Here is a 57,671-nt window from a genome sequence, read left to right as displayed (position 1 = left end):
CGTATAGCATATCGAAAGCTAAAAGGAAAGAAGGCTTCTATAGTTTTTCTTAGTGGTTTTGCATCCAATATGGATGGAACTAAAGCAACTGCCGTTTACAAATTTTGCCAAGAAAATGATATATCACTTGTGCTCTTTGATTATTTTGGCCATGGTAATTCAAGTGGTGATTTTACTGATTATGCAATAAGTGATTGGCAAAAAAATTGTGCTAAAGTGATAAGTGAATTAACTAGCAACAAACAAATAATTATAGGTTCAAGTATGGGAGGATGGCTGATGCTGCTCACTGCCCTTCAATTTCCAGAAAAAATTGCAGCATTAATCGGCATATCATCTGCTCCTGACTTCACTGAAGGTTTAATATTCAAGCAATTGTCAGACAAGCAAAAAGAAGAGCTAAGCTCTAAAGGTGTAATAGATTTTACTTCGGAGAATTGTGCATACAAAATAACTAAAAATTTGATCGAAGATGGCAGAAAGAACCTTCTTTTAAACAGAGAAGCAATAGATATAAACTGTCCTGTGCGCTTATTGCATAGCATTAATGATAAAGATGTTCCTTATCAAACTTCATTGAATTTAGCTGAAAAAATTAAGTCAACAGACGTTGAAGTACACCTAATGAAATCAGCAGAACACAACATGTCTGACGATCATTCACTGAAAATTTTATTTAAGACCATCAGAGAATTTTTGCCAGGAGAAATATATAATTGAAGTAATTCAGATGTGTTTGTCGTAAGAGCTGCAGTTATAGCTTCAACAGTAGGCACTATTCTTGATCACCTCAACATTTTCTCTTGGCAATTCTTTAATAAATCGAGAAGTGCGCATTGGTTGCCACTGATTATTAATTTCTCTCCTATCTGCACATGAAATGATTAACCTTTCTTTTGCTCTAGTTATGCCAACATATGCAAGTCTTCTCTCTTCTTCTAAAGCTTTACCACTTTTATCTTCAAAAGATCTTTGATGAGGAAATAATCCTTCTTCCCAACCAGGTAAAAACACGCACGGGAATTCAAGCCCTTTAGCCGCATGAAGAGTCATAACATATACAGTGTCATCGCTACTCATATTATCCACCTCCATCACCAAACTAATATGCTCCAAGAAGGTTATAGTGCTGTCAAAATTCTTCAAAGATGAAATGAGCTCTTTAACATTTTCTATTCGCGCTAAGCCCGTCACTCCTTCATTCTCAAGCATTTCCATATATCCTGATTGATTTGCTACGATTTTAACAAATTCATGCAGTGGTTTTACGATTACTATTTCTTCCCAAGCTTTAATTTTATTTAAAAAATCATTTATTGAGAGTTTAATTCTTTCGGTTACTTGATCACTATTAACCAATATTTTTGCTGCCTGAAAAAAAGAAATTTTGTTATTCTGAGCAGTCTTGTGTATTTTCTTTATAGTTGTAGCTCCTATGCTTCTTTTGGGACAATTTACGATCCTTTCAAAAGCGAGATCGTCATTATTATTTGTAACAAGCCTCAAATATGCAATTATATCCCTTATTTCTTGACGTTCGTAGAATTTTACGCCACTTATAATCCTATAGGGTATTGAATACTTTATGAAATACTCTTCGAACACTCTGGTTTGAAAAGTCGCTCTTACGAGCACTGCAATGTCACTAAATCTGTATTTATTGAGCTTTAATATCTGTTCGCTTATGAACCTTGCTTCAGCTTTCCCGTCCCATAATTTTATTAGATTTACCTTTTCCCCTTCAATGTTTATTGTCCACAACTTTTTTTCTAAACGAGTCTTATTGTGATCGATAACATATGATGCAGTTGCAAGTATGTGGGATGTTGACCTGTAGTTACACTCCAGTTTAACGGTTTTTGCATTTTTAAAATCATCGGAAAATTTAAAAATATTTTCAACCTCTGCGCCACGCCAACTGTATATCGATTGATCGTCATCTCCTACACAACAAATATTTGAGTGCTCTTTTGCAAGATATTTTAGCCAAAGATATTGTATTGCATTTGTATCTTGATATTCATCTACCATGATATATTTAAACTTGTTTTGGTAGTAGGATAGAACCTCGATCTTTTTATTAAAGAGTTGTATGTTATATAGCAATAAGTCACCAAAATCGATAGAGTTAAGGATTTTCAACCTTTCCTGATACTGTTGATAGACTTTGAGTGCAGTTACGTACACTGGCCTAAACGATTGAACGTCTTCCACTTCGAATGGTAGTAAACACTTCTCTTTCCATTGCTGAATAATATTCATAATGGTCTTACATTTTTCTGATAGGTAATCAGGGTTGATTTCATTCATGATGTTTTTTATCACTTGTAATTGGTCATCCACACCAATAATTGTAAAATTGGAATTTAGCCCCACGACCTCAGCATGATGACGTAGAACTTTTGCTGCAATTGCATGGAAAGTGCCAAGCCATGGTATGTTTGTGCCCGTGAGTTCAAGCACTCTTGACATCATTTCATTTGCTGCTTTGTTCGTGAATGTCACTGCTAATATTTCATCAGAATAAGCGTGACCGTTTCTAATTATGTGCGCTATTCTTGAAGTAATCGTTCTTGTTTTTCCCGTTCCCGCCCCTGCCAATATCAAAATCGGCCCATTTAAGTTAGTTACAGCTAATTGTTGTTCTGGATTTAACAGTGAGAGATAATCGTTCATTGAAGCCCTATAGACTATAACTTCTTAAAGTTAAACCTATGATCCAAATCTTGTAAAGATTTTATTGAATAGAAAAGTGTAAAGAATGCTTCACTCAAGTACTACATATTTAAACGTAGTTTTTTTATCTATCTTGTTTTAGTAGCTTCAGGTGTATGTCGAGTAACAACAGCTTGATTTGAGGTATTGGCACTAGAGCTTCTGCTTGTTTGGTGGATAGGTGGAGTTTTGAATGGCTTACGATTCAGTTCCTTCATCTTGCTTCCTCAGCTTTAAAGGAAGTTTTTCTGGAACATAGAAGTTATGCGTTTTAGGTCATGCGGTGAGATTTTCATATGTTTCTTTCAATCAAACTCCGATATCATATATAAACCCATATGCTTTTTCTTTAAATTCTCTCCATGATCTACCTAAACTGGCTAGTGTATTTTATTGAAGTAAATTGTCACATAACCTCTTGTGGTATATTAATAACTCTCTCTATTTAATTTTTCACTTTGCTTGTCACAAGTTTTGAAGTAACCAAATATGTTATACATTTTGAGCCATAACTAACTGTTAACACGCGTATATTATACATTAATAAATTAAAATTGTCAAGAGTGTTTGTGTGACTGAGAAAATGCTCTATTTAAAATGGAGCTGAAGCTTGTAGTAGAATATTCTCAAACGTTCAATAGAGTATTGACTTTACAGCAATAATTGCTTTAAGTTAATAGCTGTTGTTGCAGTTAAAGTATCAATGCCTTTTTTCTTTTGTTCTTTTGCAGTTCTAAGCATCTTATCTGCTGTTTGTGTAATTAGCGTAAGGAATCCTGTGCATGCAGTGTTATTTTTAATTTTCACTTTCGTTAACTCTGCGGTGCTTTTTATTCTCCTTGGAGCTGAATTCATTGCTATGATGGTGCTGATAGTATACATCGGTGCAGTTGCAGTGTTATTCCTCTTTGTAGTCATGATGCTCGATATCGACTACATAAGATTGCATCAGGGTTTTGCAAAGCATTTAACTCTTGGTGCTATGTTATGTGTTGTGTTTTTTCTAATCATCAGCTTTGTAATCCGCAGCTCAGCACCAAATATAAGCAATGTTATAAATTATAATACCAATAACGTGAAAGCTATCGGTAATTTGCTCTACACTGACTACATGTACGCTTTTCATCTTTCTGGAATTTTGCTACTTATTGCAATTGTCGGTGCAATTGCTCTTACTTTGCAGGACAAGAAAAAAGGAATTAAAAAACAGAATGTATTCAAGCAATTGGCACAATCTTCATCTGTTAAATTGATTAAGGCTAAATTTGGAAAAGGGGTAGAATGGAAATAGGATTAAATCATTTTTTGATAGTTGCTTCTATTTTGTTCACTATTGGTGTGTGTGGTATTTTCATTAACCGTAAGAGCATAATCAATATACTATTATCAATAGAAATATTATTGCTGGCAATTAATATCAATCTAGTTGCTTTTTCTGCCTTTATGAATGATATAGTTGGGCAAATTTTTGTGATGTTTGTGTTGACTGTTGCGGCAGCAGAGTCAGGAGTTGGGCTTGCAATATTGGTTGTATATTATAGAAGCCGTGGCAATATAGATGTTGAAAAAGCGAACTTAATGAAAGAATGAAAGTATGATGGATGTACTGAAATTAATAGTATTTTTGCCACTCTTTGGTTCGCTATTTGCAGCACTTTTTAGAAAAAGTCAGTTAGTTACAACGGCAGGGATTGGAATATCTGCAGTTTTATCTTGGTATGTTTTTCTTACCTTCTCTGAAAATTATCACTTGAGTTTATTTCCTTTGTTTTCATTGAGCATCTTAAAAGCAAATTGGGCAATTAGTGTGGATGCTCTCTCATCCTTAATGCTTATTGTTATTACCACCGTTTCACTGGTAGTACATCTCTACTCTATCGGTTATATGGAGCATGATAAGGGGAAGTCGAGGTTTTTTTCTTACCTATCACTATTTACGTTTTGCATGATTGTGCTGGTTGTAAGCGATAATTTCGTGCAGCTTTTTTTTGGCTGGGAAGGGGTTGGCCTATGTTCTTATTTACTCATAGGATTTTGGTTCCAAAAATATTCTGCAAATAATGCAGCAATTAAAGCATTTGTTGTGAATAGGGTGGGAGACTTTGCACTATTGATTGGAATCTTTCTTATTTATTATACATTTCACTCTTTGAATTTTACTGAAGTTTTTGACACAACTGATCTTCTTGTTACGCAGAACATTAGGTCATTCTGCTGTGAATTCAAAGTAACTCATATAATATGCATATTACTTTTTATTGGCTGTATGGGTAAATCTGCACAGCTTGGTTTACATGTTTGGTTGCCAGACGCAATGGAAGGGCCAACTCCTGTTTCTGCACTTATTCACGCAGCAACGATGGTAACAGCAGGTATATTTTTAGTAGCAAAGTGTTCTCCATTGTTTGAGTTATCAAATGTGGCACGAGAATTAATAGTTATCGTTGGAGCACTCACTGCTTTTTTTGCAGCCACCGTTGCAATTACTCAGAACGATATAAAGAAAATAATTGCTTATTCAACCTGCAGTCAACTTGGTTATATGTTCATGGCATGTGGGCTTTCTGCTTACAATTTTGCTATTTTTCATTTAATGACACACGCTTTTTTTAAAGCTCTACTATTTCTTGGTGCTGGCAATGTGATTCATGCAATGCATCATGAGCAAAACATTCAGAAAATGGGAAATTGCTGGAAGAAAATACCTTGCACTTATACTCTCATGTGGATTGGATCTCTTGCGCTTTCTGGAATATTTCCATTTGCAGGTTTTTACTCAAAGGATTTGATAATTGAACATGCTTATAGCACTGATAGCTTTGCTTTTGTAATAAGCCTAGTTGTTGCATTCTTCACAGCTTTTTACTCTTGGAGGTTATTGCTTCTTGTGTTCCACAGCCAAAAACAAAGTAAAATTAATATACATGAGGTACCAAAGATTATGCTTATACCATTACTGATACTCGCTTTTGGATCAGTATTTTCTGGAATATGGGGAGCAAATATTTTGAACATAACTAGTAATTCGTTTTGGAAATCAAGTTTAGTGATGATTGATGAGCATGGATTTTATAGTTTCTTTATAAAACTACTACCAACCTTAGCAAGCCTAAGTGGAATAGCACTTGCGTGCCTAATTTATCAATATCAAGTAATTAGGCAAATTAAGAGTAAATTTTTACTTAAGTTTTTGCAGAATAAATGGTACTTTGATGAGGTGTATGAGTTTGTTATAATAGCACCGATAAGGTTTATATCTAGGCTTCTATGGAAGCTTGATGTTAAGGCTATTGATTCATTTGGACCAAATGGTCTTGTAAGGTTGGTTAATGAATGTTCAAAAAGTTCTATAAAATTACAAACTGGTTATATATTTGATTATGCATTTATTATGTTTGTTACTTTAATAATCGGTGCTTTATATATTATTGGAATTAAATAGAAGGTGTTGTTACTTAGTATATTCTTACTTCCACTGATAGGAGCGTTGATTTTATCCTTAATCAGGATTAATCATCAATCTATACACTTAAGATTCCTTGCTCTATTTTTTGCTGTACTTCCATTTTTGCTTAGCATTGTAGCTTGTATAGAATTTGATTATAACGATGCGAACTTTCAGTTTGTCAGCCACCCAATTAGAAATGTTGGAATAGGGATAGATGGTATATCGTTGCTTTTCCTTCTGCTTACAACTTTCTTGTTTGTAATTTGTATACTCTACAACTGCAAAATGAGTTATACAACTCTTAGGCTATATATGGTATTATTTCTACTGCTTGAAAGTTTTGTAGTCGGTTTTTTCGTTTCACTGAATGCTATAAGCTTTTATGTGTTTTTTGAAGCTGTTTTAATACCAATGTTCTTTATTATTGGTATTTGGGGAGGAAAACACAGGGTATATGCAACGTTTAAGTTATTTCTTTATACATTAACTGGCTCATTATTATTTCTACTTGGATTGGTGTACATCTATAGCACTTTTGGGACGTTTAATATACAAAAATTAGCTACATTAGTGCCAAACCTTGATCTTGAAGTGCAGTCATTGCTGTGGATTGCATTTTTTATTTCTTTTGCAATAAAAGTACCGATGTTTCCATTTCACACTTGGCTTCCTGATGCACATGTGCAATCACCAACTTCTGGATCTTTGATTTTAGCTGGCTTGCTTATTAAAATGGGGGGATATGGATTTTTAAGGTTTTCTATTCCAATGCTTCCTCAGGCAAGTTTGTATTTTTCAAATTTCGTTGTTGTGCTGAGCATTATTGCGGTGATATATGCTTCGCTAGTTGCGTTTGCTCAAGATGATATAAAGAAGTTAATAGCTTATTCTTCAATAGCACATATGGGGATCGTTACCGCTGGCCTCTTTTCATTTTGTGAGGAAGGAGTACTGGGTAGTATATTTCAAATGATTAGTCATGGCCTTATTTCTGCTGCTTTATTTTTATGTGTTGGAATGCTATATACTCGAACTGGGACTTTGGAGATTGCAAAATATTCTGGCATAGTAAACACAATGCCAAAATTTGGTTTTATGTTCATTTTGTTTTCAATGGCTTCAATAGGGCTACCTGGAACATCTGGGTTCGCAGGTGAGTTTTTGGCTATGGTTGGGATGTTTAAGAGCATAGGGTTTTTTACAGGATTTGTCGCACTTGGCACTATTTTAAGCGCAGTTTATGTGCTGAATTTATGTAAGCAAATAATATGGGGTGTTAGCTATTCTAAATTATTAGATAACCGTTTGGATAGCATAGAATTTTCTGTCTTAATTCTACTTGCAGTGTTTGTTATTTTGCTTGGATTTTATCCAACCCTTGCACTGAATTATTTGAAGCCATGTATGGCAAATTTGTTAGTCAAATATAATGCGTTATGAATTATATACAGATATTGCCAGAAACGTTCTCTATTATCTCCTCGTTAGTGTTATTGCTGCTTGGGATTATATTTAACCGCAGAACTATCAACTTATTAGCACTTGGCTGCACAGTGGTAACTTTGATTATTTTAATTCTTTCGGCAGAAAACAATGAAATTTTTCTCTTTAATTCGTTGTTAAAACTTAATTTATGCATCAGGTTAGCCCAAGGGTTAATTCTCAGCACAGGAATTTTAATACTTTTGATGCTGAATTTATCAAAATATGACTATAAATATGAATTTTCAATACTGATTCTTTTTGCACTGTTTGGCATGATAACTTTAGTTTCAGCAAATAGTCTTATTTCTTTTTACTTAGCTTTTGAGTTGATGAGTATATCTTTGTATGTTCTTGCGAGCTTTAATAAAGATTCGATTTATTCATGTGAAGCAGGAGTAAAATATTTTACACTTAGTGCACTATCTTCCTGCATTATGCTATATGGAATGTCGCTGCTTTATGGATATACAGGGCAAGTCAATTTCCCTGAGCTCGGTTCATTCTTGCAAAACCATCAGATAACTTATGGAATAGTTTTTGGGTTAGTCTTTCTCCTAATTGGTTTGTGTTTCAAGCTTGCTATTGCTCCTTTTCATATGTGGGCTCCAGATGTCTATCAAGGTGCACCTACCATAGTAACTGCGTTTTTTTCTACGGCCCCAAAAGCTACACTTGTAACATTTTTAATTCGATTGATGAATGAAGAGTTAGTAAATGTAAAAAGTTATGTTCAGCCTTTTTTCTTATACGTTTCAGCATTGTCTGTGCTTATCTCAGCTTTTGGGGCCTTGCATCAGCAAAACTTAAAAAGGCTGTTTGCTTACAGTTCAATTGGTCACATTGGTTTTATATTTGCTTCACTTTCTATTTTTACACAAGCAGGAACAGATAGTGCCTTAATGTATCTGGTGATATATATCATCACAAGCATAGGGATATTCTCATATCTCGTACAAATTGACGATGATGATTGTGATATTGCAAATTTATCTGGTATAGGAAAAAAGCAACCAATTTTAGCATTCCATCTTTCTATACTATTACTCTCGATGTCGGGAATACCTCCACTTGCAGGTTTTATCGCTAAATTTTTTATATTCAAAAGTTTAATAAATTATGGCTTTATCAGCCTGTCTTTGATTCTTGTAATAGCGAGTGTGATATCATGCTACTATTATTTAAATATCATGAAAGTTATGTATTTTGATAAAGCTAGTGGTAATAAGGTCGCTTATTCTAGGGGTCTATTCATTATCACTTCAGTGGTTTCACTGATCAATCTCGTTCTTTTCTTGTATGTAGAAGATCTTGACTCACTCATTAAACTAAAGGGCTGACAAGGTGATACTTGAAGGTTTTCGTATTTATCATTACAAAGAAGTTCTAAGTACTAATAAAGAAGCATTGGGTTTGATTGAGAAAGGGATATCTAATGAAACTATTATTATTGCCGATAAACAAGCAGAAGGTAGGGGACGCACTGGAAAACGCTGGATTTCTCAAGAGGGTAATCTCTATGCAAGTTTGATAATTAACCAAGAAAAGGATGTCAGCAAATTGACAGAATTGACTTTTGTGACTGCTCTTGCTGTTGGAGATACTTTATTATCGTTAAATTTCTTGAATAATCAAACCCACTGCGGTGTCATTCCAGTGTGTGACACTGAAATACATACTTTTTCTTCTGGATCCCAGTATCAAAGCACTGGGATGACAAGAGATCAATTCATAAACGATCTCAATCTTCAACATAAATGGCCAAATGACATTCTAATCGATGGCAAGAAAATAAGCGGAATATTGCTTGAAAAAAAATCCAATTCAAATTGGCTCATTATAGGAATTGGAATTAATATCAATCATGCGCCACTTCCAGGCACAACGTGCATTAGCAATTACGGTGAATCTGTGTCTTACATGGATCTATTAAAAGAATTAACAATAAACTTTAATAAGCTAAGAAAGCAATGGCTATTTGATGGGTTTTATGCTATAAGAGAAATGTGGTTAAAAAAAGCATTCAAAATGAATGAGCAAATCAGTGTGAAGTTAGCTAACAAATTGTATGAAGGAATTTTTGCTGATATAGATAAAAGTGGCAAATTGGTATTGCAGCAAAAGGATGGAAGCTTAATTCATTTTGATGCAGGTGAGTTATTTATTGGCAGTGCATTATGAATAGATATGTAATTTTTGCTTACCTTATTAGTTTTACGTTGATTACCGGAGAATTGATCCTTACCATTTCTTGCTATACTAAAAGTAAAAAAACTCTAAAAAGCCTGAAAGATAATAATGAAGAAGAAACATAAGCGATTAATTATAACTTTAGGAATTTTCTGCTTTTTAAGCTGCATAGTCTTTTTTGTTTTAACAACGCTCAAAGAAAATATCTCATTTTTCTATACAGTAAGTGAAGCCATAGTCTTGCCAAATAATCAAAAGCCAATCCGTGTTGGTGGAATGGTTATTGAAAATAGCGTGATACGGAGCGAAAGCGAAGTGATTTTTCAAATGACAGATTTTAATAAGAGCATTATGGTGAAATATCAGGGAATACTTCCACCAATGTTTTCAGAAAAAAGTGGTGTTGTTGTGCAAGGTAAAATATTTGATAATGGTACCTTTCTTGCAGATACGGTGTTTGCAAAACATGATGAGAACTATATGCCAAAAGTTTTAAAGTAGATTCCCTAATGCAGCTGTATTGAAACGATATGTAGAGAGAGTAACAGCCTGCTAGCAAGCTGTTACTTTCCTAACTACCATAGTATATCAGAGTGAGTTGCTGCTTCCCATTCTACATTATTATGGTCAATTATTGCTGTTTTTAACCCTTCAACTTCTCCCCTTAGGTGATCAAGTTCTTCTGCCAATGTTCTATAGTTTTTATTATTATTAATAAATCCATCCTGTTGAATTAACTCATTCAAATGAGATAAACCTTTGGCCAAGCGTTGGTTTGTATCAAGAGACTCTTTTCGAAGTTGTACTATGTTTTTGATAAGTGAGACATTCAAATTAGAAACAAACTTCTCATTTAAATCGTAGATTAACTTATCCATAACTTGATAGACGTAATGAATTGTTGCAATTTTATCTTCAATGTCCTCAAAGTTTGTGGGCTTAACTTTAACTTCTATATTGTCTATTTCTTCAAAGTTGAAATCGCTCATTTGGTTTATTGCTTCAAAGTTATTTTCGCTTTCTTGTTTACTGTTGTTACTCATGTTAGCTCCTATTGAAATGGCATATACAGACTGGTATGAGGCTGTTACTTTCTTATACTTTACAATATGTCATAATATGGTGGTGCCTCCTCAGGTAACATATCATTTAATTTAGCGGTTAAATCTGCTAGATTTTTTTTTGTAATCCTTGAGTTTCGTCGCCTATTATATCTTCCAAACTTTTAACTTTAGCTTGCTCTTTTTCTAACATAGTATTCAAGCTAATAATAAGTTGTTTATTAATATTATTAGCTAATTCATCAATTGCTTTTTTAACAGTACCACCACTAACCGCTTTTTTAAGGTCCTGTATATCCTTACTAGTACCTGTCTTAAATGTAATAAGATCAAGAGCGCTTATAAGTTGTTTTCCACTATTATCAGTAACATTATCCACTCTTTGTAAAAGGTTTTACGAGTTCTCACTCATATAAATTACCTCAATAAATTATTAAAGTTTAAATTATTTTTTAGTTTTACATGCACACTGTTGATTTATCAATATCCAAGTTCACAATAAATGATCTGTTACTGCAAACTCAGCATTAACATTTTGAAGAACGTAAGTTGATGGATGTGCATCATTCCAATTTGCTTCACTCTTCTCAGGAAGCATTCGTTCAACCTTACTCATAAGGTCCTTCATTTTTTCATTTTGCTCGTTAAATTTTTCCTTTAATGCTATTAATAATAGCACTAGACTGATCTTTACTGCCAAGATCACCAATCACAGATATAACTTTCTCGTGAGGCAATCTATGAATAATATCTTTAAGCTCTCCTGCACCTAAATTATCCAAAAGTTCTTTAAACTTCTCATGAGACATACTATGAGCAAAAGCTTTAAGTTTTTCTGGGTTGTTAGCTAAAGACTTAACAACCATCTGAATCTTATCAGAATCATCAGTTAACTCTCGAGTTACTATTGCAAGTTTCTCATGGTCTAGCTTGTTAATTAAATTATGTAATTTATCTCCTTCTATCATTTTTACTAGAGTTGGAAGTCGATCTTTTAATGTTTCATATGAAAGAGTGTTGAAAGTTTTTTCATCTGCATCTTTTATTAATTCTACAAACTGATCATTGCTCATTGTATTAATAACTTCCTGAAACTGATCCATTTTTAAGTGAGAGAAAATTTCTTTTACTTGATCTAGGTTAAAGTCTTTTACTAAGTTTGCAACCTGATCCTTATTTAATAAGGGGACTATTATTTCTAACTTTTTTTGAATCCAATGTGTGAGTAAGGGCTTTTAATTGATGATTGGTTAGATGCTTTACTAAAGCTAGGAATTGGTTATCTGTTAAGTGCTCTCCTAAGACCTGCAAATGGTTGAGCTCAGCTCAGGAATGATTTTTTGTAATTGCTCATTATTAAAAGTATTGGCAAGAGTTTTGAGTTGGTTGCTTGTTATACCATGAGCAAAGATTTTAGTAAACGTGTTAGATGACATCATTTCTTCCAATCAATTAGACAATATTATTTCTTTCGAATTACTATAATCATTACATGATATACTCTTGTTTAGTACTACACTGTGTAAGAGGCTAATAGTAGGCTCTTCAGTATCTCTGTCTATCATACTTCTTTGATAATCTGACAAGTAAATTTGATAATCATCACCGCTATTTTCAAGTGTAATATATTGGTATTCCACTGGTTCTATAAGAATACATGAGGATCCTTCTAACGATGGGGGTTTTATACTTACCAGCCTGCCATGAAAGTGTGCAAGAGAAAGGCATGGTATTGAAGCAATTACATTGTTTGCTTGGTCACAGATACTGATGAAAGTACACTATATTATTCCCGGTTTTACTTCAAATTTTGGGTGAAGAACACGCATTTCATTATCTAACGCTTCAAAATTCATTTTGGCAAGATTATATTCATAATATTTTTTCTGCCTGTACCGTAGTGAGATTGTTGAAACTGTTCAAAAATAGGAATATCGTTAGTATCACTAAAAGATTCTCCAGGCACAATCTTAAAAATATGTTTTTCTCCACTCATAGGTATTACCAAACCAATTTAATTATAGCTATTCTATTATTTACTGATTAATTTATTACTAAGTTAGAATGTATTGGAATTATAATAACAAACATCACTTGTGTTAGGAAAAGTTATAAGAAGAAATAGGGATTTTCAGGAAATAGATCAAAACAAGCTGTTTTAATAGGATTTATAGTATCCTAGGGATAATATAGATCGGTGGAGGCAAGCGGGATCGAACCGCTGACCTTCTGCGTGCAAAACAGATGCTCTACCAGCTGAGCTATGCCCCCAATTCCCACTTAAAGCATAAATCACTCACGCTGAAATGCAAGAAATATTTATCTGTTATGTTATTACTCAATAGTGCGCAAACTCTGCAGTTATGTAAAATTCTCTATCTTTTTAGAGTTATATCTCAGCTTTGCCAAATAAATCTGTTAGTTAACAAGAAATTTTCCTTCAAAAATTTTTAATTAAATTACCACTAACGCAGTGTATTATATAATTTATTTAACCACGCATGAAAATTTTAGTTTGATTAAAACAGATAAAAACTATATTACTGTTTAGTGTATCTGAAAAATAAAATGATCCCGTAGCTCAGCCGGTAGAGCAACTGACTTTTAATCAGTGGGTCACGCGTTCGAATCGCGTCGGGATCACTTACAATCTTAAAAGCATGCTAAAAGAACAGGACAAAATATTCACAAACTTAAATGGTAAAGAAACACCACTACTTGAGGGTGCAAAAAAACGTGGTAGTTGGCAAAAAACAAAGGAATTACTGGATTTAGGATCAGAAAAAATCATTGAGGAAGTAAAGAAATCTGGCTTGAGGGGTAGAGGGGGTGCAGGATTTTCTACTGGCCTTAAGTGGAGCTTTATGCCTAAAAATACTTCAAAAGCGTATTTAGTAGTCAATGCAGATGAGTCAGAACCTGGTACGTGTAAAGATAGAGATATATTACGATATGAGCCATATAAGTTACTTGAGGGAATTCTTCTAGCTGGCAGAGCGATCAGCGCATCAGTTGCATATATTTATATCAGAGGTGAATTTTATAATGAATATTTAGTTCTAAAAAAGGCACTTGAGGAAGCCTATAAAGAAAACTTAATTGGAAAAAATGCCTGCAAATCAGGTTATGATCTTGATGTATTCATTCACAGAGGTGCAGGAGCTTATATATGTGGAGAAGAAACAGCTCAACTTGAATCAATTGAAGGAAAAAAAGGCTTTCCTCGCATGAAACCTCCATTCCCTGCGGGTGTTGGACTTTTTGGCTACCCAACCACAATAAACAACGTTGAAACTATAGCCATGGTTCCAGATATTCTAAATCGTGGAGGGGAGTGGTTTGCATCTCTGGGTAAACCAAATAATACTGGCACTAAGGTCTTTTGCATTTCAGGGCATGTAAATAATCCATGTAATGTTGAAGAAGAGCTAGGAATTTCACTGCGTGAATTAATTGAAAAATACGCAGGTGGAGTGAGAGGAGGTTGGGATAATTTACTTGCTGTAATACCTGGTGGGTCTTCAGTCCCATTAATTCCAAAATCTATATGTGATACTATTGAAATGGATTTTGATTCATTAAGGGCTGTACAATCAGGGCTTGGTACTGCTGCTGTAATAGTGATGGATAAATCAACTGACATAATAGCTGCAATAGAAAGATTATCACATTTCTATATGCATGAGTCCTGCGGACAATGTACACCATGCCGTGAGGGCACTGGATGGGTGTGGAGAATTATGAGAAAAATGGTAGCAGGAAATATTAAACCTGGTGAAGTAGATAAGCTACTTGACCTTACAACTCAAATAGAAGGGCATACAATTTGTGCACTTGGCGATGCTGCAGCTTGGCCAGTTCAAGGGTTAATCAGACATTTTCGTCATATAATTGAAGACAAGGTAGTAACTTAACTTATACTTTTAAATGATTTTACTACTTAGCAGCTAAAGTTAAAGAATATTGATTTCCTTCCCTTTTAGGTGCTAATTCTACTTTTGCAATGTCTTCAGCGTCTCTAATTAGCCGTTTTAATTTTTTCAGCCCAACTTCAGTGTTTATAAGCTCTCTCCCTCTAAATCTCATTGTGACTTTAATTCTATGTCCATGCACAAGAAAATCCCTTGCTTGACGCAATTTTGTTTCGTAGTCGTGATCACCAATATTAGGACCCAGTTTAATTTCTTTTATAGTTAATGTTTTTTGTTTCTTTTTTGCTTCACTTGCCTTCTTTTTTATATCGTACTTTTGTTTGCTATAGTCAAGTATCTTACATACTGGAGGAGTTGAATCAGGTGCGATTTCTACCAAGTCTAAATTAACACTTTGTGCAACTTCCAAGGCTTGTTCTATTGGAACAATTCCGACCATTTCACCACTATGATCAACTAAGCGTACCTCCCTAGCCTTGATAAGTTCATTAATTCTGTTTTTATTGTTCTTTTTGACTTGCAAATTTTAGCTCCATTAATTCAAATTAATAATTTTTAACAGCAATTCAGTAGCATTCTCCAAAGAAAAAGACTCCTGTTTTTCCGATCCTAAATTTCTTACTGACACAGTTTTATTTGTAACTTCATTTTTGCCCATGATCCACAATATAGGTACCTTACTTGAACTATGCAAACGTATCTTATAGCTAATTTTTTCATTGGTCAAATCAGTTTTGATTCTCACACCTTGTTCTTTTAAAACGTTGCTGATTTCTGTAGCATAACCGTCAGCCTCATTTGTAATGGTCAGAATAGCAAGCTGTGTTGGAGCAAGCCAAACTGGAAATTTTCCTGCATAATTTTCTATTAAAATTCCAATAAAACGCTCAAAAGTTCCAAGAATTGCCCTATGTAACATGACAGGGTGATGCTTGTGCCCGTCTACTCCTATATAAAAAGCTCCAAGCCGCTCCGGTAAAATAAAATCAACTTGCAACGTTCCACATTGCCAATTTCTACCTATTGCATCTTTCAAAACAAACTCTAACTTTGGACCATAAAATGCACCTTCACCAGGATTAAGTTCATAACTAAGCCCTGCTTCCTTAACTGCTTCAAGCAATGCTCTTTCAGCTCTATCCCACACTTCATCATTACCTGATCTAGTATCTGGACGGTCTGAAAATTTCACAGAAATTTCATTGAACCCAAGTTCTGAATATACTTCTTTTAAAAGGTCACAAAACTTCACAGTTTCAGAATTCACTTGTTTTTCCATACAAAAAATATGTGCATCATCTTGCGTAAAACCACGCACTCGCATCAGTCCATGCAATGAGCCTGAGCTTTCATTTCTATGACATGTGCCAAATTCTGCCATACGTATCGGTAAATCACGATAGCTTCTGGTGCGAGAATTAAAAATCTGCACATGACAAGGGCAATTCATGGGTTTTATTGCTAGTTTTTTACTTTCAGATTCATCAATAATGAACATATTTTCACGAAACTTATCCCAATGTCCCGATTTTTCCCACAGCTCTTTGCTTACTAAAATAGGGGTTTTTACCTCAAAGTAGCCATTGTTCATTAACTTTTTTCTGATGTAAGACTCAAGAACATTATATAAAGTATATCCCTGTTCATGCCAAAAAATCTGCCCAACAGCTTCCTCTTGAATGTGAAATAAGTCCATATCCTTAGCAATTTTGCGGTGGTCGCGTTTTTCTGCTTCCTCCAGACGTTTAAGATAAGTATTTAATTCATCCTTATTTCTCCATGCGGTGCCATATATTCTTTGCAACATTGGGCCCTTAGAATCGCCACGCCAGTACGCACCTGCTACTTTCATAAGTTTAAACGCTTTAACTCTTCCAGTTGATGGTGAGTGCGGACCACGACATAGGTCTACAAAGTTGCCTTGTTTATAAACAGTTAGGTTTTCGTTTTCTGGTATTGATGAGACAATATCAACCTTGTATCTTTCACCTATACCACTAAAGAAATCAATTGCCTGCTTACGAGTCCAAACTTCTCGGACGAATCTGTGGTTATTTTTTATAATTTCCTTCATTTTTTTTTCTATTGCAGTAAGATCTTCCGTGGTAAAGGCACGATCTGTAGCAAAATCATAGTAGAAACCATCTTGAATTATTGGCCCGATAGTAATCTGAGTATTAGGAAAGAGCTCTTTTACTGCCTGTGCCATTATATGAGCAGCATCATGCCTTACTATATCTAAACCCGCTTCGTCACTCAGTTGTATTACCTCTATCTCTGTATCAGATTCAATTTCACGTGAGAGATCATATAACTCACCCTTTACCTTAAAGGCAATTGCTTCTCTCAAAGCATCCGGTTGTAATATATCAAAGCCAGTGACTCTACCACTGTATTCTTTTACTTTTTGTTCGTCTAAAAAGGTAACTTTTATCATTCATGAGACCTTTTGTCATCCCAGTGCTTGACATTGGGATCCATGTTTCTTTCTTTTCTAGATTCAAGCATCATGCGCTGGGATGACACCAAAAGGTGAGCTAATGATCTTTTAGTTAAATAACAGTTGCACAAGAGATCTATTACATACTTGCTGTAAGAAATTTTAATTGTTGACATACCTAGTTAATAATACAGCCTGTTCTTTTTTAACCTGAGTGCAATTGCTTCTTCCCAAACTTCACCATTACGCAATAGCTTTTCTTTATTGTACACTAGCTCCTCTCTTGTTTCAGTAGCGAATTCAAAGTTAGGACCCTCCACAATTGCATCAACTGGACATGCTTCTTGGCAAAGTCCACAATATATACATTTTGTCATATCAATATCATAGTGTTTGGTGCGGCGACTACCGTCTTCTCTTTCCTCTGCTTCAATAACTATTGCTTGAGCAGGGCAGATAACTTCGCATAACTTACACGCTATGCATCGTTCTTCACCATTTGGATACCTACGCAACGCATGCTCACCACGAAACCTTGGACTTAAAGGGCCCTTCTCCATAGGATACCTCAAAGTAACCTTTGGTTTAAACATATATTTTAATGTAATAACAAACCCTTTAATTAAGTCTACAAATAACCAGTACCAAGCTAATTTCTTGAGCATAAAATATTTAAAACTTGCGTCAGTCATTATAAATCATATTATCAGTTTTCAAAATAAATATTTTCACCTAGGTGACTTTTAGGTATTTTGTTCTCTTAAGTGTAATATTGCTAAGTAGTTCATATCAATAATGACAAACACAAATGAAACTATTTTCGCTTTATCGACCGTATTTGGTAAGTCAGGAGTTGCAGTAATCAGAATTTCAGGCAACTACGCGCTTAAAGCTTTAAATCATTTTCATATTAAGAAAGAAATTAAACCAAGATTTGCTACTCTAGTTGATATATATGATGATTCCAGTCAATTGATAGATAATGGAATAATTATCTATTTCCCTGCTCCAAACAGTTTCACTGGCGAGGATGTTATAGAGTTACAAGTGCATGGAAGTAAGGCCGTCATAAAAATCATCTTGGAGGAATTATCAAAAATTTTCGTTATGGCCAGGCCTGGAGAATTCTCACTTAGGGCTTTTCTAAATGGTAAATTTGACTTAATGCAAATAGAAGGGATTGCAGACTTAATTGATGCTGAGACGAAAATGCAAGCTAAACAAGCGATTAAGCAGATATCAGGAGAATTGGAGAGACTATACAGCAATTGGAGGCAAAGATTGATAACGATACAATCCAAAATCGAAGCATATATAGACTTTGCAGAGGACATTTGGGTGGAAAAAAGTGAATTGGAAAAAATTGATAATGAAGTGCAATCTCTCGTGCAGTTGATACAAGATCATTTAAATGATAATAGACGGGGCGAAAGGTTGCGTGAGGGTTTACATGTTGTAATAACTGGTGAACCAAATGTCGGTAAATCAACTCTGTTTAATTTCTTAGCCAAGCGTGATATTGCTATTGTTTCTGAATATGCAGGCACAACAAGAGATATACTTGAAGCTCATATTGACATTGGTGGATACCCAATCATTCTCTCTGATACTGCTGGAATTCGTGAGAGTTCAGATCCAATAGAATCAGAAGGTATAAGTCGAGCGAAAAAAAGGTCTTTTGAAGCTGATTTAAGGATAGAACTATTTCCTTTTGAACAGCGTCATAATATCAATTGCAACGTTGTAAATAGCGATACTATTTATGTACTGAGCAAAGCTGACGATGTTATCAATAATCACAATATAAAAGTTAATTGCATAGATCTTTTACCCATTTCTATTCTAAAGGGGATAGGTACAAACAAATTGATCTCTTTCATAAAAGAGAAGGCAAAGGAAAAATTTGGGCATGATAGAGATACTCCTGTGATTACTCGGCAAAGACATAGGAATCACATGCAGAAAGCACTGGAGCATTTACAGCGTTTTAATATCGACAATCCAATTGAGTTGATATCTGAAGACTTGAGGCTTGCTGCATATGCACTTGGTGCAGTGATTGGAATTATTAATGTTGAGGAAATATTGGACAGTATATTTAGTAACTTTTGTGTGGGCAAGTAAAGCTTTTATAGATTGCTTAAAATCAAATATTGTGATAGAAAAGAAGTGGACGGATGGCCGAGCGGTTTAAGGCACCAGTCTTGAAAACTGACGTACGTGATGAGCGTACCATGGGTTCGAATCCCATTCCGTCCGCGCAGCATCTCGCTATGATAGCTGATTTTAGAGCTTATTTAGACCATGTGGTTCATAACGCTAGAAATCTTATGTAATCTAGCCACACCTTTTAAAAATACATCCCTTTGTAAATTGACCCTGTTAGCAAAGAAAGCTAATATCTATAAATAGATCACCATTTGAATATGGAAACCGATATCGTAATAATAGGTGTAGGGCCTGTTGGAATATTCACTGCTTTTCAAGCTGGAATGCTTGATATGAGATGTCATGTAATAGATGTTTTAGATCAAGCAGGAGGACAGTGCACAGCTCTTTACTCAGAAAAGCCGATATATGATATACCTGGTTATCCTGTAATTACTGCCCAAAAATTAATTGAGCGACTAATGGAGCAAGCTTCACCGTTTGAGCCTGTTTACCATTTAAGTCAAAAAGTGGAAAAGATTTCAAATAACGAAGGTGAAAACTTTACTATCATAACGAACATAGGTACAGAGGTAAAATGCAAAGCCGTTATCATTGCTGCAGGTAACGGAATGTTTGAACCTAACCGTCCACCCTTAAGGGGTATATTAGAGTATGAAAATAAATCTGTATTTTATAATGTAAATAAAATTTTTGATTTTCAGGACAAAACTATAGTCATTGCAGGGGGGGGGGATTCTGCGGCTGATTGGACTGTAGAACTTTCTAAAGTTGCAAAGAAAATTTATGTGATACATAGGAGAAAGGAATTTCGCTGCACTCCTGAAACTAGAAATAAATTAGAATCACTTGAAAATAATGGAAAGATAGAACTGGTAGTCCCATATCAATTACACAAACTAGCAGGAGGTAATGGACAATTGAGCGCAGTGATAGTAAAAAACATTGCCTCCAAGGAAGAAAAAGAAATATACGCTGATTTTTTGCTGCCATTTTTTGGATTGTCAATGAATCTTGGACCAATAAACAGTTGGGGTATAGAGTTAGAACATGGCCGCATAACTGTCGACCCCGCTACACTTAGAACCAGTAGAGATAGAATATATGCAATCGGAGATATAGCTACTTATCCAGGCAAACTAAAATTGATACTAAATGGCTTTGCTGAGAGCGCTATGGCTTGTTATCACATATACAAAGTAATTCACAATTCTCCAGTTAATTTTCAATATTCAACTTCAAAGGGAATTCATGGAATTTAAAGAGTCAGAAGATCCATGAACCTACATGGAGTGATCTCAAGCATAAGGGAATACAAACAAAAAGATTACTTTACAAATTTACCCAACTCCCTTGCCGTGGCAATGAGAGTATTTATCCTTGTTTTTGACCTACAGGCTCAATGACAAAATTCAGTAAAAAACTCAGATATTTATTGGCAAATTACACAAAAATTATAGCTGTTGCATGTCTTTTTTATTTTTTCTACATTCAGCCAAAAACGCGCTTTAAATAAGCGTTAGCACATTGTTACAATGCCAATTTACATTATTATAGGGTCAAAACTCGTTATACGGCGGTTCTTTTGCCTTTTTCATTTGGTAAATTCTTAATACTTGTAACTAAAGCTTCAGGCCAGCACTTGATGCTTGAATCCAGAAATCTTTTGAGCACAAAAGTCATGATAGGTTTTTGTTGGTAAGAAACCAGTGTCAGCTACTCGGATGACACCAAAGGGGCACTTGGATAGAGGATGCTTGAATAAAACCATCATAAGGTGAAACTAGATTCCAGTGTCAAGCACTGTAATGACAAGGAAAGGGCTACTTGGATGACAAGAAAAAGGACGCTGATATGACACCAAAGAGGATGACACCACCATAAAGTAAATTCCACTCACACTATAGAAGACTAACATGAACTTTGTAAAATTTGTCGAACTATGCTTTCAAACGGTAGCACCGGGGTGTGAGTATAATGATTATCAATATATAAAAGTCATAGCGGATAGGCTTGAAGCGGCAAGTTCAGGTGAAGTGAAAAGAATAATATTCAATATGCCACCACGTTCAATGAAGTCCATTTGTGTAAGTGTTGCTTGGCCTGCATGGATACTAGGGAATCAGCCAAATGCAAGAATAATAGTTACAAGTTACTCTCGGTTGCTTAGCGAGAAGCACTCACTCGATACAAGGTGCATAATGCAATCTGATTGGTACAGAGAGCTATTTCCGAAAGTAGAATTGTGCAAAGATCAAAACACTAAATATAAATTTCAAACAGTGCAGAGAGGATGTCGAATTGCAACCTTAGTTGGAGGAATATTAACCGGTGAAGGTGGATATTTCATTATCGTGGATGATCCGCTAAGTCCCGCACAAGCTTTGAGCGAAACATTTAGAAAGCGTGCTGCAAACTGGTTTGATCAGGCTTTAGTAAATAGGCTCAACGACAGAAAAAAAAGGAGTTATCGTTCTTGTGATGCACAGACTCCATTGAGAAGATTTAACTGGTCACCTTCTCTGTAAACCAAGAAACATATGGCATCATGTCTGTTTACCAATAATATCTGAAGATAAGGAGATTACTTATTCAGTTAATAATCTGATTCCAGGGCATGAACAGGGAATATTCTCAAGAGAAGAAAGTCAATTGTTGTATTTCCCAACTGAAGGAAAAGAAGAAATTGAGATGATAAAAGCTGAACTTGGGAGTTATGGTTTTGCTGATCGATACCAACAAAATCCTCTGCCACTTTCAAGTGGTATAATTAAACGAGAGTGGTTGAAGAGCCATAAAAACTTTCCTGATAGCCTCTTGCATCTAACACAAAATTGGGATAACGCAATGTCAATGAACAATACAAGTGACTTTAGTGTCTGCACTATCTGGACAAAAGTAGAGAATACATTCTATTTACTCGATGTATATTGCGCAAAACTTGAATATCCAAAACTTAAAGAGAAAGTTCTATCGCTGGCTGCAAGGTGGAAGCCACACGCAATTTCAATCGAAGCAAAAGCAACCGGTCAGCAATTGATTCAGGAGCTCAGGAAAACAGTGATTTACCTATTATTCAAATAGTACCACATAATGACAAATTAACTCGATTTCACCGAATTGTCCCAATTATAGAATCTGAGGGGGTTTTTCTCCCCAAACAACCAGTATGGCTTAGCGACTTTGAGTATGAGATTTTAATGTTTCCAGAAATCCGTCACGATGATCAAGTAGATAGTATCGTGCAATATCTTAAGTGGGCAAGAAATAATATTGCTCTAGTGGCAGCTATACGTTCATTGTAGCTTGAAAAGGTTCTTCAGAATTGTGTATAATTCTTAACTGAGCTTATTTGACTTATCTATTTTCTGAATGATATTTTAGGGTTTATTGAAATAAATACTACACAAAAATTCTATCTCTGGGTGCTTAGATGAATATCTTTGTATTAGACGAAAATCCTGTAACTGCAGCACAAATGTTATGCGATAAGCATATAGTAAAAATGCCGCTAGAAACTGCTCAATTGCTTAGCAGTGTTTTTTCAATAGCATTAAAAGAGCCAAATCCTTTAGTCAGCATTACAAACCAGAATATAGAAGTTCCATATAAACTTACTCACAAAAACCATCCTTGTTCTTTATGGGCTAGACAATCAAAAGGAAATTTTGATTGGTTAATAAAACATGGAAAAGAATTGTGTATAGAATATAGCTTGCGATACAAAAGAACGCATAAATCCGAAGAAGTTATAGATTGGTGCAATAATAACAAGGATTTGCTAATATTTCGATCAGCTGATATACAAGCTTTTACACAAGCGTTACCTGATCGATATAAATGTAGTAACCCAATAGAAGCATATAGAGAATATTACCTAAAAGAAAAGAGGAGATTTGCTAAGTGGGAAAAAGGTAGAGAAGCACCAGGTTGGTTGCTAGACAAAATGCCATAGGTTATAAAATCATCCAAACCGATCATAAAAAAGGTAGAATTGAAGTTGCAAAAGCAATGCTGGCTGATAACATTGATGTTTATCAAGTTTATTGATCTTTCCATTTGTGAGATTAAAGGGTTCAGTAAACTGTTATTCCCATTACATGGTAGGCTACTTCCACTATAGAGTGTCATGTACACATCTGTACTAACAAGCAGAGGTAAATCTAAGTCAGTTTAGATATAACATTTACTTTAAAAAACTTTATTTTACGCTGATATTCTAGCGCTTTTCTGTGGTATTTTGTTGGGGTATAATTTGCAAAAATATCTTCCTTATAGGTTAAAAAATTACATTGCTTTATATGTAAATCTATCCACTCTGCATAATCCTGATGATCAGTTGCAATAAATATTTCCCCTGTGACAAGTATTTTTTTTGCTAATAAATTTAAAAATTCCGTATTAATTAACCGTCTTTTGTTGTGACTTCTTTTTGGCCATGGATCTGGAAAGAGAATAAAGAATTTTTCAACACTGTGGTCAGGAAAATTGACAATTAATTCTCTTGCATCTTCTGTCCATATTAAAATATTTTTTATGCTGTGTGTTTCTATGCTTTTTAGCAAGGAAGAGACCCCCCTTAAATAAGGCTCACATCCTATAAATAATAGATCAGATTCGTTGAATGCCTGATAGAGTATATTTTCACCATTACCGAAACCTATTTCTACCCGTATTCTTTTCTGTAAGTCTACGATCTTTTTTATAGATTCCTTGCTATTTTTAATAGAATACTTCTCCAAAACATTCAACTTTAACCTAGATCTTCTGGAAAATGACCTAATCCAATTATTATTCCTAGATAACATATCTTACATAACTTAATCTTTTATAGCTTAAACAATTCTCGAAATGAATTAATGAGAATTTACTTGTCACTAATTATTAATATTATATAATATATGAGTTCTAATGAAGTTGAAATTACAAGGTATGGAAAGTACAGTTGCTATCAAGAGGCTATCATCAAATAGGTTCATAGAAGAGATATTTCAAGATCAATTTGATAATCAAGACAATGACTTTTGTGAAGATTCTTTTGCTAATAAAATCAAAGAAGGAGATGTGGTAGAAGGTATAATCACAAGAAGAAATTCTAATGACATTGTGGTTGGTATTGGTTTAAAGTCAGATGGAAGAATTCTGATTAAGGAGCTAAGTTGTAATGATGATATTACTGTTGGCTCGAAAATTAGAGTTTATGTTGAAAGAATTGAAGATTACCGTGGTAATGTTGTTCTTAGTCGTGAGAAAGCAATCAGAGACGAAAAATGGAATAAATTGGAAGAAAGCGCAGTTACAAAAGATGAAGTAACAGGAATCATTAAACGCTCAATTAAATGCGGTTTTATTGTTGATCTTGGTGATGGGATAAGTGCGTTTTTACCTCTGAGTCATGTGGATTTGAAGCAAATAAAAGATGCTAATCACCTTATTGAAACTGAACAAAAATTCATCGTTCTAAAAATGGATAAGAAGCAGGGGAATATTGTAGTATCAAGGAAGCTGGTACTAGAGAAATTGCATGCTGGTGAAAAAATTAAGTTTTTAGAATCTTTAAATGAGGGTGATGTGGTAGAAGGCAAAATAAAAAGCATCACTCACTACGGTGCATTTGTTGGCATTCATGAATCAGATACAGTAGGAGTTATAGATGGACTGCTACATATTACAGATATCTCTTGGAGTAATGTAAGTCATCCGTCTGCAATTTTTTCTTGTGGTCAGCATATAAAAACTAAAATTCTAAAAATAGATAGAGAAAATGGAAAAATCTCCCTTGGTGTAAAACAATTAGGAGATAATCCTTGGCAAGATCTGGAGTCAAAATGTCCAATTAACAGCGTACACAAAGGATGTGTAACGGGTATAAAAGATTGTGGATTCATTGTTGAGATTAAACCTGGGATTGCGGGTTTAGTACACTCATCAGAAATAACTTGGAGCAAGAGTAATTTACCAATCAGTAGTTTTGTAACAATAGGACAAGAAGTGGATGTAAAAATTCTCGGTATTGACATTGTTAAAAATAAGATGAGTTTAAGCACAAAAAGGTGCGTAGAGAATCCTTGGCAAGTATTTATTGATAAATATCCTCTTGGTTCTATTGTTTCTGGTAAAGTTAAAAGCAACAATGGTTCACAAATATCTGTGACTTTTGATAATTCTGAGGTATCTGAGGACGTAGAAGGAACAATTTATATGCAAAATCTAAGTTGGTCGCAAAACAATTCAGATGAGGTAAAAAAGTATAATGTAGGTGATAAAATAGAAGCAAAAGTGATAAGGGCTAACGTAGATCGGACAAGAATTTATCTTGGAGTAAAGCAAATAGAGTATGATCCTCTTGAAGAACTGATAGAGAAAGTTAAAGTAGGGGATAAAATTCAGGTTACTGTAAGTAAGAGAGAGGAAAATGGTCTGATCGTTGAGGTTGAGAACAATGTAACCCTTTTAGTAGATCAAGAGCATTTACCAGAAAATAAAAAGTTTTCTATATCAGAAAAAATACAAGTCGAAGTAGTGGGTATTGAAAAATATAATATAATATTATCTGCCAAATAACTTCTTGTGCTTTACATAAATGGCAACGAAATCTGACATAATAGCAAAAGTGGCAAAAAAACACCTTTTGTTAGATAAGGTCATTATAGCGGGCATAGTTGATAGTTTCTTTCGAGTGTTTTCAAATACGTTGAAATATCATAATAGAGTTGAAATCAGGGGGTTTGGTTCTTTTTCGATTAGAAGCTATAACTTGAAAGAAGCAAGTAATTTGATGTCACAGAAGATTGCAAAACATCAATACTTTAAAACTTATTTTCGTAGCAGTAAAAAGTTATCCCTCTTGATAAATGAATGAAAATCTATATTGTAAATTTGAAAGTTGTACAATATAGCATCATATGCAAGTAGTAGAAATAGTTATACGTAATAACACATATAAAATATCTTGCGAAATTAAAAAGAGGGACCATTTATTACAACTTGCTAATAGCTTCAACAAGCTGGTTAGCTCCATATCTCAAAGAACTGGAGGTAAGGGCTCAGATGCATTAAATTTCTTACTTGCAGCATTGACTCTCGAAGACAAAATTTTAGAATTAACAAAGCGATTAGACGAAATAAATCAAGAATGCAAAAAGTATAGGGAGAAAAAAAGAGTAGAATATGCTGGAGTATTAGATAGGGTAAACAAGATTATTGGGTACATAAGTGATTAAAGCAAGCAATCAAATTGACTACCTCACTACTCAAATCAGGTGGGAGAGGTTTCTTACGAGTTATGCAACAATATAATTCGTAATCATCAAGATCAACTATTTTTTCGTATTCAATTAGTTCACTTAAGGAAAATTTGTCAAGATATTTCAACGCAAAATGCCCTAAAAGTATATCAGTTTCTTTACAACCCCTATGCCAACTCCTATACATCAGTTTTCTTCTTAATAAGGAGGTATCTATCATTGTCATTAAACTTTTTTTTTAATTTAAAGACTAAACTAAATACTTGTCAAGCAAGGCGCATTTTAATATACTCAACGTTTGATTAAGATTTAGAACACAGGTGGAATTAGTTTCTCATCAACTTGGCGCTGGAATATATTCTTTTTTATCGTTTTCTTTAATAATTTCTGTCATAGTATTCGTGCATGAATGTGGGCATTATATTGTCGCTAAAGCATGCAAGGTTAAAGTTGAATCTTTTTCTATAGGCTTTGGTCCTGAAATTTTTGGTTTTAACGACAACTCTGGAACTAGATGGAAATTAAGTGTCTTTCCATTGGGTGGCTACGTTAAAATGTTAGGGGATACTAATGCAGCAAGCGTTCCTGTTGATCAACAGAAATTAACTGAAGAAGAAAAACTATACTCATTCCATACGAAACCTCGATATCAAAAAGCAGCAATAGTTTTTGCAGGGCCTTTTGCAAATACGATATTTACCGTTATAGCTTTCACAATATTTTTTAGTGTGGCAGGTTATTATCGTACTCCACCGGTAATTGGTAATGTAATAGAAGAAAGTGCAGCAAAGCAAGCTGGCCTATTACCAGGTGACACTATTACACAGATCAATGGGTACAAGATAAAATACTTTGAAGATATTTCACGCGTGATAATGTCCAACCCTGAAATAAGAATAGAAATTAAGTATAGCAGAAATAACGAAGAGTACAGAACTGTTCTAACTCCGTTTACAGTTGAGGATAGAGATGTCTTTGGTAACATAATAGAAAGAAAAACTATAGGAATTACCTCAATTAATATGATGGGGTTAAAACAGTCATCTTTTCTTGGAGCTGCTAGCCTATCAGTGAATGAAACCTACCATACTATGTGTTTAGCAATCAAAGCACTCTTTCAAATTGTTGTTGGTAAAAGGAGTATAAATGAAATAGGTGGGCCAATAAAAATTGCAAAATATTCAGGGCAATCAGCTAAAAAGGGACTTATGATGGTTCTGTATTTTATGGCAATTATTTCAGCTAATTTAGCTGCAATTAACTTGCTGCCAATACCACTACTAGATGGTGGTCATTTATTTCATTATATTATAGAAGCAGTTATACGTAGAGATTTGAGTTTGAAATATCAAAAATATGCAGTCACTTTTGGTGCTGCCATACTGTTTTTGTTGATGGCAGTTGCAATCACAAATGATATTAGGCATCTTTTTTAAGATACACATGAAAAAGTTATTTCACATACTAATAATAATACTTATTTCTTTTCCTACTCTACTTGTTGCTCTAGAAAATAAAGAAAAAGTACAGATAAAAAATATTAAGTATATTGGCAATGAGCGAGTAAGTGATCAAACAATGAGGTTTTATACAAAATTAGAACCAGGTAGTCATATAAATGATGATGATGTAGACTCAGTTATAAAAGATTTATACAAAACAAAGTTATTTGCTAGTATTAACGCCTATATCGATGATGAAAAAAACTTAGTAGTAAAAGTTCATGAGGGCCCATTAATTAATAAAGTAATATTGAAAGGCAATAAGTTATTTAACAGTAAAGAGTTGCTAAATAACGTTATCCAGTCAAAATCACTAACTATTTTCACTGAAACAAAATTACAAAACGATTTAATAAATCTAGCTACTCTTTATAGGAACAGTGGTAAAATTGGTGTTAAAATTGCATATGAGCTAGATAAACTTGGTAGCAATAGGATAAACCTAATTTTTAAGATAAAAGAAGGAAGAACATCTAAAATTAAGGGTTTACGATTTATAGGTAATAAAAACTTTTCAGCAAATGAGCTAGAGCAAGTTATCAAAAGGCATAGCAATGACATATTTAGCAAGTTATTTAGAGCCGTTTTTAAAAGCGGAACTCATTATTCACCTCAATATCTACTGATTAACACAGAACTTCTTGATCGCTTCTATTCATCTAAGGGGTATATTCAAAATAATATCCAACCAATTGTTGAGGTTGATAATAACAACCAAATAGAGTTAACTTTTTTGATTGATGAAAAGCAGCAATACTTATTTGGAAACAATGAAGTTGATATTGAAACTGAGATTCAGGATTTAAGTTTAAGGGAAGAAATATTAGAATTTATCAAAGAGGAAAATAATCAAATATTTAATAGAGTTAAAATTAACAATACAGCAGAAAAAATAAGTAAACATTTAAATGAAAAAGGATATATATTTGCAAAAGTTAATCCAGAATACACGCAACATAACAATATTGTGGATGTAACTTATAAAGTGCTACCAGGTAAAAAGATTTATATAAACCAAATTACTATTGATGGCAATGACCGCACTTTAGATCAAGTAATTAGAAGAAAACTTAGCATAGCAGAAGGTGACGCGTATAACACATCTGAGATTCAAAAATCACGTAGAAAACTTATATATAGCGATTTTTTTGAAACAGTAAAAATAAATAGTTATATAGTGGATGAAAATTCAGTAAATCTTGATTTAAATCTCAAAGAAAAAAGAACTGCCTCGTTATCTTTAACAGGTGGTATGTCCCTTCCTGGTGGAGTATTTGTTAAAACCGATTTCACAGATCGTAATTTATTTGGTAGTGGTAAAGAGATATCTTTTGCTCTTGAAAAAAGTCAATATGTCCTCTCTACTAGTATAGACGCTATTGAAAATAATTTTAACGATTCTGATACTTCACTAGGCATGAGTATTTTTTATGAAAAACAAGACAAACCAAACACTACTTTTGATACCTGCAACTGGGGAGGAATAGCAAAATTATCATACAAAATCTCAGAAAATCTAACCAATTCCTTTCAATATTCTTATAAGTATAATCACATATACATGGACAATAAGGGTGGAAAAGATGAGGATATCTCTGAGATAATAAGAGATCAAGAAGGTGAGTATCAGGTTTCATCAGTGGGGTACACGTTAGCGTACAATAAACTGGATAACCTCTATACTCCTAAAGAGGGATATTTATTGCGTTTAAGTCAGGATATTTCAGGATTATGGGGAAATGTAAATTTCCTAAAATCTGAATTATTATCTTTTTATATACACCCTATATTAAGCAAAATTGATGATGATATAACATTGCGCTTTAAAGTGGCAGCAGGTCATATTTTTTCCTATACTAATAAAGAGCTCAACATTGGCCAGCACTTCTTTAAAGGTGGCAATGAGATTAGAGGATTTGACCTTTCCGGAATTGGACCAAGAGCAGAAGACAAAAATAAAAGCTCATTGGGAGGCAAAACTTATTTTAATTTAACACAGCAAGTAGATTTTCCACTATCTAAATTATACGACTATGCTGGTATCAAAGCCTCACTATTTGTTGACTATGCAACACTTTTTGGTTTAGGTGAAAAGAAGGGATATAGTGGGAAATATTACGATAGTAAGCTTATGAGAGTATCACTAGGTTTTGGCTTTTCAATGCCTTCTCCTTTTGGTAGGCTGAGATTAGACTTTGGGTTTCCTTTAGTAAAGGAAGCTTATGACATAATACCATCGACAAATATTAAAATATCTATTGAAGCGGGGATTTAAATGAAATATATACAGTTATCTACATCAGTTATTGCCTTAATTATTTCCTTGTTTGTGGGGTATAAGTTTGTAGGGTATCAACCTCAGAGAGCGATTAATACAAAGGCTGCCATTATTGATAGTGACAAAGTTATCAATGAATCTCTTGCTCTGCAAAATATACAACAACAAATAAATGAGCAGAATTCTAGGTTAAAGCAAGAATTTGAAAATGAGTTAGAAAAATTTAAGCCATCGAAAGAAGAATTTGACCTTTTGTCAGAAGAAGCAAAAAAAGAAAAGACGGAACAATTTAGTAAGCATACTGTAAGCGTTAGGGATAATTACGCCAAGAAAATGTCACATTTAGAAGAAAATTATCGAGAAGCAGTAGAAAGTATCTTTAACAAGATAAAAGAAGTTGCTAAAAGAACGGCAGAAAGAAACAATATAGATTTAGTACTATTTATTTCAAAAAAGAATCAAGTTTTATACTCCATGGATGAAGTCGATTTATCGGATGTGGTATTAAAAAATGTAAACAAGGAAATACCTGAATTTGCTTTGCAAAGTATTGAGTAGGCTTATGCAATGTAATATCAATGATATTATAAAAATACTACCACATTCTTATCCTTTTCTCTTAATAGATAGGGTTATAGAATGCGAACCTGGTAAAAGTATAAAAGCAATCAAAAATGTTACTTTCAACGAGCAATTTTTTATTGGTCATTTTCCTGGCCATCCGATAATGCCAGGAGTTTTGATAATTGAGTCTTTAGCTCAGGCATCTGCTATATGTGTTCTCGGTAAAAAAATAGTAGAAAATAAAGTTGTATACTTTATGTCCATTAAAAACGCAAAATTCAGAAAGCCAGTCACTCCAGGAGATACCTTAATTCTTCAATCCAACTTTGAAGGTTTGCGTTTAGGTGTATACAAATTTAAGTGCGTTGCATCTGTTGGAAAAGAAGAGGTTGCAGGAGCAACAATCTTAGCAAAACTGCAAGATAAATAAAATCTTCATCTATAAGAAACAGTATGTACACTGTATAGTATAAAGATGCGACCGAATTTTAAAATCTCATTTTCAAACTTATACACTCGTAGTGAATTAATAAAGTTAGATAAGGTGTTTTTGGATCACATAAGATCGTGCGATGAAAGCTTGTTTTATTCATTAGTTGAAGTAAGAGAAAAAGCAGCTTCTTTTTTGATGTCATCTCAGTGTTCATCCCAGTGCTTGACAGTGGGATCCAGAAAACAAAAAGGCTGGATTCCAGCTTGGATGGAAGATGGCTATAATAGCCAGTTAATAATGGATCTCTCACATTTACTTGATGAATTTATTGCAAAATTTTTCAATATTGAAAAAGAAGTGGAAGAGTTAAAGGAAAAACACAATGACTTTGCTGTAATATACAGATGCAAAAGATTATTTGTTCAGCGTTATGCATTGAAGAAATACACTGATGTAGCAAATATTGATTATGTCACTCACAAATTAAATAGTTTCATTACTTTACCGACAACAGAAAAAAACTTTTCTGAGCAGGTAATGAGTTGGCTTGAGAATAAAGAGGATCACAAAGAAGAAATAGAACTTGCGGCTCAATATGCAGTTTGGAGAGTGAAAAATAAACAGAGTATGCTATTTAGCATACATAAGAAAATTGATTACGAAAATCTCGTATCATTCTTGAAAAAAGAAGTAGATGAGGTTGAGGTTCTGTATTCAAATGAGGTGAAAAGAAGATATGGTTTTGATCTAATAAGCAAAAAGGTGAGTTTGAATAAAGCACTAGATAATGCTCACTACTGCATATTTTGTCATAAGCAAAGTAAGGACAGCTGCTCAAAGGGACTAATCAATGATGACAACACTTTCACAAAGTCTCCACTTAGAGTTGAGCTGCACGGCTGCCCACTAGAGCAGAAAATATCAGAAATGAATCTGGTAAAAAGCGAAGGATATAGCATAGCAAGTCTTGCAATTGTGATGATAGATAACCCATTATGTGCGGCTACTGGACACAGAATATGCAATGACTGCATGAATTCGTGCATATATCAAAAACAAGAACCCGTAAATGTGCCAGCAATTGAAACAAGGATTCTAGATGATGTGCTTGGTTTGCCGTATGGATTTGAAATATATTCTCTGTTTAGCCGTTGGAATCCTTTAAATTTTCAGCGTCCATTGCCAAAAGGAAACACTGGAAAAAACGTCCTAGTTGTAGGCCTTGGTCCTGCGGGTTTTAATTTAGCTCATCATTTATTAAACGATGGGCATAACGTTATCGCCATTGACGGACTAAAGATTGAACCTTTGATCGATAATTTACAGCTAATTAAAGATTTTGAACACGAAAAATTGAGTGAACGTACGGCAGATGGGTTTGGTGGAGTGTCAGAATACGGCATTACTTCTAGGTGGGATAAAAATTACTTAAAGATTATTAGATTACTGCTGGAAAGACGTGAGAATTTTGCACTTTATGGAGGCATTCGTTTTGGCAGCACGATAACTGTTGATGACGCATTTAACTTGGGTTTTGATCACATTGCCTTGGCACTTGGCTCTGGTAAGCCAAGAATGATCAAAATAAAAAACATACTAGCCCGTGGAGTGCGCATGGCATCTGACTTTCTTATGTCGTTACAACTGACTGGTGCTCTTAAATTTGATTCTATAGCAAATCTGCAAGTTCGTATGCCGATAGTTGTCATAGGTGCAGGACTCACTGCAATTGATACTGCTACTGAAGTTTTAGCTTATTATCCGATTCAAGTAGAAAAATTTCTTCTTCGTTATGAAATATTGGTTGATAAGTATGGAAAGAAATATGTCGAAAAAGATTGGAAAGAAGAAGAATATGAACTTGCAAATGAGCTGATATCGCATGCACAATTGATCCGAAAAGAGCAAGAATCAGCAAAAAAAGAGAATAGAGAAGCAAAAATATTGGAACTAATGCAAAGTCTAGGGGGAGTGAAAATTTTATATAGAAAAGAGCTAAAAGATTCACCAAGTTATCGATTAAATAGCGAAGAGGTGCAAAATGCACTATCAGAAGGGATTTACTTTATTGAAAACTTAGAGCCGATTGAAGTTGTAATAGATAAGTATAACCACGCTGAATCAATAAAACTAATAGACACAAAATCTTATGAAATCAAGCATATAAAAGCACGTTCTATTTTTATAGCAGCAGGTACTGAGCCAAATACAGTTATTGCAACAGAAGATAAAAAGCATTTTAAATTAAGTAACGGATATTTTACTCATTTGAATTCATCGGGAAAAGAAATAGATCCTATCTTTTCTCCTAAGATGCGAGATAAAGATAGAATATTAGTGTATAAGGAAGGCAATAAAACAATTAGCTTTTTTGGTGATCTTCATCCCTCGTATAGCGGCAGTGTAGTCAAAGCTATGGCAAGCGCTAAGAATGGTTACCCTATCATTTCTCAGCTTTTAAATAGAGTTAATAGCTTCATTTATGTCACTACGGCTAGAATCTCGGAGTCACATGCACAATTGTATGAATGTTGTAATATAAGATTAACTTTCACCAAAAAAGATGTCATTCCAGTGCCCAGATACTGGAATCCAGAAAACTTAATTTTGAATGAGCACACCAGATGGTTGTATGGTCAGAACTGGATTCCAGTGTCAGCTATTTGCACGACGACACCTGCTATGCGAATTACCTACAAATTGCAGCATTTGCGCGCTAAAGCGTCACGCGCTGGAATAATATCAGAACACCTAGCTAACAAAGAATTTTTCAATAAAATCAAAGAGCAATTCACTGCAAAGGTTATAAAAGTTCAATATTTAACAAACAAAGTTGTAGAAATAGTGATCAAAGCACCACTTGCGGCAAAGAATTTTAAACCTGGACAATTCTTTAGGTTGCAAAATTTTGAAACCAATAGCAGAAAAACCAATAATACAAACCTTGCCATGGAAGGTATAGCAGTAACCGGCACTGAAGTAGACAAAAAAAAAGGATTTATTTCCACTATTGTGCTTGAAACTGGCGGTTCCACTAATTTATGTAAATGTTTTAAAAAAGGTGAACAAATAATTCTTATGGGTCCAACTGGTAGTCCTACTGAGATTGGTTAAACCTATTTTGTACTAATTATACCATAATATATATTATTTATTAATAAATCTATGCTGCAATAATAATTTTTATTAAGGTAGTATTATGACACATCAGTTAATATTCACACTTCCAAAAGAAGGCTACTCTATAGCTAGAGGACCATGTTCTGCAAAAAGTAGAAAGTGTAAGGAGTTTATAGCAAAAAACGAGGACGTAGGTATGAAATTTCTTGTCTCTACTAAAGATGATACTGGCAAAACAGGAAAAATGTCCCTTTGTAAAGATAATAACGGTCAAGATTAGTGTACAACATCCTACACAGTTCAATTTCCAGTAATTTATAATGATCTTTTTAATGATAGCTTGAGCTACGTAAGTGTTCTTTTGGATCCTGATAAAGGACATTTAACCAGGATGTGCAATGAATTCGATAAATATAATATTGATTACACAGTTATGGACAATGATACAACACAGAATATGTTGTCAGAGGTTTTTATATAATCTAATTTTCATTATACAGCTACTCAGAGCTCTCTTGGTTCCATTATCTCTACTCGAATACCGTCATTACAGTGCTTGATACAGGGATTTATAGATAAACAATTCAATATTCTACTACGTGTTAGCGGAACCTATCTATATCATTATCGAAAAAAACATAAAAAACTAAATTAATGAAGAATTCTTTAATAGAATTAGATGTTGCGAAGAGCATAAAAGTCGAATGAGTGCATTAAAAACTGGCAGCTCCATTATATTTGTGCAAAGACTGAAGAGAAAGAGATTAAATAACTCTTAACTGACAGACTCAATGAAGTTCTAGATATTAAAGTGATGCCAAACTTTCTCTCAAAAAGTAAACAATTTACTAACGCTCGTGCACAAATTAAAAATAAATTATGCACGAGTGTAGCACTGTGAATTATGAGTGCTATATTGAAGCTTACCTCACTATTAAAGCTATCGGTCAGATTAGACTAAAACCTAATCTGACCGGTTTCTCTACAACCTCGTAAACCCTGATATAATTATATGGTAATTAGCTTAACTAGTGGTTAATATGCAAATTGATTTTATTTGTATGTTGAGGTAGCATAAACCATACTGTTTTACATCATTGTGCAATTTTATAAATTTTTATTGCTATTTCTATTGGCTACATTAATAGTGATAGTCCTAGTATTACCTGAAAATTTAGGTAATACACTGAATTGCCCTCATCCAGTTCTAAATTTTGATTTATCTTTTCGTATCGTACTAATATCTTTTTTATCAGTTGCGTTTTTAGCTGTTCTACCAGTACAAAATTTGACTTTTTCAGAGATGCTATCTTTTGCTGCTTACACTATTAGTTCACTTTATGCAGTTTTATCTGAACAAATGATATTGGTTATAATATTCTGTGAATTAATGACTGTAAGTGCATTTTTTACTATCGCATCTGGCTGTAGAGATAGTGGACCTGCAATAAGGTACGCTTGTGTACACTTTTTCGTTGGAGTTATGTTAATAGCAGGATTGGCACTTCAAAGCACTAACCTGATAATTTTGGGTTTATTGATAAACTGCGCTTGTTTTCCTTTTTCGTTTTGGATTGTTGATGCATATCCTGCTGCATCGCTACATGGAACCACATATCTCTCTTTATTTACCACTAAAGTCTCTTTTTTAGTGATGCTTTTACACACTTATAACCTATGGCAAGATTGTACTGAAATATTAGCGCTTGTAGGTGCCATCACTGCAATTTACAGCATTATATTTGCTTCTCTTGAGCGAAATATTCGCAGATTTTTATGCTATAACGTTGTAGGACAAATGGGCTTGCTGATTATTGCAGGAAGTTTACTCAGTCCTTCGGAAAAAGCAATACCAATTTTAATACTACATATAATCTTCTCTCTTGTTTATCAATCATTATTGTTTGTGGTCAGTAATTCGATTATTTTACAAACAAAAACAATTAGTTTTAATGGAGTGGGTAAACTGATGTCAGTGGAAGGCATGTGTGCTATAATCGCCATACTTACAATGGCTGCATTTCCTGGAACCGTTGGATTTATCAGTAAATCATATATTACAGCTGAAATTGAAATGAATACTGTTTCCTTAAAAGGGTATAAAAATTTATATAAGCTTCTAAATTTGCTGCTTCATTTAAGCGTGGGGCTAAAGTTTCTTTATTACTTATTTATTGCAAAAAGTAAGTCAAAACCTTTAGCAGAGAGGGGAAGCAAAATGACTATGATTATTTTAGCATTTATATGCGTAATCGCTGGCAATCCTTACTTGCCTATTTACAATAAACCTTCGATTTTCGATTTTGTGTACAACACACAAAATGTTTTGTCGCAATTTAGTTTATTACTATGTACCACTTTATTGTTTATTCCTTTACGCAAGTTATTTTACCCGAGAGTAAATTTTAAAATGGATGTTGATTGGATTTTTAGAGTTTTCATATCCTATATTGTCTTATTGTTCAATCAGTTAGTCTCTAAAACTAGAGAAATGTTTGCCAATGTACTGCAAAACTTGACTAATTCACTTACTAGTTTATACTCTGATAATATTACCAAACTTAAGGAAGTGCTAAGTTATAACTCAGTGAGTTTTGTTTCAGCTTCTTCTCTCTTTTTAATGAGTATTCTGCTAATGCTGTTATGTTTAAATCGTTAACCGAAAGTTTAAATTCCGTATTTAGTAAATTGAGAGGAAAGTCAATCATTTCTGAAGATGATTTTAATCTTGCCATGCGTGAAATACGTATAGCTTTAATTGAAGCTGACGTTTCACTTGAAGTTGCGAAAAAATTCATCAATGACATTAAAGATAAAGTGATCGGGGAAAAAGTCATAAAAAGTGTTTCCCCAGCGAAAATGATAATCAAAATTGTGCAGGATAATTTAGTTGCAGTTCTCGGATCAGAGAAAAGCGACTTAAACCTAGCAACTAAACCCCCTGCTGTGATTATGATGGTGGGCTTACAAGGTGCAGGTAAAACAACTACCTCAGGAAAGCTTGCTTTAAAACTAAAAAAGCAAAAGAAAAAAGTGATGCTTGCCTCTTTAGACATTTATAGGCCTGCTGCCCAGAAACAACTTGAGGTGCTGGGTAAACAAATAGACGTACAAACTTTATCTATAATAATAAACGAGGGGCCTGTTGCAATTATAAAAAGGGCACTAGCAGCAGCAAAGAACGATAATTATGATGTATTAATACTAGATACCGCAGGCAGGCTTCATATTGACAATAGTATGATGAATGAGTTGAAAGTCGTAAAGGAAATAGCTTCACCTACAGAGGTTATTTTAGTAGCCGACGCGATGATAGGCCAGGATGCGGTCAACATTGCCAAATCATTCAATGAGGTAATAGGTGTAACCGGCATTATTCTCACCCGTGTTGATGGTGATGCACGTGGTGGTGCTGCTCTTTCTATGAAAATGATCGCCAATTGTCCAATTAAATTTATTGCTTGTGGTGAAAAATTAAGTGACCTAGATGATTTTTATCCCGATAGAATTGCAAAAAGGATACTTAGCATGGGTGATGTTGTATCATTGGTTGAAAAAGCTGCTGAGATTGTTGGTCAGGAAGAAATTGATAAGTTACAAAAGAAAGTAAAAAAGGGTAAATTCGACCTAAACGACCTAGTGGGAATGTTAAAAACTCTGAGTAAAATGGATGGCATTAGCAATATAATGAAATTCATCCCTAGTTCATTCACAAAAAAGCTAAGTAGCAGTGCGCCAGATGACAATAAAGTGAAAAAATATATAGCCATCATAAACTCAATGACCGAAAAAGAAAGGCAAAATCCAGATATTTTAAATGGCAAAAGAAGACTTAGAATTTCTAAGGGGTCCGGAACAAGTGTAACTGACGTTAATCTTCTAATTAAGCAGTATAATCAAATGAGCTCTATGGTGAATAAGTTCAGTAAAGTTGACCATAGTAAACTCAAAGAATCTGATTTGATGGATATGCTAAGCAGAAAGTAAGTCAGCAGGTGGTGGAATGAAATAAAACATCAGTTGTAATTGCTGTGAATAGTAAAGTATATTATTTTAGCTTGAAATAATAAATTCAATAAATTTCTTCAGTTGGAATTGACATGATAATAAAAATTGATATGAGTTACTTTATCTATATTTGATGCGCTCTTTTATAGCTAACACACTATACCACCGTAGCACTACACTAGTAACAGACCGAAGGTTGTCGATATCTCAAGTTGGGATAGTTGCAGCATCCACAATATCGTTTGTAAACCTGTAGCTATATACAATAAATGAACTTTTTTATATATTCGTTGTTAGTATTTTGTATTTCCTGAACAGTTCCGTGAAAAATGATCTTCCCTTCATATAATACTGCTATTTTGTCAGCTATTTTAAATGCACTATGAATATCATGTGTAATCGCGATAATTGTAGGACGAAGATCTTGAGATAATTTTATTATTATCTCGTTTACTACATCTGACATGATTGGGTCTAATCCTGAAGTTGGCTCATCCAATACAATAATTTCTGGGTTGTGTGCAATTGCTCTTGCAAGTGCAACTCTTTTCTTCATTCCACCTGATAGTTCTACTGGAAACATTTCTGCTATGTTTTCTTCCAGTCCAACGTCATTTAACTTCTCGATTGCTAGGAGTTTTGCCTCCTTTATGCTGATATTAAAGCGTTTTTTATAATTAAAAGATATATTTTCCCATACTGTAACGTAGTCAAACAAAGCGGAATTTTGAAATAAGACTCCAAATTTATTTTTGCTTTTACTATTTATTTTAATAGACCCTGAGTCTGGTGTCAGTAATCCAATAATTATTTTTGTTAATACAGATTTACCACTTCCTGAGCTGCCAAGTATGACTAATGATTCTCCTTTCGATATATTAAAAGTTATGTTGTTTAATATCGTTCTATCATCAAAGGATAAACTTAGATTCAATATTGATACTATCGGGCTATGCATATATTAAAGTAATTAAGTAATTTGCTAAAATTATCAACATAGAGGATATAACAACAGTTGATGTTGTTGCAATACCTACTCCTCGTGCACCTTCCCTGCAATGGTAACCGTAATAACAACTTGAAACAGAAATTATGGTGCCAAAAGCAGTCGCTTTCATTAGCCCAACAATAAAATCGTACATATTAAAGAATTGCGCTGTATATTTTATGTATATATTTAAATTGTGGTTAAATTCAAAGACTGCAGTGACATACCCTCCAAATATTCCCATTAGATCTGCACATAATGTAAGTATTGGAAATACTATAACTGACGCTAGAATTCTTGGTACAATTAAATATTTGAAAGGATTGATGTCCAAAGTTGTAAGTGCATCTATTTGTTCAGTGATGCGCATCGTACCAATTTCTGCTGCAATTGAGGACCCAACCTTGCCTACCATTATTAAGCCGATCAAAACTGGCCCTAACTCTTTAATGATAGTGATTGTAACAAGTTTAGGTACTACTTGTTCCTGACTAATCAATATACCACTTAAGCTACTCTGTAAAACTATCACTGCTCCTATAAAAACTCCAGTGAGCCCAACAATTGGCAAAGAGAAAAAGCCTATCTCTATAATTTGTCTTGCCACATTGCTAAAATAATATGGAGGAACAAAGCAGTGGTATAGAGATTGAATAAAAAATACAAATGCGTTACCAATACTCAACAGAAAGTTGATAAAGCATCTACCTATTATTCCAACGCTGTCTATATTAAAGGAACTCACTTCACATTTATCTTAGCTAAAACTAGTCTTACTGATTTTATTAAAATTTTTGTTAACTTCGCCAGAGTATAGTCAAGATATGTCTTAAGTTCAATATACTTTGATCAAAATGCTTGAGTTTAAGTTTATAAGAGTAAATTGTATAAGAAAACCTTACTTATTTCTCTATTTACTTCTTGTAAAAAACATGCTACTAACAAACTGTGTTATACAATTGAATTGGAGTAAGTTTTGGCAGTTCCGAAGAGAAAAAAGTCAAAGTCAAGGCGTAATATGCATCGTTCTCATCATGCTATTAAGCCTAAGAATATTGTGGTATGTGCAACGACTGGAGAACTAATGTTGCCTCACAACATAGCAGTTGACAATAGTTACAAGGGAAAACGTGTTTTCATTAAGCAAAAAGCGGAGTGACTCATGATATGTTACCCACGGTCAACAACAACATAGTTGTCGCACTTGATGCTATGGGAGGGGATTTTGCACCTCTTTCCGTAATTCAGGGTGCTAGTTTTTTCTTGGATAATCTTGTTGACCCAGGTGTTGGAGTTTTTTTTCATATTTATGGAGATCAGAGAGAAATATCCCCTTTGCTTTCAAAATACAAAAAAGTAAGCGATAACTCCGAATTTACCCATTGTTCTGATAATGTTCTTCAAAATGATAAACCCTCTTTTGCACTTAGACATCGCAAAGATTCAAGTATGAAGGCAGCTGTTGAAGCAGTGAAAAAAGGTAAAGTTTTTGGGATGGTATCTTCAGGCAACACTGGAGCATTGATGGCTATCTCCAGATTTATTTTAGGAACATTACCCAATATCTATCGTCCTGCTATTGCATCTGTCTGTCCAACTAAGACAAAAAGCTTTGCATTGCTTGATCTTGGTGCAAATGTTGACTGTAATACTGACTCATTATTTCAATTTGCATTAATGGGGAGTATATTTGCAAAAATAGCATTAAAAGTTGAAAATCCTGAAGTCGCTTTGCTAAACATTGGTACAGAGGAAGTGAAAGGTACTGACTCAGTAAGGGGAGCTTTTGAGTTACTCAAAAATGCTCCAGGTATTAACTTTAAAGGATATATAGAGGCAAGTGAATTTTTAGATGGTAATATAGACGTAATTGTTGCTGATGGTTTTGTTGGTAATGTAATGCTCAAGACAGCTGAGGCAACTGCTGGTACTTTTATCAGTCTAATAAAACAGGAAGTATTTAATTCATGGATGACAAAAATGCTTGTCGGCATATTGTTGAAACCCAAGCTAAATAAAGCATTGGAGCGTTTTAATCCTAAAATTAGAAGTGGAGCTATGTTTTTAGGGCTAAATGGTATCATTATAAAGAGCCACGGAAATTCTGATGCTATTTCTTTTGCTCACGCTATAAAATTTGCAGTAAATGCAATCAGTGAAAATTTGAATCAGAAGATAATTAACGGGGTAAGTCATATTGAATAAAAGTTTCATATTGAGCACTGGTTCTTACCTACCAAAAAAAAAATTGAGTAATAACGAAATTGCATCGATTGTTGAAACAAACGATGAATGGATAAGGCAAAGAACAGGAATAGTTCAAAGACATATAGCAGATGAAGGAGAATTAACGTCAGACTTAGCCGTTAATGCAGCGAAAAATGCTATAGAAAAAGCTAAAATTTCAATAGATGAAATTGGTTTGATCATAGTTGCAACAACAACACCTGACAAAACTTTTCCTAGCTCTGCAACGATTATACAAAGTAAATTAAAGTGTAAAAATGCATTTGCTTTTGATGTACAGGCAGCATGCTCTGGTTTTATATATGCAGTTACAGTTGCTGATTCACTTATAAAGTCTAACGATAGTATTAAATACGCGCTTGTTATTGGTGCTGAAATAATGTCTAGGATTGTTGATTGGGAAGATAGGTCAACTTGTGTACTCTTTGGTGATGGTGCTGGTGCAGTGATAATGAAATCAGAAATGAGTAGCAGTAGCATTATATCAACAAACTTACACTCTGATGGTAATGTGGACTTATTATGTACAAACGGAGGAATATCCTCTACTCGTGATTCTGGAAAGATACTTATGAATGGAAGAGAAGTGTTTAAACATGCAGTAGAGAAATTAACAGCATCAGTAGAGGAAACTCTAAAATGCAATAGTTTGAAGATTACTGATATTGACTGGTTAATTCCCCATCAAGCAAACATTCGCATTATTGAAGCAGTAGTAAAGAAATTAGATTTTCCTATAGAAAAAGTAATTAATACAGTTGATAAGCATGCAAACACCTCAGCAGCGTCAATTCCACTAGCCTTAGACTATGCAGTACAAGAATCAAAAATAAAGTCAGGAAATCTGATATTGCTGATTTCAATAGGTGCAGGACTGACCTGGGGTTCTGTGTTGCTGCGCTATTAGACTTCCTATTACCCACGCTTCTTTTTTCAGTTTTATCTTTATATGCTGTACTGACAAAGTTTTGAGATACTATCACAAACATTATATTCACAAGAAATACTTGACTTCACGTTTACTAAGAAGCATTTTATATACGATGTGTGCCCGTAGCTCAGTTGGATAGAGCAACAGCCTTCTAAGCTGTGGGTCGTAGGTTCGAATCCTACCGGGCACATTATTCTATCAACGCTTTCTATAGATTTTCAAGTATTCTGGTACCACATTTTCAATCGCTAGTGGTCTAATTTTCATTGTTCCGAGATCATCTGACTTTTTGATTGAACTATTCATCACAACTTTCACCTGATCTCGAGTAAGTATAGGGCTTGTATCTCCGGTTATAGGTTTTAACAGCACAGAAACAACTTTACTTTCTAAGAAAAAGGCTATCAATTTTGCCATTGGAAAAGGTACGTTGATCAGTAGACACTTTCTGTTAGTCACATTCAGAATGAACTTTAATAAGCTTTTAAAAGAGTAAACTTTTGGTCCACCTATATTATAAATTTTTTTATCTTGCTTATTAAGGCTGATAATACGATATACCACTTCAGCTAAGTTTGTTACACATATCGGCTGAAATTTCGTTATTCCACTACCGATTAACGGCAAAAAAGGAAGAATTGTTGCTAATCTTGCAAATTTATTGAAGAAACTATCTTCTTTACCGAATACAAGACTTGGCTTAATTATTATTGCTTCCTGAAATGCTGAAGTTACAGCTTTTTCACCTCCTAATTTACTTTGGGCGTATCTTGACAGCTTGCTATTTTCTATTCCCATGGCAGAAAAATGTATCATCATGTATACACTTTTTATTTGCGCAGCTTTTGCTATTCTTTCAGCTACTCCAACATGAACGTCATAGAAATCGTGCTTTCTTGTCTCATATAGTATTCCTACTAAATTTATAACAACATCACACCCCTCGATACTTTCTAAAATTGATTGTTCATTAAAAAAATCTCCTTCAATTATTGATATTTGTCCTAAATTTCCACATAACTTCAGACAAGCAGCTTTTTCCTGATCACGAGTAAATATTCTTATTAAATACCCTGCCGCTGCCAAGCGTCTTACGATGTGTTTTCCTATAAATCCCGTTCCACCAAAAATAACTATACGTTTTATCACAGTTAAAACTCCCAATAACTTAACTTTAAATTAATACAATAGTTTTGTTTAATATTCTATCGTGAATTCCTGCATTATAAGGTCCATTCTCATTCCATGAGAACCTTTAACTAAAATTACATCATTACCTTGAACAATATTAGCTAAATTACTTTTCAATTTGTTAGAATCATCGAAATGCATGCCTTTTATATTCTCCGGTAAAAGTTTATTCAATTCTAACATAAATTTACCAACCGTATGAACTTTATTCACATTTTGTTCTACTATAGAGTCAAGCAATTCTGTATGAAATACTATGCTTTCATTACCAAGTTCTAACATATCGCCAAGTAGTGCCACTTTTCTTAAATTAGAATATGTACCTAAAGTTCTTATTGCAGCCCTCATTGAAGTAGGGTTAGCATTATAGGAGTCGTTAATCAAATATACTAATTTTCCATTGTATTTAGCTTGATGAACATTACCTCTACCTTCTGTTACAGTAAAATTCTCAAGTACTAGTGGTAATTTAGATAAATCAAGTTCGAGACTTTGCAAAACTGCTGTAATAACTAATGCAGAGTATGCAAAATGTTCGCCTTTTACAGGTAAATTACAGTTCATAATTTGACCGCTGTTCAGTTTGATTTTTAAATTTAGACCATTATCGTCTCTTATGAGGTCTAACAAACGAACAGTAGCACTTTCATTCTTACCAAAGTTTACTACATTTCTGTTAGCATTTGATAAGAGATAATCATAATGTTCATTATCCTTATTCAAAACCAAAGTACCATTATTTTTCATACCATGTAGAATTTCTAATTTCGCTTGTGCAATATCAAGTAGAGATGAAAAATTTTCAACATGTGCAGGTTCAATATTGGTAATAACTGCAATATCCGGATTGCTAATCTCCGATAACTCTTTTATTTCACCAGCTCTACTCATTCCTATTTCAAGGATTAAGTACTGGCAGTCTTCTGGCGCTTTTAGAATCGTAAAAGGCAATCCTATATTATTATTCAAGTTACCTTCATTTACATGAGATACTCCATAATGCAACAAAACAGTGTTAAGCATATCTTTTGTAGTGGTTTTCCCAACACTACCTGTAATTGTGATAACTTTAGCATTAACAAGAATATTTCTAATGTAATATGATGCCATATTATGCAAAGCTTTTAGAGTATTTTGCACAATAATTAGAGGAAAATTTCTATGTTTATCTTCGCTTACTACTGCAGCAACAGCTCCTTTTAAAAATGCTTCATGTAGAAAATCATGCCCATCAAATTTCTTTCCCTTGAGAGCAATAAATAAATCACCTTTTTTTATGCTTCTTGTATCCGTTGAAATATTTGAGCTATATACCGAATTACAAACACCCCGCCCTTTTCCGCCAGTAGCATCAATAATATTATTTGCGTTCCATTTAAACATAATTTATCTTTAAAGGTAATTTGAACAAGAAAAGCAGCAAAAGTACTACATACTTTGGTAATGTAAAAATAATGATTGCTATTTCTATCATTTCATCTTATTGTAGATGTACAAGCTTAAATGTTTTTGTCTATAATTGGGTGTATTTTACCACCTGACTGTAGAAAGTCACTTGGAGGTATGTATGGCAAAAGATGAATCAAATAAAAAGTCTATTATGGCTAAGATAAAAGGAGTGTTTTTTCTTGTGCCTAAAGCGCTTATTTATCCTGTAAAGAAACCGTTTACTTCAATTGATGAAATGAAGCATGATGCTAAAATTTCATTAAAAAACGCTGTGAGTGATGTACCTAAAGAAGAAGAGAAATATGAACCACCTGTAAAAACTACAGAAGCTAGTAGGTACCTTGGCATACAAATAACAAAACAAGAAAAAGGTAAGGTGAGTTTTTTAGCGTCAAGAGCTTTGACGGGGGATATACCTTGCTTGATTCCAGAGAAATTAGATGAAATAAGGGAAGATCTGCCCAATATAACTATTTTTAGAGAAGAAAACAAAATTGTAATTGAAGTTGATGTTGAAAAGATTATCCAAGAAATAAAAGATAAAAATCCAGTTATGGATGAAAAAGTAATGAAAAAGTACGCTCTTGAGGGAATTTATGATAAGATTGATTGTGATCTTAAAAATTTGGCAAAAATTACTAGTGGAGAGTTTAAAGTTCACACAGATCGGAAATTGCTGTATGGTATTGCAGAAAAGTTGTATAGTGGATATGCTAATAAAAAGCATAAGTCACAGGAAGTTGTAAGGCCTATGGATAAGGAAAAATCATCAGAGAAAATTTTAAGTAATTGGCAAAAAGCTATTAAACAAGATTTTGAAAGTTGCGAAAGCATAAGAGGTAGGGGGAAGTAAATTGTGGAGAGTGTTATGAAAGAAGTTCAAATAGAGGAAAGGTATCATAGCCTAACTGTTCCTGGAGATATGTATCATTTACAACCAGAAGTTATTGCTGCAAGAAGGGCAAATAGGATAGAAAAGTTTTCAAAAAGACACCAAATGGACTATGGGTCGGTTTTGCGTAGACAAGATATACAGCCAAGAGACGTTTTAAGTCTTGAAGATGCTTCTAGCGAAGCAGCAATAAGCCCACCTTCTACACTAAATCGTAAGCAAAATAGAAGAGGACCAGGGATTTAACAAAGTATGGGTAGTACAGCTTATGATGACACTAATATCTTTGCTAAGATATTGAGAGGTGAGTTGTCTTATGAGGAAGTACATAAAGATGAGAACGTGCTAGCTTTTCGTGATAAGTATCCTGATGCACCAGTTCATATTCTGGTTATACCAAAAGGTCAATACGTTTCATACGATGATTTTGCTCTGAAAGCTTCTGAAGAGGAAATAGTAAGTTTTTTTAAAACTGTTAGAGAAATAGCACATAAATATAACTTGGAAAAAACAGGATATAGATTAGTTACTAATCACGGTAAAGATGGAGAGCAAGTTATACCGCACTTTCACATACATATTTTAGGTGGTAAAAGATTAGGAAAGCATGTAAGTTCATAATGTTATATGTTTTTTAAATGAGTGAATATTTAACCATATTAGTTTTTATCTGTGCATCAATTGCATTATCCTTTACTTTGGGTGTGTTGCCTATGTTTCTTGCAGTCAGTAACCCAGATGGAGAAAAGCTTTCTACATATGAGTGTGGCTTTAATCCTTTATCAAGAGCCAGAAAAAGTTTCGACATAAAATTTTACTTGGTTGCAATATTATTCATAATATTCGATTTAGAAATTGTTTTTCTTTTTCCTTGGGCCGTTTCTTTATCTAAAATAAGCTACTACGGATTTTGGTCTATGATGATATTCCTTACTATACTTACTATAGGCTTTATTTATGAGTGGTGTAAAGGTGCGTTGGAATGGGAGTAAATTTATCTAACAGCGACTGGAATCGTTACAAAAAAGAAGGTTTTCTTGTCACTAAATTTGGCGATTTAATGGATTATATAATGAACTGGGCAAGGTCTGGTTCATTGTGGCCAATGACATTTGGTCTTGCATGTTGCGCAGTAGAGATGATGCACACTGCATCCAGTCGTTATGATCTTGATAGATACGGCATAATCTTTCGTGCAAGCCCAAGGCAAGCAGATGTTATGATTGTTGCTGGCACGTTAACTAATAAAATGGCAGCAGCATTGCGTAAAGTTTATGATCAAATGGCGGACCCCAAGTACGTCGTTTCTATGGGAAGTTGTGCAAATGGCGGTGGCTATTATCATTATTCTTACTCAGTAGTCCGTGGTTGTGATAGAATTGTGCCAGTTGATGTATATGTTCCTGGATGCCCTCCAACTGCTGAGGCATTACTGTATGGAATGCTATGTCTACAAAATAAAATAAAACGAACTAAGAATATATAGCATGGATAAAACTGCAAAATACATACAAAAAAAGACTACATGTAAATGTATTCAGAAAAAAGATGGTACTATTGTAATATATTCAGCTTTGAATGACATTGAAAATCACTTACTCTTTCTACGTGATGATGAAAAGTGTAGGCTTGAATTATTAGTTGATGTTTTTGGGGTTGATTACCCAGATAGAAAAAAACGTTTCGAGCTAATATACAATTTGCTCAGCCTTGTGCACAATATCAGAGTGCATGTAAAGCTTCAGTTATGTGAAGGTGATATACCTCTAAGTGCAGCAAAGATATTTAACGCAGCTTCGTGGTTTGAGCGTGAAGTATTTGATATGTATGGAGTAGAGTTTTCTAATCACCCAGATTTACGTAGGATTTTAACGGATTATGGATTCAAAGGTCATCCAATGTTAAAAGATTTTCCTCTCACTGGCTACGAGGAAGTAAGATACGATATAGAGGCAAAAAAGGTTGTATATAATCCTATAGACTTACCGCAAGATTTTCGTATGTTTGATAGCTTATCCCCTTGGGAAGGTAGTAAAGCAACAAAAGTAAATATAAAGGAGTAGAAAATGACAGCACAAAGAAAAAAAATATCTTTGATTGGTGCAGGCAATATCGGTGGGACTCTTGCCCATATGATTGCACTAAGAGAGCTAGGAGATGTTATTTTGCTTGATGTAAGCGATGGAATACCACAAGGTAAAGCACTTGACATTACAGAATCATCTCCTATTGATCGATCTAATGTCAATATTACTGGTACAAATAGGTATGAAGATATAAAAAACTCTGACGCAATTATAATAACTGCTGGCATTGCCAGAAAACCTGGAATGAGCAGAGATGACCTTCTGCAAACTAATGCTGCAGTAATGAAAGAGGTTGGGGAAAATATTAAAAAACATTCTCCAAACGCATTTGTAATAGTGGTTACCAATCCCTTAGATGCTATGGTTTCAGTAGTATACAAATCTTCAAACTTGCCAACTAATATGATTGTTGGTATGGCAGGAGTGCTTGACTCTGCTCGTTTTCGTTATTTTCTTGCAAGTGAGTTAAATATTTCTGTCGAAGATGTATCTGCTTTTGTGCTTGGAGGACATGGTGACACTATGGTACCACTAATCAATTATGCTTCAATTGCTGGCATTCCACTTACCCAAATCATTGAGATGGGTTTGATTGCGCGAGGAAAAGTTGATGAAATAGTTGAGCGCACTCGTAATGGTGGAAAAGAAATAGTTGATCTACTTAAATCTGGATCTGCATACTATGCTCCTGCGTCTTCAGCCATAAGCATGATAGAATCATACTTAAAAGATAAAAGGCGTATATTACCATGCGCTGCTTATCTTAATGGTGAATATGGTGTGAAAGACTTATTCATTGGTGTTCCTACTGTTATTGGGAAAAATGGAGTTGAGAAAGTTCTAGAAGTTAAAATGAACGATAGTGAGCAAGAGATGTTTTATAAATCTGTAAGTGCAGTAAAAGAGCTCTGTCAGCTAAATTAATTGCCCTATAGAATTTCTTTGAGCTCAAGCTTCGAAAACAGTCTAAAAAAATTATTTGTAGTTATTTTTGCTACTTGTTCCGACGATTCGTTCCATAATTCTGCTAAACAATTCACAACATATTTCGCCATTGCCGGTTCATTTTTTCTTCCTCTGTAAGGCTCAGGAGATAGATAAGGTGTATCAGTTTCAACTAAAACACGCTCACGTGGCACATTTTGTGCAATTTCTCTTAGTAAGTTCGCATTTTTAAAAGTAATGATTCCAGAAAATGAAATGTATAATCCCAGGTCCATAGCTTTATAAGCAAGCTCTTTAGAAGAAGCAAAGCAATGCATTACTCCACTAAAAGCGTCCTTCTTCATTTCTGAATTTAACATATCAATCATCTCACTATCAGCATTCCTAGTGTGAATAACTAAAGGTAATCCTGTTACTTTTGTCGCTTCTATATGTAATGCAAAACTTTTTTTTTGATTGCTTTTGTTATCAGATTTATAAAAATCTAATCCAGTTTCACCGATACTAATTACCTTTTTGCCCTTAGTAAATTCAATCAATTCATCAGCATTTATATACTCACCTTTTTCCACATTAGTATCAAGCGGATGTATACCAACGGAGTAGTAGACTTGATCATAGGATGAAGAAATTTTTAATAATCTAGGGATATCATTAATGCTTATACATATGTTATGCAAAATTCTCACACCATTTTGCCCTGCTCTTGAAATTAACTTTGGTATTTCATCATCAGAAAAATAAGTTAGATGACAATGAGAATCAACTATCATAAATAGATCCTTTTATGATAGAAGAAAACTCTTCTATCACTTTTTTATAAACTTCTTTTTTGAACGGTATGGCACTGGCTACCAAATCATCCACATTTTGCCAACGCCACTCTTTGAACTCTGGATGATCAGCATAGTTAATATTAATATCCTTATCCTTCCCACGAAATTTCATCAAGAACCACCTTTGCTTTTGGCCAGAATATCTCCCATTCCAGCATATCGGTATAACTTCCTCGGGTAAGTTGTAATATATCCACTCTTTATTTTGAGCTACAACTTCTGCTTCATCAGTACCAATTTCCTCCAATAGCTCACGTAGCGCTGCCTGCTCTAGCTCTTCACCTTCATCAACTCCTCCTTGTGGTATCTGCCAATAAGAGTCACTATCAAAACGTTTTCCAATAAAAACATTTCCCTGTTTGTTAAATAACATTATGCCAACACAAGGGCGATACTCTTTCTCCTCACTAATCACAAATACTCTCTATTGCTAAATTATCTATCATAGAAGTTCCAACTACTTTTTTACTATTCATTTTTTCAACGATTTTTTTTGCAACTTCTTTTGCGCTTAAGTTTGAGTTATCAATTTCAAGTGAACCTTGAGGCATAAATAGTTTCTTTCCTTTAATTCTTCTCATAGCAAAATCTGAATCAGTAATTTTTCTCTCCTGATCTCTTTCCTTTAATTGAACGTGCTTTACTAGTTCCCCACTATTACAATATAACACCACAGGGAGAATCTCCACGTTCATTTTTTTACTTAAATTCACCACCGAGTTATATACTTTTTGATCATAGGAATCACCTTTTATCAATTCGTTTGTAAATATATAATGCTTTGATTCTATATGGTATTTTTCCAATATTGCTAACATATTCTCTCTAATCACAAAAATTCTTCCATATTTTACTTGTAACCTCAGCGTTTCTGAAATCAATCATATCAAATTTAATATTATTAAACGGGTTATTGTCCACTATCACCACATCAATAATATTACACAGCTCTTTTGCAATTGTAAGTTTGCCACCACCCGGAATCCGATTAAATAAATGATCATACCATCAGAAAACTATCATATATTACAAATGTATGTATTATAAACGTTACACTAGAAACATATCAAAATAGTTCGTATTCAGAAATTTTGGGTGTATCATTACAGATAAGTTATATTATTTAGAATAATGAGTGGTGATACAGAATCAATAAAAAATACAATTGTAGATGTAATAGACCAAAACAAAGGTCAAGATATAGTTACTTTTGATGTACAGAATAAAACTGTCATTGCAAAATATATGATCATTGCATCCGGTGATTCGAGCCGCCATGTAAAAGCATTAGCTGAGCACGTGATGAAAAATCTCAAGCAATATGATAAAATAGATGTAGAAGGTATGGATGAAGGTAACTGGGTGATTGTGAATTTTCAAGGTATAATGGTTCACCTATTCAGGCCAGAAGTAAGAGAATATTATAAGATAGAAGAGTTATGGAATTGATTATCCAGGTAGCTGGTATACACTTGCTCAAATGTTGTAGTAATTTTGAAGGAAACCCTATGAAGTTGGTGGTGTCATTCCAGTGCTTGACACTGGAATCTAGAAAACTTAATCATAAACGAGCACACTATACAACATTTTTGATGAAATTTCATAATAAACTGGATTCCAGCATCAAGTACCGGAATGACGCCATCTTTAACAACACCGTTTACACACAAAATAACATATTATGAAACATAAATCCGAGTTTTTAAACTTCATTCAAGAAAGAGGATACCTATATCAATGTACAAACATTGGTAGGTTAGACCAGCTATTATCACAAGATAATTATATAATTGCGTACATTGGGTTTGATTGTACGGCACCAAGTTTGCATATTGGCAGTCTCATTCAAATCATGATGCTCCGTCACCTACAAAAATTCGGTTATAAGCCAATAGTTCTACTTGGAGGTGGCACAACAAAAATTGGTGACCCATCTGGTAAAGACAGAGCAAGAAGCGTCTTGCCGATAGAAGATATCAATCAAAATATACTTGGTATAAAGAAAACCCTTGAGAAGATGATATCTTTCGATTTTGGAAAAACTGGTGCAATCATAGTAAACAACGCAGATTGGTTAGATAGCATAAAATATATAGACTTTTTGCGTGATATAGGGACACATTTTTCTGTAAATCGCATGTTAGGCTTTGATGGTGTGAAAATTAGGCTAGATAGGGAGCAAAATCTAAGCTTTCTCGAGTTTAATTACATGTTGTTACAAGCCTATGATTTTGTCGAGTTGAATAAAAAGTATGGCTGTCGTCTCCAGATTGGAGGGTCAGACCAATGGGGAAATATAGTAAACGGAATTGAACTTAGCAAAAAGTTAAATTTACCTGAGCTGTTTGGTCTTACCACATCTCTTTTATTAAACGCACAAGGAAAAAAGATGGGCAAAACTGAAAGTGGGGCAGTATGGCTTGATGGCAGCATGCTAAGTTCTTATGACTATTGGCAATATTTTCGCAATGTTGATGATCAAGATATTGGTCGTTTCTTGAGACTTTTCACTGATTTACCAACTGATGAAATTAAAAAACTAGAGTCCTTGAGGGATCAAGAAATAAATGAAGCAAAAAAGGTCTTGGCAACAGAAGTGACAAAAATATGTCATGGTTGTAAAGAAGCTGAACTTGCACGATCTGCTGCAATCTCTGCTTTTGAAAATGAAGATAGTTTATTGCTTTCTGGTTACACTCTCACAAGAGAACAAGTTGCAAATGGCATGCTCCTGATAGACTTGCTTCATGACACCGGTTTTGAACCTTCAAAAGGTGCGGCAAAGCGTTTGATACAGGGAAATGGATGTAAAGTTAATGATAATACTATAAACGATGTTAACTATACAATAAACTCTGAAACCTTTGAAGGTCAGCCATTTATCAAATTATCTGCAGGAAAGAAACGCCATATTAAAATTTTAGTGAGTGAAGTAAGAAAGTAAATTTGTCTCTGTTCAGAAGAATAGCAAAATATGGTAGCCAAGGAAAGACAACTATAGGGACAAATGGATATCATTGAAGCAGATGACACTGTGGCAGAATCGCTAGGTAACCCTGCTATCGCTAGCAGTTTCTTGCTGTCGATTTGCTGAGATTGGTTTATCAACTTGAGTGTCAGGCTTTGACAATTTATATATAGCATTGCCAACTATTAATGCTGTTCCTGTAATTGCAACTACCACTACAACTACAAGGTATTAACTCAGCTGTAGTTGCTCCTGCTGTAAAAAGTGCTATAGATATAGCAGTACCTAATAATGCAGTTACTCCACCGGCAATCCACCCCATCTTAATTGCTGGACAATTAAGATAGTATAAAGGATTCTTTCCTTACATATCTACTGCATTAACATTGACACCTCTTTCTACAAGAGCATCTATTATGGCCATACTGCGAAATAAAGCAGCATAGTGTAAAAGAGTCCTTCTCCATATATTTATTGCATTAACATTTGCACCTTTTTCTATGAGAGCGTTTGCTATATAAGTAGTATTATGTAAAGGAGTATCTCCTTTTACATCTTTTTCATTAACATTTGCCCTTTTTCCCATGAGAGCCTTCGCTATATTTTTTAGGTTAAAGGAAGCCACCAAGTGCAAAAGAGTCGCTTTTTCACCATCTTTAAACACATAATTTATATCAAAGCCAGACTTTTCCCACTCTTCATATTCCTTTGAATATCTTTTTAGCTCATTTTGTATTTTTCAATTACGTTATCTTTGCTTAAATCTTTGTCAACATTAACTAAATTCAATAATTCGTGCCAACTTGAAATTTCCATTGCTATGACCTTACCTTTAATTTTCAATAATGTATTTAATTATATGATAAGAAGTCAATTTAAATAAATTCCACATATATGGAACTTATCAGATAAATATATAATATGAACTAGATTCCATCGGGCTTTGTTGCATCACTATCTATGAAAGGCTAACTATACAAGCAGCTTATTGAAAATCTTATTTTTTGCAATCAATCTGATTAAATTTAAGAATAGTAATTTATTGTTTGTACTAGTAAATTTAATTCTACTTAAAATAGCTAAAGCATTAAAACTCTTCAGTTCTAGCTAGATTAGTGAATGATAGTAAAACTTCTTTTACTTAAATTTAGATATTTACTGACTATCCTTACTATAAATGCTAGAATAATAGGCTATTGATATTCTACATTTTATCTTTTATCCATCATAGATAGCGATGCAACAAAGCCCAATGGCGTCAACTTAAGGAAAGATGTTAAGGAGTAAAATACTGTAAAAAATAGGACCTTTGGTTTCTATTTTATTTCAATAAAGAGGATATCAGTAAAGCTTATCTATTAAGGTTTCACATAGAGGAGTGCTATAAACGACTCAAAGTAGAAGGAGAATTAGAGAATTTTTCTGGGATAAATTTAGAAACAAGAATTTTGTGCAAACTTGGTCATGTGCAATACTTCATATGTGTGATGCACAAGAGCCTTGGAAGCAAGATCAAATTGCTGAGTATCGTTTAAATTTCAGTTTTATTTGGTGTAATGAGACGGAAACTTTATCAGGTGCTTGTTGGAACCAAAAAATTTCCAAGCCCTTTTTAAGTATAATCACTAAAGTTAACGTGAAGATTGTATAGCTGCAATAAAGTAGATAAGCCTAAACGCCATCATGCCTCTAGGAGAGCTTGCTAATTTATTCTCTTAAGTTAACGCTATTTCCTGAACAGATACATAAAAAAGTAGTACTTGCAAGAAAGAGTTACTTAAGAAACTAACTAACCTTGCTATTTTCTCTAACATACCTAGAAGAAATAGATAAATTATCTGATGCAGTTCTAATACTAGCATTGTTCTCATTAACAACTACAGCTAGCTTAAAAGCATTCAAAGTATATTAACCATATAGAAACAGTACAGTACTTACTTCAGTAAGTGTATCTTGTAGCATGGCACTATTTTGAACTCGTGTTAAAATAGAATCGACACGCTTATTATTACCTTTATACATAGCAAAGGCAAGTGGTTTAATGACATACGTTACTCCTGTAAGCTGCACAATATCTTTAGAAGTAAGGATATTTCGCAGTGTATCACTATTTTGAGCTCGTATAAAAATAGAATTGATACACTTGTTATTGCCTTTATATATAGCAAAGTTAAGTGGCGTTAAAGTATAAGCTATAATATATAAATACTGTACAATATTTCTAGAAGAAAGGATATCTTGTAATATACCATTTTCCTGGACTTTTGTTAAAATAACATCAACATATCTTTCTTTGTTGTAATGTATGGCAAAGCCAAGCAATGTTAAGTTGTACATCAAACCATCTTGATAATTTATAATATTTGGAGCAGTAAGAATATCTTGCAGTATACCACTGTTTTGAGCTTGTTCTAAAATAGAATTAACACATTCATTATTGTCTCTATGTATAGCTAGGCTAAGCAGTGTTAAAGTGCGTCCTCCACCTGTTGGAAATCGTGTAGTATATCAAGTGATAAGAACTTTTAGTAAATCATTTCCTGAAACTGCTTCCAAGATATCACTGATGCTCCTTCCATTCCATATGGATCTTTTTAGCTGAAAATACAAATCTTTTTGTTTTCGTGTTAAATTTTGATGATTTAGCATATTCTTGTAACCTCGTTTTAAAGTCAGTGCAGTTTAATTATTCTATGTTAGTATACACCAATAGAAAAATTCATCATATGTTCTGGAAAAAATTTGCACAGGTTAATGAGGAAACCGTAAGAGAGAGCCTAAAAAAGGTTATAGAGAAGAAAAGTGGTAAGAATGTTGGTGTAGTATCCTCAATTATTATTAAAGGTAAAGATGTTGCTTTTGCTCTTGAAGTTGCTGAGCCAAATGAAGAATTAAGAAAAAATTGTGAGCAGGCTGTTAAGGCGATACCGGGAGTAGGAAAGGTTACTGTAGTTGCTACTGGTCAAAAAAAAGCTAGGCAACAAAAAGCTAAACTTCATATCGAAGGAGTGAAAAACATAATTGTCGTTGCTTCTGGTAAGGGAGGTGTGGGTAAGTCGACAGTTGCACTAAATCTAGCTCTTTCGTTAGCAGAATTAAAACATAAAGTTGGGCTAGTTGATGCAGATATATATGGTCCTTCGATTCCTAAAATGTTGGGCACTGAGAAATTGAAACCAGAAATACAGAGTGGTAAAGCAATGCCTATAGAGAAACATGGTCTCTATACTATTTCAATTGGCTATTTTATTGATAAGGACCGCGCAGTAATATGGCGTGGACCTATGATCACAAAAGCACTTTACAATTTGCTTATGGGAATAAGGTGGTCTGATATAGAATATTTAATCATTGATACACCGCCTGGCACTGGCGATGTACATTTAAGTCTGATGGAGAATTTTAGTTTAACTGGAGCAATAATAGTCTCAACTCCACAGGAGCTTGCTTTAATCGATGCACAAAAAATTTATGATATGTTCACAAAACTCAGCGTGCCAATTATCGGCATTGTGGAAAATATGAGTTATTTTGTTCAAGATAATTCAAAAATACACATATTTGGAAAAGGTGGTGCAAAAAAAATGTCTGAAGAGCTGGGAGTCAAACTCTTGAGCAGAGTTCCTCTAGATCCGCAAATATGTATTGCTTCTGATTGTGGAAATCCTTCAATACTAAGTGAGGATTTAGTAAGGATTTATGAAAGCATTGCTAAAGATGTTAGGTCTTTTGTATGCAGTCTATAAAGTTTTTTTTAAACTACTTTTAAAATAGGTAGAATGTAATTTTAGGTGAATAAAATATTTCAAATGGCAGCAGCTACCTCGTATCTGGACAGACAATAGACTTCTTGGATAACTTGAGAAATAAGTAGTAGAAGCAATATTAGGGAAGGTATAAATTGTGAGCAGGTAAGTAAACATGATGAAGAGAAGCTTCGAAGACTAAGAGGAGTAAAAAGAGAAACATTGGAAAATAATAGAAATTTTAATAGAGGAAGAGGCCAAGAAAAAGGCAAGAGGAGGAAAAGCAAATATATTTATTAATAGCACTCGAATATTTGTGTAAATACCGTACATTTTTCCATAAAGCGTAAAGCTGTGGAATAAGTGAAAGTTCTTGCTAACGGCTGAATAGAAGATGCATTGATAAAATATCGAGATTTTAGGAAGATAAAGAGCTATTAAAGTTAGATAGGAGTATGCAAAAGTTTTATAAAAAGGGAATATTCAACTTCCCCATAGAAGACAAAAAATGTCCTTAGGTTATCCAAGAAGTCTATTGTTAGTAAAAATAAAAGGCTATTTGCCTTTTTATCTAGTTTATGCAGGAGGTCTAATATTTATTGTTGAGTGTGATTTTAGGCATGTCTGCTAAAACGCAACTTTTAAATTGCCAAAATTTCTCCTTGCCTTTACTAATTACGATTCTTGGAGTGCACACATAATCTGGTTGGCTTTGTTGAATAGCTAGTGTTGGTAGAGGTTATTGTAAGAAGAAAAGCTTTTCAATATATGACTACTAACGAATTTAGTTGTAGAATAGGCA

58 protein-coding genes, 4 tRNA genes and 4 pseudogenes (1 of these 66 only partly in view) are annotated in these 57,671 nt (G+C 34.0%); 42 read left to right on the top strand and 24 right to left on the bottom strand.

Annotated elements, in window-relative coordinates:
- Positions 1-720 carry the 3' portion of an alpha/beta hydrolase gene (locus wTpre_RS03295; protein WP_068651955.1) on the top strand. The gene continues 36 nt to the left of window position 1, outside the view, so only the last 720 of its 756 coding nucleotides appear in the window; its start codon lies beyond the left edge, outside the window; its stop codon occupies positions 718-720.
- Between the two features lie 42 nt (positions 721-762).
- Here the strand turns inward: wTpre_RS03295 and wTpre_RS03290 are convergent, their stop codons facing one another.
- A complete protein-coding gene (locus tag wTpre_RS03290; RefSeq protein ID WP_068651953.1) occupies positions 763-2,676 on the bottom strand; it encodes an ATP-dependent helicase in 1,914 nt (637 codons plus the stop codon).
- A 690-nt stretch (positions 2,677-3,366) separates the two neighbouring features.
- Positions 3,367-3,570, bottom strand: a complete 204-nt coding sequence (locus wTpre_RS06670) for a hypothetical protein (protein WP_245609572.1) — start codon at positions 3,568-3,570, stop codon at positions 3,367-3,369.
- Here wTpre_RS06670 and wTpre_RS03280 point away from each other — a divergent pair.
- Genes wTpre_RS03280 through ccmE form a run of 8 tightly spaced genes read left to right on the top strand, consistent with a single transcriptional unit; the run spans position 3,476 to position 10,336 of the window.
- The gene (locus wTpre_RS03280; RefSeq protein WP_245609563.1) at positions 3,476-4,006 is read left to right on the top strand and encodes an NADH-quinone oxidoreductase subunit J; all 531 of its coding nucleotides are present in this window, start codon (positions 3,476-3,478) and stop codon (positions 4,004-4,006) included. The two genes, wTpre_RS06670 and wTpre_RS03280, sit on opposite strands and share 95 nt — an antisense overlap.
- The gene (gene nuoK, locus wTpre_RS03275) at positions 3,997-4,305 is read left to right on the top strand and encodes an NADH-quinone oxidoreductase subunit NuoK (RefSeq protein ID WP_068651949.1); all 309 of its coding nucleotides are present in this window, start codon (positions 3,997-3,999) and stop codon (positions 4,303-4,305) included. The genes wTpre_RS03280 and nuoK overlap by 10 nt, the downstream gene beginning before the upstream one ends.
- A 4-nt stretch (positions 4,306-4,309) precedes the next feature.
- Positions 4,310-6,157: an NADH-quinone oxidoreductase subunit L gene (gene nuoL / locus wTpre_RS03270; protein WP_068651947.1), complete on the top strand. Its 1,848-nt coding sequence runs from the start codon at positions 4,310-4,312 to the stop codon at positions 6,155-6,157.
- 3 nt (positions 6,158-6,160) lie between these two features.
- Positions 6,161-7,603 (top strand): complex I subunit 4 family protein, encoded by a 1,443-nt coding sequence (locus tag wTpre_RS03265; RefSeq protein ID WP_068651945.1) that lies wholly within the window; start codon positions 6,161-6,163, stop codon positions 7,601-7,603.
- Entirely contained in the window at positions 7,600-8,985 is a 1,386-nt protein-coding gene (locus tag wTpre_RS03260; RefSeq protein ID WP_068651944.1) for an NADH-quinone oxidoreductase subunit N, read from the top strand. Before wTpre_RS03265 ends, wTpre_RS03260 begins: the two co-directional genes overlap by 4 nt.
- Before the next feature lie 4 nt (positions 8,986-8,989).
- On the top strand, positions 8,990-9,826 hold the full coding sequence (locus tag wTpre_RS03255) for a biotin--[acetyl-CoA-carboxylase] ligase (RefSeq protein WP_068651942.1): 837 nt from the start codon (positions 8,990-8,992) through the stop codon (positions 9,824-9,826).
- On the top strand, positions 9,823-9,960 hold the full coding sequence (locus tag wTpre_RS05840) for a CcmD-like small membrane protein (protein WP_179945505.1): 138 nt from the start codon (positions 9,823-9,825) through the stop codon (positions 9,958-9,960). Before wTpre_RS03255 ends, wTpre_RS05840 begins: the two co-directional genes overlap by 4 nt.
- Positions 9,944-10,336 (top strand): cytochrome c maturation protein CcmE, encoded by a 393-nt coding sequence (gene ccmE / locus wTpre_RS03250; RefSeq protein ID WP_068651940.1) that lies wholly within the window; start codon positions 9,944-9,946, stop codon positions 10,334-10,336. Before wTpre_RS05840 ends, ccmE begins: the two co-directional genes overlap by 17 nt.
- Before the next feature lie 74 nt (positions 10,337-10,410).
- Here the strand turns inward: ccmE and wTpre_RS03245 are convergent, their stop codons facing one another.
- The 7 genes from wTpre_RS03245 to wTpre_RS03220 form a co-directional block, all read right to left on the bottom strand.
- Positions 10,411-10,878: a hypothetical protein gene (locus wTpre_RS03245; protein WP_068651938.1), complete on the bottom strand. Its 468-nt coding sequence runs from the start codon at positions 10,876-10,878 to the stop codon at positions 10,411-10,413.
- Positions 10,879-11,005: 127 nt separating this feature from the next.
- Positions 11,006-11,275 (bottom strand): hypothetical protein, encoded by a 270-nt coding sequence (locus wTpre_RS03240; protein WP_068651936.1) that lies wholly within the window; start codon positions 11,273-11,275, stop codon positions 11,006-11,008.
- 114 nt (positions 11,276-11,389) lie between these two features.
- Complete coding sequence (locus wTpre_RS07200; protein WP_256359276.1) at positions 11,390-11,512, bottom strand: hypothetical protein; 123 nt, start codon at positions 11,510-11,512, stop codon at positions 11,390-11,392.
- Positions 11,513-11,540: 28 nt separating this feature from the next.
- The gene (locus wTpre_RS03230) at positions 11,541-11,999 is read right to left on the bottom strand and encodes a hypothetical protein (RefSeq protein WP_068651932.1); all 459 of its coding nucleotides are present in this window, start codon (positions 11,997-11,999) and stop codon (positions 11,541-11,543) included.
- 345 nt (positions 12,000-12,344) lie between these two features.
- Positions 12,345-12,536, bottom strand: a complete 192-nt coding sequence (locus wTpre_RS03225; RefSeq protein ID WP_068651930.1) for a hypothetical protein — start codon at positions 12,534-12,536, stop codon at positions 12,345-12,347.
- Between the two features lie 212 nt (positions 12,537-12,748).
- Complete coding sequence (locus wTpre_RS05665; RefSeq protein ID WP_157055010.1) at positions 12,749-12,892, bottom strand: hypothetical protein; 144 nt, start codon at positions 12,890-12,892, stop codon at positions 12,749-12,751.
- A gap of 202 nt (positions 12,893-13,094) precedes the next feature.
- A tRNA-Ala gene (locus wTpre_RS03220) sits at positions 13,095-13,167 on the bottom strand.
- Positions 13,168-13,466: 299 nt separating this feature from the next.
- On the opposite strand from wTpre_RS03220, the gene wTpre_RS03215 reads away from it, so the two are divergent.
- Together wTpre_RS03215 and nuoF are read left to right on the top strand one after the other, a co-directional pair.
- Positions 13,467-13,539 (top strand) — tRNA-Lys (locus wTpre_RS03215).
- A 17-nt stretch (positions 13,540-13,556) separates the two neighbouring features.
- A complete protein-coding gene (nuoF, locus tag wTpre_RS03210; RefSeq protein WP_068651928.1) occupies positions 13,557-14,810 on the top strand; it encodes an NADH-quinone oxidoreductase subunit NuoF in 1,254 nt (417 codons plus the stop codon).
- A 22-nt stretch (positions 14,811-14,832) separates the two neighbouring features.
- Here nuoF and infC read toward each other — a convergent pair whose 3' ends face one another.
- The 3 genes from infC to nuoI form a co-directional block, all read right to left on the bottom strand.
- The gene (gene infC, locus wTpre_RS03205; protein WP_068651926.1) at positions 14,833-15,351 is read right to left on the bottom strand and encodes a translation initiation factor IF-3; all 519 of its coding nucleotides are present in this window, start codon (positions 15,349-15,351) and stop codon (positions 14,833-14,835) included.
- A 12-nt stretch (positions 15,352-15,363) separates the two neighbouring features.
- Complete coding sequence (gene thrS / locus wTpre_RS03200) at positions 15,364-17,265, bottom strand: threonine--tRNA ligase (RefSeq protein ID WP_068651924.1); 1,902 nt, start codon at positions 17,263-17,265, stop codon at positions 15,364-15,366.
- Between the two features lie 185 nt (positions 17,266-17,450).
- Positions 17,451-17,933, bottom strand: coding sequence for an NADH-quinone oxidoreductase subunit NuoI (gene nuoI, locus wTpre_RS03190; protein WP_068652629.1), 483 nt, complete (start codon positions 17,931-17,933; stop codon positions 17,451-17,453).
- Between the two features lie 130 nt (positions 17,934-18,063).
- Between nuoI and mnmE the strand changes: the two genes are divergently transcribed.
- The 5 genes and pseudogenes from mnmE (at position 18,064) to wTpre_RS03165 (ending at position 23,392) form a co-directional block, all read left to right on the top strand.
- The gene (gene mnmE / locus wTpre_RS03185; RefSeq protein WP_068651922.1) at positions 18,064-19,392 is read left to right on the top strand and encodes a tRNA uridine-5-carboxymethylaminomethyl(34) synthesis GTPase MnmE; all 1,329 of its coding nucleotides are present in this window, start codon (positions 18,064-18,066) and stop codon (positions 19,390-19,392) included.
- 47 nt (positions 19,393-19,439) lie between these two features.
- A tRNA-Ser gene (locus wTpre_RS03180) sits at positions 19,440-19,527 on the top strand.
- 167 nt (positions 19,528-19,694) lie between these two features.
- A complete protein-coding gene (locus tag wTpre_RS03175) occupies positions 19,695-20,699 on the top strand; it encodes an NAD(P)/FAD-dependent oxidoreductase (RefSeq protein WP_068651920.1) in 1,005 nt (334 codons plus the stop codon).
- A gap of 654 nt (positions 20,700-21,353) precedes the next feature.
- Positions 21,354-22,742: pseudogene (gene terL, locus wTpre_RS03170) on the top strand (phage terminase large subunit).
- A 128-nt stretch (positions 22,743-22,870) separates the two neighbouring features.
- Positions 22,871-23,392, top strand: a complete 522-nt coding sequence (locus tag wTpre_RS03165) for a pyrimidine dimer DNA glycosylase/endonuclease V (RefSeq protein WP_068651918.1) — start codon at positions 22,871-22,873, stop codon at positions 23,390-23,392.
- 208 nt (positions 23,393-23,600) lie between these two features.
- On the opposite strand, the gene trmB is transcribed toward wTpre_RS03165, so the two are convergent.
- Entirely contained in the window at positions 23,601-24,245 is a 645-nt protein-coding gene (trmB, locus tag wTpre_RS03160) for a tRNA (guanosine(46)-N7)-methyltransferase TrmB (protein ID WP_068651916.1), read from the bottom strand.
- A 103-nt stretch (positions 24,246-24,348) separates the two neighbouring features.
- Between trmB and wTpre_RS03155 the strand changes: the two genes are divergently transcribed.
- From wTpre_RS03155 to wTpre_RS03145, 3 genes are read left to right on the top strand one after another with little or no spacing between them, the layout of a single operon-like run.
- Entirely contained in the window at positions 24,349-26,001 is a 1,653-nt protein-coding gene (locus wTpre_RS03155) for a 30S ribosomal protein S1 (RefSeq protein ID WP_068651914.1), read from the top strand.
- A 19-nt stretch (positions 26,002-26,020) separates the two neighbouring features.
- Positions 26,021-26,299 carry an HU family DNA-binding protein gene (locus wTpre_RS03150; protein ID WP_068651913.1) on the top strand — a complete coding sequence of 93 codons (279 nt, stop codon included), beginning with the start codon at positions 26,021-26,023 and terminating at the stop codon, positions 26,297-26,299.
- 43 nt (positions 26,300-26,342) lie between these two features.
- Positions 26,343-26,660 (top strand): cell division protein ZapA, encoded by a 318-nt coding sequence (locus wTpre_RS03145; protein WP_068651911.1) that lies wholly within the window; start codon positions 26,343-26,345, stop codon positions 26,658-26,660.
- On the opposite strand, the gene wTpre_RS03140 is transcribed toward wTpre_RS03145, so the two are convergent.
- Positions 26,638-26,904, bottom strand: coding sequence for an FAD assembly factor SdhE (locus tag wTpre_RS03140; protein WP_068652627.1), 267 nt, complete (start codon positions 26,902-26,904; stop codon positions 26,638-26,640). The two genes, wTpre_RS03145 and wTpre_RS03140, sit on opposite strands and share 23 nt — an antisense overlap.
- 100 nt (positions 26,905-27,004) lie before the next feature.
- Between wTpre_RS03140 and rseP the strand changes: the two genes are divergently transcribed.
- The 8 genes from rseP (at position 27,005) to ffh (ending at position 38,568) form a co-directional block, all read left to right on the top strand.
- Positions 27,005-28,120: an RIP metalloprotease RseP gene (gene rseP / locus wTpre_RS03135; RefSeq protein WP_068651909.1), complete on the top strand. Its 1,116-nt coding sequence runs from the start codon at positions 27,005-27,007 to the stop codon at positions 28,118-28,120.
- A 7-nt stretch (positions 28,121-28,127) separates the two neighbouring features.
- Positions 28,128-30,461 (top strand): outer membrane protein assembly factor BamA, encoded by a 2,334-nt coding sequence (bamA, locus tag wTpre_RS03130; protein ID WP_068652625.1) that lies wholly within the window; start codon positions 28,128-28,130, stop codon positions 30,459-30,461.
- Positions 30,462-31,022, top strand: a complete 561-nt coding sequence (locus wTpre_RS03125; RefSeq protein ID WP_068651907.1) for an OmpH family outer membrane protein — start codon at positions 30,462-30,464, stop codon at positions 31,020-31,022.
- Positions 31,023-31,026: 4 nt separating this feature from the next.
- A complete protein-coding gene (fabZ, locus tag wTpre_RS03120) occupies positions 31,027-31,458 on the top strand; it encodes a 3-hydroxyacyl-ACP dehydratase FabZ (protein WP_068651904.1) in 432 nt (143 codons plus the stop codon).
- 45 nt (positions 31,459-31,503) lie between these two features.
- Complete coding sequence (locus wTpre_RS03115) at positions 31,504-34,575, top strand: WPE palindromic element domain-containing protein (protein ID WP_068651902.1); 3,072 nt, start codon at positions 31,504-31,506, stop codon at positions 34,573-34,575.
- An 85-nt stretch (positions 34,576-34,660) separates the two neighbouring features.
- Positions 34,661-34,861, top strand: coding sequence for a hypothetical protein (locus wTpre_RS03110; protein WP_068651900.1), 201 nt, complete (start codon positions 34,661-34,663; stop codon positions 34,859-34,861).
- Between the two features lie 819 nt (positions 34,862-35,680).
- The gene (locus wTpre_RS03105) at positions 35,681-37,240 is read left to right on the top strand and encodes a proton-conducting transporter transmembrane domain-containing protein (RefSeq protein WP_068651898.1); all 1,560 of its coding nucleotides are present in this window, start codon (positions 35,681-35,683) and stop codon (positions 37,238-37,240) included.
- Entirely contained in the window at positions 37,225-38,568 is a 1,344-nt protein-coding gene (gene ffh, locus wTpre_RS03100; RefSeq protein WP_068651896.1) for a signal recognition particle protein, read from the top strand. Before wTpre_RS03105 ends, ffh begins: the two co-directional genes overlap by 16 nt.
- 277 nt (positions 38,569-38,845) lie before the next feature.
- On the opposite strand, the gene wTpre_RS03095 is transcribed toward ffh, so the two are convergent.
- Entirely contained in the window at positions 38,846-39,547 is a 702-nt protein-coding gene (locus tag wTpre_RS03095; RefSeq protein WP_068651894.1) for an ABC transporter ATP-binding protein, read from the bottom strand.
- Positions 39,540-40,322, bottom strand: coding sequence for an MlaE family ABC transporter permease (locus tag wTpre_RS03090; protein ID WP_068651892.1), 783 nt, complete (start codon positions 40,320-40,322; stop codon positions 39,540-39,542). The genes wTpre_RS03095 and wTpre_RS03090 overlap by 8 nt, the downstream gene beginning before the upstream one ends.
- Positions 40,323-40,553: 231 nt before the next feature.
- Between wTpre_RS03090 and rpmF the strand changes: the two genes are divergently transcribed.
- The 4 genes from rpmF (at position 40,554) to wTpre_RS03070 (ending at position 42,945) form a co-directional block, all read left to right on the top strand.
- Positions 40,554-40,736, top strand: coding sequence for a 50S ribosomal protein L32 (rpmF, locus tag wTpre_RS03085; RefSeq protein WP_068651890.1), 183 nt, complete (start codon positions 40,554-40,556; stop codon positions 40,734-40,736).
- Between the two features lie 8 nt (positions 40,737-40,744).
- A complete protein-coding gene (gene plsX / locus wTpre_RS03080; RefSeq protein WP_068652623.1) occupies positions 40,745-41,782 on the top strand; it encodes a phosphate acyltransferase PlsX in 1,038 nt (345 codons plus the stop codon).
- Entirely contained in the window at positions 41,775-42,731 is a 957-nt protein-coding gene (locus tag wTpre_RS03075) for a beta-ketoacyl-ACP synthase III (protein WP_068651888.1), read from the top strand. The genes plsX and wTpre_RS03075 overlap by 8 nt, the downstream gene beginning before the upstream one ends.
- Before the next feature lie 140 nt (positions 42,732-42,871).
- Positions 42,872-42,945, top strand: a tRNA-Arg gene (locus wTpre_RS03070).
- A gap of 8 nt (positions 42,946-42,953) precedes the next feature.
- Here wTpre_RS03070 and wTpre_RS03065 read toward each other — a convergent pair.
- On the bottom strand, positions 42,954-43,904 hold the full coding sequence (locus wTpre_RS03065; RefSeq protein ID WP_179945504.1) for a complex I NDUFA9 subunit family protein: 951 nt from the start codon (positions 43,902-43,904) through the stop codon (positions 42,954-42,956).
- A gap of 48 nt (positions 43,905-43,952) precedes the next feature.
- On the bottom strand, positions 43,953-45,329 hold the full coding sequence (locus wTpre_RS03060) for a UDP-N-acetylmuramoyl-tripeptide--D-alanyl-D-alanine ligase (protein WP_068651884.1): 1,377 nt from the start codon (positions 45,327-45,329) through the stop codon (positions 43,953-43,955).
- 184 nt (positions 45,330-45,513) lie between these two features.
- Here wTpre_RS03060 and wTpre_RS03055 point away from each other — a divergent pair, with 184 nt between their 5' ends.
- The 7 genes from wTpre_RS03055 to mdh are packed head-to-tail and all read left to right on the top strand — an operon-like array spanning position 45,514 to position 49,298.
- Positions 45,514-46,248, top strand: coding sequence for a hypothetical protein (locus wTpre_RS03055; protein WP_068651882.1), 735 nt, complete (start codon positions 45,514-45,516; stop codon positions 46,246-46,248).
- A gap of 3 nt (positions 46,249-46,251) precedes the next feature.
- The gene (locus wTpre_RS03050; protein WP_068651880.1) at positions 46,252-46,533 is read left to right on the top strand and encodes a hypothetical protein; all 282 of its coding nucleotides are present in this window, start codon (positions 46,252-46,254) and stop codon (positions 46,531-46,533) included.
- A 6-nt stretch (positions 46,534-46,539) separates the two neighbouring features.
- Positions 46,540-46,908 (top strand): HIT domain-containing protein, encoded by a 369-nt coding sequence (locus tag wTpre_RS03045; RefSeq protein ID WP_068651878.1) that lies wholly within the window; start codon positions 46,540-46,542, stop codon positions 46,906-46,908.
- Between the two features lie 17 nt (positions 46,909-46,925).
- Positions 46,926-47,279, top strand: a complete 354-nt coding sequence (ndhC, locus tag wTpre_RS03040) for an NADH-quinone oxidoreductase subunit A (protein ID WP_068651876.1) — start codon at positions 46,926-46,928, stop codon at positions 47,277-47,279.
- Entirely contained in the window at positions 47,270-47,773 is a 504-nt protein-coding gene (locus wTpre_RS03035) for a NuoB/complex I 20 kDa subunit family protein (RefSeq protein WP_068651874.1), read from the top strand. Before ndhC ends, wTpre_RS03035 begins: the two co-directional genes overlap by 10 nt.
- Before the next feature lies 1 nt (position 47,774).
- Positions 47,775-48,350, top strand: coding sequence for an NADH-quinone oxidoreductase subunit C (locus wTpre_RS03030; RefSeq protein ID WP_068651872.1), 576 nt, complete (start codon positions 47,775-47,777; stop codon positions 48,348-48,350).
- Positions 48,351-48,353: 3 nt separating this feature from the next.
- On the top strand, positions 48,354-49,298 hold the full coding sequence (gene mdh, locus wTpre_RS03025; protein ID WP_068651870.1) for a malate dehydrogenase: 945 nt from the start codon (positions 48,354-48,356) through the stop codon (positions 49,296-49,298).
- A 5-nt stretch (positions 49,299-49,303) separates the two neighbouring features.
- On the opposite strand, the gene wTpre_RS03020 is transcribed toward mdh, so the two are convergent.
- From wTpre_RS03020 to wTpre_RS03010, 3 genes are read right to left on the bottom strand one after another with little or no spacing between them, the layout of a single operon-like run.
- Positions 49,304-50,092, bottom strand: a complete 789-nt coding sequence (locus wTpre_RS03020; RefSeq protein ID WP_068651868.1) for a TatD family hydrolase — start codon at positions 50,090-50,092, stop codon at positions 49,304-49,306.
- Positions 50,082-50,570, bottom strand: a complete 489-nt coding sequence (locus tag wTpre_RS03015) for an RNA pyrophosphohydrolase (RefSeq protein ID WP_068651866.1) — start codon at positions 50,568-50,570, stop codon at positions 50,082-50,084. The genes wTpre_RS03020 and wTpre_RS03015 overlap by 11 nt, the downstream gene beginning before the upstream one ends.
- On the bottom strand, positions 50,563-50,973 hold the full coding sequence (locus wTpre_RS03010; RefSeq protein ID WP_245609342.1) for a hypothetical protein: 411 nt from the start codon (positions 50,971-50,973) through the stop codon (positions 50,563-50,565). The genes wTpre_RS03015 and wTpre_RS03010 overlap by 8 nt, the downstream gene beginning before the upstream one ends.
- A 313-nt stretch (positions 50,974-51,286) precedes the next feature.
- Between wTpre_RS03010 and rsfS the strand changes: the two genes are divergently transcribed.
- Both rsfS and tyrS read left to right on the top strand, forming a co-directional pair.
- On the top strand, positions 51,287-51,604 hold the full coding sequence (gene rsfS, locus wTpre_RS03005) for a ribosome silencing factor (protein ID WP_068651864.1): 318 nt from the start codon (positions 51,287-51,289) through the stop codon (positions 51,602-51,604).
- A gap of 232 nt (positions 51,605-51,836) precedes the next feature.
- Positions 51,837-53,099, top strand: coding sequence for a tyrosine--tRNA ligase (tyrS, locus tag wTpre_RS03000; RefSeq protein WP_068651862.1), 1,263 nt, complete (start codon positions 51,837-51,839; stop codon positions 53,097-53,099).
- Positions 53,100-53,201: 102 nt separating this feature from the next.
- On the opposite strand, the pseudogene wTpre_RS07490 reads toward tyrS, so the two are convergent.
- Positions 53,202-53,939: pseudogene (locus wTpre_RS07490) on the bottom strand (ankyrin repeat domain-containing protein).
- A gap of 509 nt (positions 53,940-54,448) precedes the next feature.
- On the opposite strand from wTpre_RS07490, the pseudogene wTpre_RS02990 reads away from it, so the two are divergent.
- Positions 54,449-54,829 (top strand): annotated as a pseudogene (locus wTpre_RS02990) (IS4-like element ISWosp8 family transposase); the annotation flags it as partial.
- A 202-nt stretch (positions 54,830-55,031) separates the two neighbouring features.
- Here wTpre_RS02990 and wTpre_RS02985 read toward each other — a convergent pair.
- Entirely contained in the window at positions 55,032-55,574 is a 543-nt protein-coding gene (locus wTpre_RS02985; RefSeq protein ID WP_458695167.1) for a WD_0033/WD_0034 family tandem repeat-containing protein, read from the bottom strand.
- Between the two features lie 275 nt (positions 55,575-55,849).
- On the opposite strand from wTpre_RS02985, the gene wTpre_RS02980 reads away from it, so the two are divergent.
- Positions 55,850-56,869: an Mrp/NBP35 family ATP-binding protein gene (locus wTpre_RS02980; RefSeq protein ID WP_068652621.1), complete on the top strand. Its 1,020-nt coding sequence runs from the start codon at positions 55,850-55,852 to the stop codon at positions 56,867-56,869.
- Between the two features lie 589 nt (positions 56,870-57,458).
- On the opposite strand, the pseudogene wTpre_RS02975 reads toward wTpre_RS02980, so the two are convergent.
- A pseudogene (locus wTpre_RS02975) lies at positions 57,459-57,578 on the bottom strand (DNA-3-methyladenine glycosylase); the annotation flags it as partial.
- Positions 57,579-57,671 lie beyond the last annotated feature (93 nt).

The sequence above is a fragment of the Wolbachia endosymbiont of Trichogramma pretiosum genome, from assembly GCF_001439985.1.
GTDB lineage: Bacteria > Pseudomonadota > Alphaproteobacteria > Rickettsiales > Anaplasmataceae > Wolbachia.
The sequence above is the reverse complement of the archived record's forward strand: the minus strand, read 5'-3'. Positions and strand labels throughout refer to the sequence as shown.

What these genes read in the sequence shown, in the direction of transcription:
- nuoL (WP_068651947.1), top strand. Translation starts at nt 4,310, where the DNA reads ATGATGGATGTACTGAAATTAATAGTATTTTTGCCACTCTTTGGTTCG.
- wTpre_RS06670 (WP_245609572.1), bottom strand. Translation starts at nt 3,570, where the DNA reads ATGAATTCAGCTCCAAGGAGAATAAAAAGCACCGCAGAGTTAACGAAA.
- wTpre_RS03115 (WP_068651902.1), top strand. Translation starts at nt 31,504, where the DNA reads ATGCGACCGAATTTTAAAATCTCATTTTCAAACTTATACACTCGTAGT.
- mdh (WP_068651870.1), top strand. Translation starts at nt 48,354, where the DNA reads ATGACAGCACAAAGAAAAAAAATATCTTTGATTGGTGCAGGCAATATC.
- nuoK (WP_068651949.1), top strand. Translation starts at nt 3,997, where the DNA reads ATGGAAATAGGATTAAATCATTTTTTGATAGTTGCTTCTATTTTGTTC.
- wTpre_RS03145 (WP_068651911.1), top strand. Translation starts at nt 26,343, where the DNA reads ATGCAAGTAGTAGAAATAGTTATACGTAATAACACATATAAAATATCT.
- wTpre_RS03290 (WP_068651953.1), bottom strand. Translation starts at nt 2,676, where the DNA reads ATGAACGATTATCTCTCACTGTTAAATCCAGAACAACAATTAGCTGTA.
- wTpre_RS03245 (WP_068651938.1), bottom strand. Translation starts at nt 10,878, where the DNA reads ATGAGTAACAACAGTAAACAAGAAAGCGAAAATAACTTTGAAGCAATA.
- plsX (WP_068652623.1), top strand. Translation starts at nt 40,745, where the DNA reads ATGTTACCCACGGTCAACAACAACATAGTTGTCGCACTTGATGCTATG.
- mnmE (WP_068651922.1), top strand. Translation starts at nt 18,064, where the DNA reads ATGACAAACACAAATGAAACTATTTTCGCTTTATCGACCGTATTTGGT.
- wTpre_RS03230 (WP_068651932.1), bottom strand. Translation starts at nt 11,999, where the DNA reads ATGGATCAGTTTCAGGAAGTTATTAATACAATGAGCAATGATCAGTTT.
- wTpre_RS03035 (WP_068651874.1), top strand. Translation starts at nt 47,270, where the DNA reads ATGGGAGTAAATTTATCTAACAGCGACTGGAATCGTTACAAAAAAGAA.
- wTpre_RS02980 (WP_068652621.1), top strand. Translation starts at nt 55,850, where the DNA reads ATGTTCTGGAAAAAATTTGCACAGGTTAATGAGGAAACCGTAAGAGAG.
- wTpre_RS03030 (WP_068651872.1), top strand. Translation starts at nt 47,775, where the DNA reads ATGGATAAAACTGCAAAATACATACAAAAAAAGACTACATGTAAATGT.
- wTpre_RS07200 (WP_256359276.1), bottom strand. Translation starts at nt 11,512, where the DNA reads ATGAGTAAGGTTGAACGAATGCTTCCTGAGAAGAGTGAAGCAAATTGG.
- wTpre_RS03095 (WP_068651894.1), bottom strand. Translation starts at nt 39,547, where the DNA reads ATGCATAGCCCGATAGTATCAATATTGAATCTAAGTTTATCCTTTGAT.
- wTpre_RS05665 (WP_157055010.1), bottom strand. Translation starts at nt 12,892, where the DNA reads ATGAGTGGAGAAAAACATATTTTTAAGATTGTGCCTGGAGAATCTTTT.
- thrS (WP_068651924.1), bottom strand. Translation starts at nt 17,265, where the DNA reads ATGATAAAAGTTACCTTTTTAGACGAACAAAAAGTAAAAGAATACAGT.
- wTpre_RS03140 (WP_068652627.1), bottom strand. Translation starts at nt 26,904, where the DNA reads ATGATAGATACCTCCTTATTAAGAAGAAAACTGATGTATAGGAGTTGG.
- wTpre_RS03010 (WP_245609342.1), bottom strand. Translation starts at nt 50,973, where the DNA reads ATGTTAGCAATATTGGAAAAATACCATATAGAATCAAAGCATTATATA.
- ccmE (WP_068651940.1), top strand. Translation starts at nt 9,944, where the DNA reads ATGAAGAAGAAACATAAGCGATTAATTATAACTTTAGGAATTTTCTGC.
- wTpre_RS03045 (WP_068651878.1), top strand. Translation starts at nt 46,540, where the DNA reads ATGGGTAGTACAGCTTATGATGACACTAATATCTTTGCTAAGATATTG.
- ndhC (WP_068651876.1), top strand. Translation starts at nt 46,926, where the DNA reads ATGAGTGAATATTTAACCATATTAGTTTTTATCTGTGCATCAATTGCA.
- trmB (WP_068651916.1), bottom strand. Translation starts at nt 24,245, where the DNA reads ATGTTATCTAGGAATAATAATTGGATTAGGTCATTTTCCAGAAGATCT.
- tyrS (WP_068651862.1), top strand. Translation starts at nt 51,837, where the DNA reads ATGAAACATAAATCCGAGTTTTTAAACTTCATTCAAGAAAGAGGATAC.
- rsfS (WP_068651864.1), top strand. Translation starts at nt 51,287, where the DNA reads ATGAGTGGTGATACAGAATCAATAAAAAATACAATTGTAGATGTAATA.
- wTpre_RS03055 (WP_068651882.1), top strand. Translation starts at nt 45,514, where the DNA reads ATGGCAAAAGATGAATCAAATAAAAAGTCTATTATGGCTAAGATAAAA.
- nuoF (WP_068651928.1), top strand. Translation starts at nt 13,557, where the DNA reads ATGCTAAAAGAACAGGACAAAATATTCACAAACTTAAATGGTAAAGAA.
- bamA (WP_068652625.1), top strand. Translation starts at nt 28,128, where the DNA reads ATGAAAAAGTTATTTCACATACTAATAATAATACTTATTTCTTTTCCT.
- wTpre_RS03260 (WP_068651944.1), top strand. Translation starts at nt 7,600, where the DNA reads ATGAATTATATACAGATATTGCCAGAAACGTTCTCTATTATCTCCTCG.
- wTpre_RS03155 (WP_068651914.1), top strand. Translation starts at nt 24,349, where the DNA reads ATGAAGTTGAAATTACAAGGTATGGAAAGTACAGTTGCTATCAAGAGG.
- ffh (WP_068651896.1), top strand. Translation starts at nt 37,225, where the DNA reads ATGTTTAAATCGTTAACCGAAAGTTTAAATTCCGTATTTAGTAAATTG.
- wTpre_RS03125 (WP_068651907.1), top strand. Translation starts at nt 30,462, where the DNA reads ATGAAATATATACAGTTATCTACATCAGTTATTGCCTTAATTATTTCC.
- wTpre_RS05840 (WP_179945505.1), top strand. Translation starts at nt 9,823, where the DNA reads ATGAATAGATATGTAATTTTTGCTTACCTTATTAGTTTTACGTTGATT.
- wTpre_RS03165 (WP_068651918.1), top strand. Translation starts at nt 22,871, where the DNA reads ATGAATATCTTTGTATTAGACGAAAATCCTGTAACTGCAGCACAAATG.
- wTpre_RS03060 (WP_068651884.1), bottom strand. Translation starts at nt 45,329, where the DNA reads ATGTTTAAATGGAACGCAAATAATATTATTGATGCTACTGGCGGAAAA.
- fabZ (WP_068651904.1), top strand. Translation starts at nt 31,027, where the DNA reads ATGCAATGTAATATCAATGATATTATAAAAATACTACCACATTCTTAT.
- wTpre_RS03175 (WP_068651920.1), top strand. Translation starts at nt 19,695, where the DNA reads ATGGAAACCGATATCGTAATAATAGGTGTAGGGCCTGTTGGAATATTC.
- wTpre_RS03020 (WP_068651868.1), bottom strand. Translation starts at nt 50,092, where the DNA reads ATGATAGTTGATTCTCATTGTCATCTAACTTATTTTTCTGATGATGAA.
- nuoI (WP_068652629.1), bottom strand. Translation starts at nt 17,933, where the DNA reads ATGCTCAAGAAATTAGCTTGGTACTGGTTATTTGTAGACTTAATTAAA.
- wTpre_RS03110 (WP_068651900.1), top strand. Translation starts at nt 34,661, where the DNA reads ATGACACATCAGTTAATATTCACACTTCCAAAAGAAGGCTACTCTATA.
- wTpre_RS03150 (WP_068651913.1), top strand. Translation starts at nt 26,021, where the DNA reads ATGGCAACGAAATCTGACATAATAGCAAAAGTGGCAAAAAAACACCTT.